Genomic DNA, 57,671 nt, shown 5'->3' on the forward strand with positions numbered 1-57,671 from the left:
CACCATTCTGATCTTTGCGGCCAGCGCATCATCATTGGTGAATAAGGCGCCGCCATCTCCGTAACAACCCAGGTTTTTGGACGGAAAGAAGGAGGTACAGCCGATCTGGCCGATAGATCCTACCTTTTTCACTGTACCATCTTTAAAAGTATAATTGCCACCTATGGCCTGCGCATTATCTTCTATTACCGGGATATTATGTTTACGGGAAATCTCCATGAGAGGTTCCATATCTGCACTGTGACCGTACAGGTGTACCGGTACGATCGCCTTTGTTTTAGCCGTAATGGCTTTTTCTACCTGCACAGGGTCCAGGCAGAAAGTTTTAGGATCTACATCCACAAACACCGGCTTCAGCTTTAACAGCGCTATTACTTCTGCTGTAGCAATGAAGGTGAATGAAGGCGTAATGACTTCATCCCCTGGTTCCAGATCAAGCGCCATCATAGCGATCTGCAAAGCATCGGTGCCATTGGCGCAAGGAATTACATGTTTTACACCCAGGTATTCCTGCAGTGCCGTGGCGAATTGTTGTACAGGTGCGCCATTGATAAATGCGGCATTATCTAACACTTCGGCCATGGCAGCTTCTACCTGTGGCTTAATTTTTAAGTATTGGCGTTTAAGATCCACCATTTGAATCGGAACCATGTCTGGGATAGATATTTTGATTAAAGTGAGCAAATTTACAAATTTTGACATAGTAAGGACAGTATCTTTGCCCCTGGTTTAAAATTCAGTAAAAGTATTTACCCTATGGTGGACACCCTGGTATATAATATTGGAATCCGGTTATACAGGACAGGCGTGTCTCTGGCTGCTTTTACAGGCAATGCAAAGGCTCGTCTGTGGCTGGAAGGACGTAAGAACTGGCGGGAAAAAATGCAGGTGGATACAGGGTGTATATGGATCCATGCGGCTTCCCTGGGGGAGTTTGAGCAGGGAAGGCCTGTGCTGGAGGCCATTCATAATAAATACCCGGATAGCCGGATCGTACTTACTTTCTTTTCTCCTTCAGGCTATGAGGTGAGAAAAAATTATCCGGTAGCAGATCATATATTCTATTTGCCATTGGATACGAAGCAAAATGCGAAGGACTTTATAGCGATTCTTCAACCTAAACTGGCTATTTTCATTAAATACGAGTTCTGGTACCATTACCTAACGACTTTATATAAAAATAATATACCCGTATTGCTGATTTCAGGCATTTTCAGGCCGGAACAACCTTTTTTTAAATTTTATGGAGGAATGTTTCGCCGGTTGCTGAAGAAATTTAACTGGTTGTTTGTACAGAATAAGACTTCTTTGGACCTGCTAGCGGGAATCGGGGTTAAAAATGTGTCTCTGGCAGGGGATACCCGTTTTGACAGAGTCTGGGATTTACTGGAAGAGGCCCCGCCGGTAGCCGGGATAAAAGAGTTTATCGGGGAGAGGAAGGCTGTGATAGCAGGAAGTACCTGGCATTCGGATGAGCTTGTGCTGGCAGGTTGGTGGCGGGAACAAGCCGGCAGATGTTTGATTATTGCACCGCACGAGGTAGATGAAAGTCATATTCAGCAATTGCAGGGATTGTTTCCCGGGGCGGTGAGGTATTCTTCTTTGAAACCGGGATCTGTGTTGATTATAGATAATGTAGGGATGTTATCAGCATTGTACAGGTATGCACGTGTTACTTATGTAGGAGGTGGATTTGGGAAGGAGGGGATCCATAATATACTGGAGCCTGCTACTTACAGCAAGCCAGTGGTATTTGGGTCTGTATACCATAAATTCCCTGAGGCAGCAACATTGCTGGCTTTAGGAGGAGCGATCTCTGTTGGCCATCAGTTTGCGATGAACAGGGAAATGGAAGCTTTACTGGAAGATGATTCGCTTTGCGCACAGATCGGACAGATAGCCGGCCGTTATGTGGCAGATAATAAAGGGGCGACTGAAAAGATTCTCAATTATATTCAGGAAAAGCGGCTGATTTAGCTGGATCAGGTGAAACGTTTTCTTACGATAGAATAGAACTGCTTAACGATGTGGTTCTGATCTACCCAACCCTGACGGATTTTGAGTTCTCTTTCAATCCAGTATTCTGCTTCCTGTAAGGAATGGAATTCATTGATTGTTTTGATAGAGCGTTCGTAAGTGTCTATATCTCCGCGGAACAATTCCTGGATGAACTGGAATTTATCGTTGATACCTATGGCATGACGAAGGTCTTTTATAGGCATTTCACCCAGTCTGTCTGCCAGTTCTACCTGGCTCTGACGGAAGCGTTCGTTTAAGGAAGTTGTATTTTGAGCTACGCGCTGGTTAAGTTCTTTGAGTTCTTTATGCAGGCCGTTGTTATTTTCTGGCCTGTTGTTCTGCTCTGTTTGGGAGTATAAGGTGATCATGGCCGGCTTTTTCTCTTCAGGGACCTCTGGTATGGGGGCCGGAGGCGGAGGAGGAATTGCAGATGGCCTGTGAGGTATCTGTTCGGCGACTGGCTTAGGTTCAACCGGCGCTGCTTTTTGCTCCGCAATTGGATGATAAGCCACTGGCTCAGAGGCTTTTGCCGGTTGGTAATCAGGCACCTGAACAGCCTTGGCTACCGGTTCAGGAGCTTGCTGAGGCTGATAAGCCTGATATTCGGGTTTCTGTTCTGCAACTGGCTGAGGTACAACCGGTTTAGGCTGATAAGCCTGATGTTCGGGAGGGACCTGCGTAGCTGTTGATGGTATAACCGGCTGATATACCGGTTTCGGCTCAGGCTTTTGTTCAACAACCAGCTGTTGAGGTTCGGCAACCCTTACAGGAGGTTCAAACTCAGGTATTTTTGCAACAGCAACCGCCTTAGCAGGTACTTTCTCAGTATAATTATAGTTATTTGGATATCCGTTTGCAGATTCAGTCAGTGTTGCCGAAGGCATGATCACAGCGATATGGCTGGATTCACGATGACCTTCCTGCTTTTGTCTGTTGCGGGTCTGTGTTATTTCAGCCTGCAGCAGTTGTACATAATAAGATATGGACTGCAATCCGGCATTTGAATTCTTTAATTCCTGTAACTTGTCAATTAATGCACTTATTTTTTCCATAGTCTAAAAAAAAATAAATTGAATGCAAAATGCGTTCCATGCTTAATTGTTAACGCCTGTATCGGAGAATTTATTTTACTTGCATAAAGTTATATCTTTTAATTAACTGTAAATCACAATAGTATAATATGTTTATTGAACCTTCTCTTGCAGGAGGGCGAAGGGGGTGGATCGAAGTTATCTGTGGCTCAATGTTTTCGGGAAAAACGGAGGAGTTGATCAGGCGATTGAAACGTGCCCGCATTGCCAATTTAAAAATAGAGATTTTTAAACCAGGTATTGATACCCGTTATGATTTACAGCATCTTGTATCTCATGATGAGAGTAAGATAATGAGTACTCCTATCGAGAATTCACAACAGATCTTATTGCTGGCTCAGGATGTAGATGTAGTGGGAATAGATGAAGCACAATTCTTTGATGGAGAACTCCCTTATGTATGTGACCAACTGGCGCTGAGGGGAATCCGTGTGATTATAGCCGGTCTGGATATGGATTATCTGGGCAAGCCTTTCGGACAGATGCCTTTTCTGCTGGCTAAAGCCGATTATATTACCAAGCTGCACGCCATCTGTATGAAATGCGGGAATATTGCGAATTACTCTTATCGTAAAACAGCAGATACCAATACAGTGCTGTTAGGGGAAACAGACCTGTACGAACCAAGGTGCAGACATTGTTATTACGAAGTGAAATAACTTATTCTACGGGAGCTTTTACTTTGAATGTGAATTTCTTCTGCGTCAGGTAACTGAAGCCAACTACAAAAATGGTCGTTAATACTTTTGCGATGGTCGGGAAAATATGAAATTGTTCTACGAACAGTTTCATAAACCCGTAGTTGAGGCATATGCAAATACCTACCAGCATAAAATAACGCATCAGTTGTACCCTTCCCCTGAGATTGGATTCGGAGAATACAATGTATTTACTGAGCAGGAAACCTGTAGGGAAAGTAACGGCCAGAGACATGAAGAGGGCGGCAATATGTGCTCCTATCGTAATAAATGGGAGATAGACGGTCTGTTGGTGTAATACAAAGTTATAACACACAAAGTATAAAAATATGTCCAATGCAGTATTCCCGCCCCCGCAAGCCAGGTAGCGGAACGTTTGCAGTGGCATTAGTTTGGCGAAAGGACGGTAAAAGAAGTCAATCACCATTAAAATAAACGTTCTCATATCAAAAATGTACGGGACAAAACTAGCAAGATTTACCGTTACTAGACTGCGCTTTAGAATTATCTTAACAACTTCCGGGTTTTCCACTTGCCAGATTGTTGATTTACCGGTGATTGCCGGGCTTTGCGCTGTTCCTGCTGCCATATTTGCACAGCGAGTATGGCGGCGGCCCGGGCCTCATCCGGCACCGGATGCTGCAGTGATTCCGGGGTAAAATACTTCCCTATAAAGTTGGTGTCAAACTGTCCGTTGATAAATGCCGGTTGCTGTAAAGCCCATCTTCCGAAAGATAACGTTGTACGTATACCTTTTATTTGATATTCATCGATGGCCCGTAATAATCTTTCCCTTGCTTCCTCGCGGGTGGTTCCCCAGGCAATCAGTTTAGCAATCATGGGATCATAATAGATAGGGATGTCCATACCGGATTCGTACCCGTCATCTACACGTATCCCATATCCCTGCGGACGGATATACGTACTTAGTTTACCGGTATCAGGGAGGAAGTTATTGGCAGGGTCTTCTGCACAAATGCGCAGTTCAATAGCCGCACCATTAATGGACAGGCTTTCCTGGTTAAAGGAGAGTTGTTCTCCGCGGGCTACGCGGATCTGCTCTTTTACCAGGTCTAGTCCGGTGATCATTTCCGTAACAGGGTGTTCGACCTGTAAACGGGTGTTCATCTCCAGAAAATAAAATTTCAACTGTTCATCTACCAGAAATTCTACTGTACCTGCGCCATAATAATTACAGGCGCGGGCTACATCCAGGGCACATTTACCCATAGCGGAACGGATGTCAGGCGTCAGGCAGGAAGAAGGGGCTTCTTCTATCAGTTTCTGATGTCTGCGTTGTATAGAGCATTCACGTTCAAACAGATACACGTAATTGCCATGCTGGTCGCCCAGGATCTGGATCTCTATATGGCGCGGTGCGCTGACATATTTTTCTATAAATACGGCATCATCTCCAAAAGCGCTCATTGCCTCACTTTTCGCCAGGCGGATCTGTTCTTCCAGTTCTTCCGGGGCATTCACCACCCGCATACCTTTACCGCCACCACCGGCAGAAGCCTTGATCAGAATAGGGAAGCCGGTGGTCTTCACCACTTCCTTCGCCTCTTCCAGGCTGCGTAAAGGAGTTTCTGTACCGGGAACCATGGGCACACCAAATTTCTGTGCCGCCTGTTTGGCCGCCAGTTTGCTACCCATCATTTCTATGGCAGCAGCGCTGGGACCGATAAATATGATGCCGGCATCTGCCACAGCCTGTGCAAAACGGGCATTTTCGCTCAGAAAGCCATAGCCGGGATGAATGGCGTCAGCACCTGTCTGCTTTGCGGCAGCTATAATTTTATCTCCCAGGAGATATGACTGATTAGAAGGAGGGGGGCCTATACATACTGCTTCGTCTGCATATTGCACAAAGGGCATGGTGCGGTCTGCCTCAGAATACACTGCCACAGTTCCTATGCCCATTTCTCTGGCCGATCTCATGATCCTTAAAGCTATTTCACCACGGTTAGCTACCAGTATTTTTTTCATGGAAGCGAATATAGCGGAAAAAACAACTTGCACGCTATTCACTATCTTTGCGGCAACATGAAATCCACTGCATTACATCAAACCATTACACTTGTAAAAAAGGATATATTACTGGAATTGCGTCAGAAGTACGCTTTTTATGGTATCCTCTTATACATTGTATCTACTGTGTTTGTAATCAACCTGATGATAGGTAAGCCGGAAGAAAAAATATGGAATGCGCTCTTTTGGGTGGTGCAGTTATTCGTTTCTGTGAATGCGATCGCCAAAAGTTTTATGCAGGAGAACAGGGGGCGGCTGTTATATTTCTATTCCCTGGTACATCCGCGCAGTTTCATTGCAGCCAAGCTGATATATAATATCCTGCTGATGGCCATTATGAGCATCATCACCCTGGTATGTTGTGTGATGTTCCTTGGCAACCCCATTATTAATATATGGTACTTCCTGGGAGTAATCATGCTGGGGGGCATCAGTTTATCCCTGTTGTTCACCATGCTGGCGGCCATTGCGGCACAGGCCAATCAGAATGCAGCCCTGATGGCTATTATGGGTTTTCCTATCATGTTACCCCTGCTGATGATGTTATCCAGCATCGCCCGTTCTTCCTTTATCATTGTTTATCAGCCTGGTTTACCTAAACTATTCCTGATGATGGGCAGTATGGATGTGCTGATCATTGCGCTATCTATGGTATTATTTCCTTTCCTGTGGAAGGATTAGGATCAATCTGCTATCCCATTATAATCAGTTTACAGGATTTTGAGATTAGTAATAAAACCTGTAGGTTTGCCCCGAATATAGTTCGTTTAAAATGGCAAAGCACTGGTGGAAAGCTTTAGCGGTATTAATTCTTACATACACGATAATAGCCGGATTTACGCATAAAATACCGATCATCGGTACCAACGGACAATCATCCCGCGGACTCTACTTTCATGTACCCATGTGGGTCTGTATGTATACAATGTTCACCATTTCTGTAATCAACTCTTTACGTTATCTGTCTGGTTATGATCTCCGTAAGGATGCACTGGCCAGTGCAGCAGGTGGTGTGGGTGTATTTTATGGTGTGCTGGGTTTTGCTACAGGTACTTTATGGGCTACTTACACCTGGGGGAGTACTTTCACCAGTGACCCGAAGCAGATGTTAACTGCTGTGGCGTTGCTCATTTATATGGCCTACCTGGTATTGCGTATGTCTATCTCAGACATCGACAAAAGGGCCAGGATCTCTGCTGTATTCAATATTTTTGCATTTGCTTTGTTGATCCCCTTGACATACATTATTCCGCGTATGGTAGATTCCTTGCATCCCGGTAGTGCCTCCACGCCTGGTTTTGCATCTAAAGACACGGATAATAATATGAAAATGGTATTATATCCTGCGTTTATCGGATGGACGTTGCTCAGTGTCTGGATATTTACCCTCGTTGTTCGCTACAAAAAGTTAGAGCTAAAAAATATTTTTAAATGATCAACAAAGCGTTTTCCTTTTGCTGCACTTGCGTACTGTTACTGCTTTCTTTATTAGCGAATGCGCAGCAGCAGAATACGGAGAAAGGGCCCGTAAATGAATTCTTCCGCAGCAATGATAAGATTTATGTGATAGTAGGGGTACTACTGATCATCTTTGCCGGCATTATCATATTCCTGATTTCGCTGGAACGTAAGATCAGTAGGCTGGAGCGGCGCGATCATCAGGAGAGGCAATAAGTCCAACTACATATATTTATACCAAAACAAATTCTACTTATGGCGCAGGAACAAAACATGGACTTCTTTCAAAGTGTTGAAAGAAGCTTCGACAAAGCCGCACAATTCACGAAATGGGAAAATGGCATTCTGGAACAGATCAAAGCCTGTAATGCTGTGTACCGTATGAAATTCCCGGTACGCGTAGGTGATACCATTGAGGTTATCGAAGCCTACCGTGTACAACACTCTCATCACAAACTGCCATGTAAAGGTGGTATCCGTTTCAGTGAAGCGGTAAACCAGGACGAGGTAATGGCCCTGGCAGCCCTCATGACATACAAATGTGCGATCGTTAACGTACCGTTCGGTGGCGCTAAAGGTGGTATCAAAATCAATCCCCGCAATTACACTCCTTTCCAGCTGGAAAACATTACCCGCCGCTATACTGCTGAACTGGTAAAGAAAAACTTTATAGGACCCGGCGTAGACGTACCCGCTCCTGATTATGGTACCGGTGAAAGAGAAATGAGCTGGATACTGGATACTTACATGAGCTTACGCCCGGGAGAAGTAGACGGTTACGGTTGTGTGACTGGTAAACCGCTTTCACAGGGTGGTGTCCGTGGTCGTAAAGAAGCTACTGGTTTAGGCGTATTCTATGGCCTGCAGGAGCTTTGCAATATCAAGGAAGACATGAAGAAAGTAGGCCTGGAACCCGGTATACTGGGTAAAAAAGTGATCGTACAGGGTATGGGTAACGTAGGTTATCATGCTGCCAAGTACTTCCACGAAGCAGGTGCTATCATAGTAGGGCTCATCGAGTGGGATGGCGCTATCTACAACGAGCAGGGAATGGACCCTGATAAGGTATTAAAGCACAGGAATGACACCGGTTCTATCATCAACTATCCTGGTGCTACCAACCTGAAAAAGAATACAGACGGTCTGGAAATGGAATGTGATATCCTGATCCCGGCAGCGCTGGAACAGGTGATCCACAAAGGCAATGCGGCTAATATTAAAGCCCGCATTATCGGAGAGGCTGCGAATGGTCCTATTACACCGGAAGCAGATGAGATCCTGAGTAAAAAAGGGGTGATCGTAGTACCGGACATGTTCCTGAATGCAGGTGGTGTAACCGTATCATACTTCGAGTGGCTGAAGAACCTGAGCCATGTACGTTATGGCCGTTTGGGCAAACGCTTCGATGAAAATATGAATATTCATATCCTGGGGGTAATTGAAGATCTGACCGGTAAAAAGGTATCGGAAAGAGAACGGAAATTTATAGCGCATGGTGCGGATGAATTAGATCTGGTATATTCCGGTCTGGAAGAAACCATGCATGCTGCGCTGCATGAAGTGCGTGAAATAATGGTCGGTAATAATAATATACATGATATGCGTACCGCTGCTTATGTATGTGCTATTGATAAAGTAGGTGCTGCTTACGAACAATTAGGTATTTTCCCTTGATGGGTCGTTTGTTTATACAAAGAAAAAGGACTGTTCTTTAGGACAGTCCTTTTTTTATAAATGAGCTGGTAACTGCGGAATAAACGTCCATTGCTGCCCAATATGCTGGCAGCAAAAGGTATTTACTCCGTTTGTAATAACGAGATAGGCCGTGGGCAATACCATATGATAACGGATGACCTGTTCCAGGACGGTTTGAGTTAAAGCAACATTCATCTCCTTACATTCAATGATCATCCAGGGTTTCGTTTCTCTGTTATATACCACGATATCACAGCGTTTTTTCATCTCTCCCAGGTAAATCTCTTTCTCTATTCCTATCAGAGAAGCAGGGTAGTTGAGCGTTTTTACCAGGTAATTGAGAAAATTCTGTCTTACCCACTCTTCCGGAGTTAGCACCACATTCTTTTTACGGTACCGGTCAAAGATGAAATCTCTGCCGGTTTCCCTTATTATTTTGAAATCAGGGGCAGGGAATTCTATAGCAATCATAGGGCGAAGGTAAGAAGATGGACTCTTTTTCGTATATTCGCTTGTCAAAAGGCTATGAAGACAAAAGAAGAAATTGTAGCTAACTGGCTTCCCCGCTACACGGGAGAAAAACTCGAAAACTTTGGGTCTTATATTCTCCTGACCAACTTTAGTAATTACCTCACTTATTTTGCTGAATGGAACAACGTTGAGATCATTGGTGCCGGTAAGCCCATGCAATGTGCTACCGCCGGTAATATCACCCTCATTAATTTTGGGATGGGCAGTCCCAGTGCTGCGACTGTAATGGACCTGCTGAGCGCTATTTCTCCCAAAGCCGCATTATTCCTTGGTAAATGCGGTGGTTTAAAGAAAAAGAATAACATAGGCGATTTGATCCTGCCCATTGCTGCTATCAGGGGAGAGGGTACATCCAACGACTATTTCCCTCCAGAAGTACCGGCGCTTCCTGCTTTCGCCCTGCAAAAAGTAATTTCTACCACCATCCGTGAATATGGCTGTGATTACTGGACAGGCACCTGTTACAGTACTAACCGCAGGGTATGGGAACATGATGTTGAGTTTAAGCGTTATCTGGAAAAGATCCGTGCAATGGCCGTAGACATGGAAACCGCCACTATCTTCTCTGTAGGCTTTTACAATAAGATCCCTACCGGGGCCCTGCTGCTGGTATCCGATCAGCCTATGGTACCGGAAGGCGTGAAAACAGAAGCAAGTGATAAGAAAGTAACCACTGAATTTGTGGAAAGACACCTGAGAATAGGTATCGATTCCCTGAAGAATCTTGGTAACAGCCACCAGACGGTAAGACATCTCCGATTTTAGATTGTGATTCTGCGGATTGTTTCGTAATATGCCAACACTAAATACTGGAATCTCTGCTATCAATCCGTAATCTGACCGTTTCATTTCCTGGTACAATAGCCGTGAACGATATTTCACTGGATATTGGCACCAGCGAAATTGTGGGCATAGTCGGAGAGTCCGGCTCCGGTAAATCTGTCACCGCCCTGTCTATCATGCGGCTGATACAGCCAACTGCCGGGAGTATGTTATATACAGCAGGCGATCAGCCGCCCGTTAACCTTTCAAACCTTTCTGAACAACAAATGCGTGCATGGCGGGGTAATGAAATCGCCATGATCTTCCAGGAACCAATGACTTCGCTGAATCCTTTGCATACCTGCGGCGCGCAGGTAATGGAGGCGATACGGCTGCATAAGAAGGTTGCTGCACGTGAAGCACGGGAACAAACCCTGGCTTTATTCCGGCAGGTAAAACTGCCAGATCCCGAATTGTTATTGCATCGATATCCTCATCAACTTTCAGGCGGACAAAAACAACGTGTGATGATCGCGATGGCGATTAGTTGTCAGCCCCGGTTACTGATCGCAGACGAACCAACTACAGCGCTGGACGTAACCGTTCAGAAAGCCATCCTCGAATTATTGAAAGAACTGCAGCAGCAGACAGGTATGAGCGTGGTCTTCATTACGCACGATCTGGGTGTGATTGCGGAAATCGCAGACAAAGTAGCGGTAATGTATAAAGGCCGTATCGTGGAACAGGGCACCGTACAGCAACTATTCACTCATCCGCAGCATCCCTATACAAAAGGGCTGCTGGCTTGCCGTCCTCCGCTGGATAAGCGTTTATACCGCCTGCCGGTGATCCGGGATTTTATGGACGTGGATGCTGATGGTCAGATCCATGAAAAAGAGAAAGCTGTAAAAGGGCTGGTGAACAGTCTGGAGATACCTGCTGCTGAAATCGCCGGCCGGGAGCAGCAATTAGTCGCAAACCCACTGCTGCTGGAAGTAAATGACCTGCATACCTGGTTTCCCGCTACCCGTAACTTCTTAGGGAAAACCCTTACCTGGACCAAAGCCGTGAATGGCGTGAGTTTTAATGTAAGAGAAGGGGAGACCATGGGACTGGTAGGAGAGTCGGGATGCGGGAAGACAACCTTGGGCAGAACACTATTACGACTGGTAGAACCAACCAGTGGCAGCATCATCTATAAAGGAAAGGATATCAGCAGTTTGTCCGCAGCAGCTATGCGGGACCTTCGCAAGGATATCCAGATCATTTTCCAGGACCCTTATTCTTCTTTAAATCCACGGTTAACAATAGGGCAGGCCATCCTGGAACCCATGCACGTACATGGTTTACACGGTAATGATAAGGTGCGTAAAGAGAAGGTACAGGAGTTGCTGGAGAAGGTGAACCTGCAGCCTGAGCATTACCACCGCTATCCACATGAGTTCTCCGGCGGGCAGCGGCAACGTATTGTAATAGCCCGGGCATTGGCCTTACAGCCATCCTTTATCATTTGTGATGAATCTGTGGCCGCTCTGGATGTAAGCATACAGGCGCAGGTGCTGAACCTGCTGATGCAGTTAAGGGAGGAGTTTGGATTCACCTACATCTTTATCTCGCATGATCTTTCTGTCGTAAGGTTTATCAGTGACCGTATGATGGTGATGAATAAGGGCAAAATTGAAGAATCAGGAGATGCCAACCAGGTATATGAGCATCCTCAAAGTATATATACCCGCCAGCTCATCAGTTCTATTCCTAAAAACATTCATGTATAATTAACTGTTTATAATGGTATGTTAATCATTTTTTGATTGATACCATAATTATCCTTACTTTTGCAACCTTAAATTCATTCATACCGTAATATGAAACTATCACAGTTCAGGTTCGATCTTCCTTTAAATCTAATTGCACAGCACCCTTCCAAAACAAGAGACGAAGCACGTTTAATGGTGGTAAACCGCGCTACCGGAAAAATAGAGCATAAAGTTTTCCGCGACATTATCGGCTACTTCAATGATAAGGATGTAATGGTGGTAAATAACACCAAGGTATTTCCGGCACGTCTGTATGGCCGTAAGGAAAAGACCGGTGCTAAGATTGAAGTATTCCTGCTGCGTGAGCTGAACAAGCAAAACCGTTTGTGGGATGTGATCGTAGACCCTGCCCGTAAAATCAGGGTTGGTAATAAATTATACTTTGGTGATGATGAATCACTGGTAGCAGAAGTAATTGATAACACTACTTCCCGTGGCCGTACTATCCGCTTTTTGTTCGAAGGAAATGACGAAGAGTTCAAGCAGGTATTAGACACACTGGGAGAAACTCCTCTTCCTAAATACATCAAGCGTAAACCTGAAGACGAAGATAAAGAGCGTTATCAGACCGTTTATGCTAAATATGAAGGTGCTGTTGCTGCTCCTACTGCGGGTTTGCACTTCAGCCGCGAGTTGATCAAACGTCTTGAAATCAAAGGTGTAAAGTTTGCGGAAGTAACACTGCACACTGGTTTAGGTACTTTCCGCCCGATTGAGGTAGAAGACCTGAGCAAACATAAAATGGATGCAGAGTATTTCAACATAGATGAATACGCTGTAAAGATCGTAAACAAGGCTAAGGAAGATAATCGCAAGGTTTGTGCTATCGGAACTACTACCGTAAGAGCGGTAGAATCTTCTGTAACGGCACAGAATCTGCTGAAAGCTGCAGAAGGCTGGACGAATACCTTTATCCATCCTCCTTATGATTTTTCTATTCCTAATGCACTGGTGACTAACTTCCATCTGCCAAAAACAAGCCTGCTGATCATGGTATGTGCTTTTGCCGGTTACGACCTGGTAATGGAAGCTTACCAACAGGCGATTAAAGAAAAATACCGTTTCTTCAGTTATGGCGATGCTATGCTGATCATCTGATGATAAAAATTTTGAAGGAAGTCCTGCAGTTATGCGGGACTTTTTTTTGATATGGAACCAAGAAAAAAGATAGCCATCATCGTTGCAGGCGGATCAGGTACCCGCATGGGGAGCGCTGTGCCCAAACAGTTCCTGGAACTGGCGGGAAAGCCTGTGTTATGGCATACTGTTTCCGCATTTGCAAAGGCATATGCTGATATGCAGATCGTGCTTGTATTACCGGAGGCGCATTTCAGTTATGTAGAAGAGTGGCTGGGAGAATTTCCTGGTATCATGCTGATAAAGGGAGGAGAGACGAGGTTTCATTCTGTGAAGAATGGGCTGGACCAGGTGCAGGAGCATTCGGTAGTATTTGTACATGATGGTGTACGGCCACTGGTGAGTGTGGAGTTGATACGTAGTTGTTATGAAGCTGCTTTGGAGTCTGGCAGTGCTATCCCTGCTATCAATATGAAAGACAGTATACGTGAATTACATGAAGAAGGAAACCGGGCGGTAGATCGCGAGCGTTTCAGTATTATACAAACCCCACAAACGTTTTTATCAGAATTAATCCTTCCGGCATTTGCATCACCTTACGATCCGTTATTTACGGATGAAGCTACGGTAGTAGAAAGGCAGGGGCATATTATTAGATTGGTTCCCGGAGAGGAAGCAAATATAAAGATCACCCGTCCGCTGGATCTTATTATAGCCAGTGCTTTACTGGGCTGATTCAGAACTGGATAAGCCTTTATTGATCTTCTGCAAAATCTGGTGAGCTACATCCAGTGCCTGTAATCCATCAATCGCATTCACCGGTACAGGTTTATTCTGCAAAATAGCATCACGGAACATTTCCAGCTCCATACGGATTGCGTTCACCTGTTTAATTTCCGGGTTGTCGATAGCGATGGTTTTTCTGCCCGCATTGGTTTCTATATCCAGTGTAAACAGCCCTTCATCTTCTGGTGTTTTCAGCTTGATGATTTCTGTTTTCTTATCCAGGAAGTCGATACCTATGTAAGCATCTTTCTGGAACAGGCGCATTTTACGCATTTTCTTCAGGGAGATACGGCTGGACGTTAAGTTAGCCACACAACCATTATGGAATTCTATGCGAACGTTGGCGATATCGGGGGTATCGCTCATTACGGCTACTCCGCTGGCAGAGATCCTGTTTACGGTAGATTTTACAATGCTCAGTACGATGTCTATATCATGGATCATCAGATCCAGGATCACACTTACATCTGTACCGCGTGGATTGAATTCGGCCAGGCGGTGTACTTCTATGAACATTGGTTTAAGGTCGTATCCTTTCAGTGCGAGGAAGGCGGGATTGAAGCGTTCAACATGCCCTACCTGGAATTTTATATTCGCTTCTTCCACCAGTTTGACCAGTGTTTTAGCTTCTTCCAGGGTGTTGGTCATAGGCTTCTCCACAAAAATGTGCTTTCCGTTACGGATTGCCATTTCACACAATTTAAAGTGTTGTGTGGTGGGAGCAACGATGTCAATCGCGTCTGAAGCCAGTATCAGCTCTTCAGCTACATCGAATCTCGGAATCTTGTACTGCTCGGCGATACTGTCTGCATTTGTATTCGCCGGATCGTAAAAACCTACCACTTCTACGTCTTTCATGGTGGCCAGCTGGGAGAGATGAATTTTACCCAGATGTCCTACCCCAAAGATTCCTATTTTGAGCATGTTAGTATTTGAAAATAAAATAATTGCGAATGTAAGGAAAAAGAGATTATATATTCAAATCTTATATAATGAACCCTTCTTCCACCATGCTGCAATAGCCTGCTTCTGATACGATTATGTGATCCAGTACTGTGATATCAAAGAGGAGCCCGGCTTCTTTTATTTTTTTTGTGATGCTGATATCTGCGTTGCTTGGGGTGAGACTTCCTGAAGGATGGTTATGGCAAAGGATAATACGTGTAGCGCCCAGCTCCAGGGCTTCCCTGAAAATGACCCTGGGATCTGCGAAGGTGTTGGTGATACCCCCTGAGCTGATGCAACTGCTCTTTAATACTTTGGACGCATTATTCAGATACAGTACATGAAAGGTTTCCCGGGTATGGTCCCCGAGTAAGGGCTTAAAATAAAGTGCGGCATCACTGCCATGCCTGATGGTTTCCTTTTTAAGAGAATAACTGTTCTGCCGGCGCCGGGAAAGTTCCATAGTGGCTACAATGGCAACTGCTTTGGCATCTCCTACACCTCTGTTCTTTTTAAGCTGCAGTACACTTTGTTTTCCCAGCTCACTGAGGTTGAATGCGGCGTTACGGAGTATATCCCTGGCCAGTTCTACCGCCGATTTCTGTTTGTGCCCGTTATTTAATATAATGGCCAGTAGTTCTGCATCGCTGAGAGAAGCGGCTCCATTATTCATTAATTTTTCTCTGGGCTTATCATCATCTGCCCAATCTTTTATGGCTATATGAGAGGGTAGGCTAACAGCAGCTTCCATAGATTTACTAAGTTTTTTAGCAAAAATACATATTTTCCTCAATCCCTTAAATTCTTTCTAAATTGAGGGCTCTTAGTATGGGTACATTATTATTTGCGCTATGGGATTTTTATGTAAATAACTAATAACAATATAGTTATACATTTTAAAAGCAGTAAGATTGTCTGCATTATGGCGATTGAAACAAAAAAATAGCATTACATACTCCAAAAGTTATAATTTCGCAACCTCTTTTCCATAGTCATAGACATGCAACCATCAGTAAAAATATTTACAGGAAACAGTAATCCGGAGCTGGCAGAAAAGATTGCCAAACGATATGGCAATGGTCTGGGTAAGCTTACCATCCAGAAGTTCAGCGATGGCGAGTTTCAGCCTATCTACATGGAGAGTATCCGTGGAGATTATGTTTTCCTCATCCAGAGTACCAATTCTCCTTCAGAAAATCTGATGGAATTATTGATGATGATAGATGCGGCCAAGAGGGCCTCCGCAGGGTATATTACCGCTGTCATTCCGTACTTTGGTTTTGCCAGGCAAGACAGAAAAGACAAGCCAAGGGTAGCAATTGCTTCCAAACTGGTAGCTAATCTGCTCACTTCCGCCGGTGCTAACAGGGTGATAACCATGGATTTACATGCGCCCCAGATACAGGGGTTCTTTGATATCCCTGTGGACCACCTGGACAGTTCCGCAATTTTCATCCCATACATAGAGAATTTAAAGCTGGAAAGTCTTACCTTCGCGTCCCCTGACGTAGGTAGTACTAACAGGGTAAGGGAAGTTGCGGCCTATTTCAATGCAGAAATGGTGATTTGCGACAAGCACCGTAAACGTGCGAATGAGATCGCCTCCATGGTAGTGATAGGAGAGGTGAAAGACAGGGAAGTGGTGTTGATAGATGATATTTGTGATACGGCAGGTACGCTTACCAAAGCAGCTAACCTGTTAATGGAAAAGGGAGCAAAGAGCGTTCGCGCATTTTGTACCCATCCTGTATTAAGTGGAAAGGCCTTTGAAAATATTGAGAACTCAGTGCTGGAAGAGATGGTGATCTGCGATACGATCCCTTTAAGGATGGAGAGCAGTAAGATTAAAGTACTTAGTGTTGCAGACCTTTTTGCAGTAGCTATCAGGAACATGTACGAGAACAAGTCGATTACCAACTTGTTTGTACACAGTCACCGCCGGTAGTATGAACGTGTTTAATTTTTAACAACATAAATGTTTAATCAATGAAAACGATAACAATCGAAGGACAACTCAGGAGCGAATACGGCAAAAAAGCCACCCGCCAAATCCGTTCTGAGGGACAAGTGCCTTGTGTTATTTACGGGGGTGCAGAAACCGTAAGTTTTTCAGCTCCAGCTATCGCATTCAAGAATCTGGTGTACACACCTGATTTCCAGCTGGCCGAAGTTAAGTTAGATGGCAAAGTTTACAGATGCGTATTGAAAGATATGCAGTTTGATGTAGTGACAGACGAACTGGCTCACATCGATTTCCTGGAACTGGTAGAAGGTAAGCATGTATCAGTTACATTGCCTATCAAAATCGTTGGTCAGTCTGAAGGTGTTAAGGCCGGTGGTAAACTGGTTGTTAAGATCAAGGCGCTGAAAGTTAAGGCTTTGCCTAAAGACCTGCGTGAAAATATCGAAGTAAGCATCGACAACCTTGAACTGAACGGTAACGTTCGTGTACAGGACGTAGTTGCTCCAAACATCGAGATCCTGAACTCTCCACGTATTCCTATCGCTTCTGTAGTAATGACTCGTCAGTTGCGTCAGGAAGAGGCTAGTGCAGATACTAAAAAGAAATAAGCTTCTTTTCAGATATTTTTGGAAAAAGTCCCGTCTCGGTTCAACCAAGACGGGACTTTTTCTATTTTTGCCCATATATAGAAGACATTAAAATATCAACAGATGAAATACCTGATAGTTGGATTAGGTAATATTGGTACTGAATATGAAAATACCCGTCATAATATAGGCTTTGATGTTGTAGACGTTTTTGTGAAGAAGCATGGAGGTACTTTTAAAAGTGAAAGGCTGGCAGACGTAGCTGAGTGCAAATGGAAAGGACGTGTATTTGTGGTCATCAAACCTACCACCTATATGAACCTCAGCGGTAAAGCCGTGAAGTATTGGATGGACAAAGAAAAAATCCCCCTGGAGAATATATTCGTAATATTAGATGACCTGGCCCTTCCGTTGGAAAAGGTACGTATCCGTCCGGGAGGGAGTGATGCCGGCCACAATGGGCTTACCAGTATCCAGGAACTGCTGGGTACCAATCAGTATCCCCGTTTACGCTTTGGCGTAGGGAATAATTTCCCTAAAGGGAAACAGGTAGAATTTGTACTGGGTAAATGGTCTGGTGAGGAATGGCCTATCGTATTGGAAAAGATGAATAAATCTGTAGAGATCATTGAGAGCTTCGGGACCATCGGTATTGAACGTACAATGAATAAATATAACTAACTTAAACGATATGAAAATTATTTGCGTTGGTAGAAATTATGCAGATCATGCAAAGGAGCTGAAAAATGAGGTGCCTGCGGAACCGGTGATTTTTATGAAGCCGAAGAATGCATTGTTACAGAATAACCACCCTTTCTATTATCCTGAGTTTACTGATAACCTGCATTATGAATGTGAGCTGGTGCTTCGTATCTGTAAGAATGGCAAGCATATACAGGAGAAATTTGCGGATAAATATTATGATCAGCTAGGTGTTGGAATTGATTTTACGGCCCGCGATCTGCAGGATAAACAGAAGCAGAAAGGTTTACCCTGGGAGATAGCCAAGGCGTTTGATAACTCTGCCGTAGTGGGGCAGTTTATTCCTATTACACCGGAGCTTGATAAGAAAGACATTAACTTCTGCCTGTACAAGAACAAACAGATAGCACAACAGGGGAATACGAAAGACCTGCTGTTTTCTTTCGATTTCCTGATTGCCTATATCTCCAAATACTTTACGCTGAATATTGGGGACCTTGTGTTTACGGGTACTCCTGCCGGAGTAGGGCCTGTAGAGATCGGAGATAAGCTGGAAGCTTTCATTGAGAATGACAGTCTGCTTGAATTCGAAATCAAATAAGATCCCGGGCTGACCGGGAAATTTCCCGGTCGGCCTACGGTATGTTATTATAAATCACATCCAGGATCCTTGTTAACTCCTGATAATCACCTTCATTCAGGCCCACCCAGCCTGTTTTACGCATTTCCAGCACTAAGGGCCTCACATCTTTATATTTTTCCGATCCTTTAGGGGTCAGTTGTAAATATACTTTCCGTCTGTCCAGGGGGGAGCCTTCACGTACCACTAACTCTTTCTTTACCAATAGTTCTATGATACGGGATACGGTCGTAATATCCTTGGAAGTGAGCTTTGCCAGCTCATTATGGGTGATCTTATTATGCTTGTACAGGTTCTCTATCAGTAACCACTGATCCACTGTAATGTCTTTTTTGTTTGCATCGAAGGTTTTTTGCCAATAGTTACGGATTCTTTTCAGGGTTGCATCCAACTTATAAAAAGTTGGATTATTTACAAAAGTATCAGGCATAATAGTTAATTTGCGATAGCAATAGTTGTTGTAGCAACTATATATTTGTTTTTAAGAATCACCAAAACAATCTTACGTGTTTAAAGATAGTATAAGCGCTCCAACTTTTAAAGCCACTATTACCACGGACGTAAGCAAACAGGCTATTTTACTAAAGGCTTACCGGCTGATGTGTCAGGCCAGGGACATGGCTGCCATCTACGAGGCGAACCGCCCGGTATGCAAGTATGTACACTCCACTTCCCGTGGCCATGAAGCGATACAGATCGCGACGGGGCTTCAGTTACACCCCTGGGATTATGCCAGTCCTTATTACCGGGATGACAGCATGTTATTAGCGATGGGCTTTTCGCCTTATGAGCTGATGCTGCAGTTACTGGCAAAGGGAGATGATCCTTTTTCCGGCGGGCGATCTTATTATTGTCATCCGAACAGCGTGGAGGCCAACCGTCCCCACATTCCTCATCAGAGCAGCGCTACAGGTATGCAGGTGATCCCGGCCACAGGGATGGCGCAGGGCATCAGCTACCTGGAACGTATTGGATTAGCCCCTGAAGGGCAGGCGCCGGTGGTATTATGTTCCCTGGGAGACGGCAGTGTAACGGAAGGAGAGGTGAGTGAGGCGCTGCAGAGCGCTGTTTTATGGCAATTGCCTGTCATCTACCTCATCCAGGACAATGAATGGGGGATCTCGGCCAGTGCTGCGGAAACCCGGGTAATGGATGCTTACGAGTATGCTGCCGGGTTTAAAGGACTGGAACGTATGCGGGTGGATGGGAGCAACTTTGAAGAAAGCTACCATGCTATGGGAGCGGCGATCAGTTATGTTCGCCAGGAAAGGAAGCCTATTTTGGTGCACGCCTGTGTTCCATTGCTGGGTCATCATACTTCTGGTGTACGGAAAGAATGGTACCGTACGGCGGAAGACCTCGCTTTGCATGAAGAAAAAGACCCCATTCCGCAGTTACGGAATATTTTATTAGCGTCCGGATTTCCTGAGGATGATCTCTTAGCCATCGAGGAAGATATCTGTGAATATATCAGTATTGAATTTGCCCGGGCTAAAGGAGCAGATGACCCAGATCCTTCCACTGTGCAGGACCATATATTTGCGCCTGCTGCGGTGACTGAAGAGCAGGGTGTACGTTCACCTGTTAACGGCAATAAAGTGGTAATGGTGGATGCTGCGTTGCATGCAGTGGAGGAGATTCTTCAGGAGTTCCCTGAGGCGATCTTCTTTGGCCAGGATGTAGGGCGTCGTCTTGGCGGCGTATTCCGTGAAGCGGCTACGCTGGCTGAGAAGTTCGGTGATCATCGTGTATATAATACTGCCATTCAGGAGGCTTATATTGTAGGTGCTACCGCCGGGCTGGCGGCTGTTGGTGTTAAACCCATTGTCGAAATCCAGTTCGCCGATTACATTTACCCGGCCCTCAACCAGCTGGTGACGGAGATTTCTAAATCCTGTTATCTGAGTAATGGCAAGTATCCTGTACAAACGCTTATCCGTGTTCCCATCGGGGCATACGGTGGCGGCGGACCGTATCATTCCGGGAGTATAGAATCTACCTTACTGACTATCAAGGGCATCAAAGTCGTGTACCCATCTAATGCCGCAGACATGAAAGGGCTGATGAAAGCGGCTTTCTTAGATCCCAACCCGGTAGTCATGCTGGAACATAAAGGTTTATACTGGAGTAAGGTTCCTGGCACGCAGGCGGCTATTATGGTAGAACCTGATAAAGACTATGTTTTACCATTAGGGAAAGGGCGGGTTGTATTACAATCTCATCCCCGCGATACCAAACGGGGCGAAACCCTTTGCATCATCACATACGGTATGGGGGTGTATTGGGCAATGGCAGCCGCAGCATCTTTCCCTGGTCAGGTGGAGATCATTGATTTGCGTACGCTTTTCCCACTGGACGAAGAACTCATTTTCAACACAGTTCGTAAACATGGTAAATGTCTGGTGCTTACAGAAGAGCAGTTAAACAATTCTTTTGCAGAAGCCTTATCCGGGCGTATACAAAGAGCTTGTTTCAAATCTCTGGATGCACCTGTATTCACCCTTGGAGCAATGGATTTACCCGCTGTTCCAATGAATATATTGCTGGAAAATATGGCATTACCGAATCCTGAAAAAGTAGCAGCGGCAGTCGAAGAGCTATTATCTTATTAAATAATAATAACTTTTTGCATTTAACGTTTGGCTTTTATCATTTTCCCCGTTATCTTTGCACTCCGTTTTGAAATAGAAGACGGGAAATGGCGAGGTAGCTCAGGTGGTTAGAGCGCAGGATTCATAACCCTGAGGTCGAGGGTTCAACTCCCTCTTTCGCTACAAGGAAAATTAAAAGGCTTTTAAGCATACGCTTGAAAGCCTTTTTTTGTTTGGTAAGACATAGATTATCTGTTTCTCTATACTTTTCTCCCTTCTGAAACTACCTTTTTTCATATCTCCCATCTTCTGATTTCTAGATGAAACCTTTTTAATGCATATTCAAAACCACATTAGGGATATATTGTTATAATACTTATACATTTATTAGTATTGGTAACCTAATCAAATAAACCATTGAACTTATGCCTATCCCTAATGTAGCAAACTTGTATCAGATAATTGGAAAAGGAGCTGAGGCGGTCATGAATTCGTTAGAGTGTTGAATCAACTAATAATAGCTGAAGCTAATGCGCGAGGACTGGAATCAATAATAAGCTCAGATGCTTCTGGTGATTATAAAGGAGTCGATAGCATTCTAAAAAAGAGATGGAGAAGAACTAATGATTTTGTATATACAGGTTTTCAATACAAGTTTTACTCTTCTAACCTTACTACAAACCATAAAGCCGACATTAAGTTATCCCTTGAGCATGCTATTGATAAATTTCTGGAAATGTCATCATGGATATTGGTTACGCCGGAAGATTTCTAAAAAAACGACATGCAATGGTTTGAACTATTAAAAAAGGAGTATGAACATGAAGAATCAATGATAGAAGCCGTTGAAAAATTCATGAACAAAGGACAACAGAATTTGCGTAATGGCCTCTCAATTTCGCATTGGGGACATACTGAGCTTATTTCATTAATGTTGAAGCACCCTGAAATAGGGTGGCACTACTATCCTAATCAATTCTTCATAAAAGAACAAGGAAATTTATCACTTAGCAAAATTTCTGTCGATACCCAAAATGCAATCTGGTATAGGTCGGAAAATGAGAAAAATTATTTTATTCAAGAAATAGTACTCGATGAATCATTGAAATCAAGCGAACTAATATTCGATTTTCAGTTTATAAATAATGCAGGTCTTATATACCATTTACAACAAATAGACATTATAATAGAAGAAGTTTGGACACAATTAAAAGGGTTTCCTGCTACGGAAGTTCTCCAATCCATTGGAACTATCGAATTCGAAATGGACTTTAATAAGCGGGTAAATTCAATTATTCTAGATGATGTAATTGGGGGACCTATTATTTTCGGAGAAGGATCTAAAAGATTTAAACTTCAACTAAATAATTTTGCAAGGAAATGCCCTGGAAATATGGCTAAAATTCGCTTCGAATTTATGTTTAACGATGAATTAATAAAGAGTGAAATTATAACTCTTGATTTTTGAAAAACAGGCATTTTATGTTTCAGAAAACAGCAAATCTTGTATCAATTGGTAGACAATTCTCCCGTTCCCGCTATAGGATAGATAAGACTTTCAGGCATTTCGTTTGAAAGCCTTATTTATCCTATAACTATCCTACAACATTTAAACCCTTGCTCCTTTAAAGGTTGCAAGAAGAAGGCCTTTCATTGCGCAAAGAAAGTCTATGTATTCAGAGAATTACTTACTTGTACAACTGCTTGCGGCGTTATACTTGTAAGCCATTGGCCACTACTTTATGATTGGGAAATAAAATATACGGGATTAATAATGTAGCCGTAGGGAGTAAACAGTAATGACGTTATCAACCACGTCATACACAAGGCGGTGTTCTTGGGAAATCCGCCGCGACCATTTGCCGGACAAGTTATGTTTCAATGGTTCCGGCTTGCCGATGCCGGTAAATGGTTCCTGTTGTATTGCGTCAAGCAATTGTCGGATGCGTTTCAAGACAAGCTGCGCACCGCTTTTTTTCCAGTGCAGGAGGTCGGCCTTTGCTTCGTCCGTAAGCTGGATAATCAGCATATATCGTCCAGGCTGATTCGTGTAACCTGGCCGTTTTTGCCTTGTTCCATTGATTTATTTAAATGTTCTGCATTGGCAGGGGAAGAAAGCAGGTAATCCGTTTCATCAATGTCGCCCGTCATTTTATACGGCACGTGCAGCGCGTCCAGAAACAGCATGATGGCCGTTTCCTGATCCGAATTTATCGCTGGGATTGTAATTGTTGTCATATAGCAAATATAACAATTTTTCCACCTCCCGGCAAGGTTTAGGGTCATAACTCTATCTATTGGGATAGAGAGGCAATCACGGGTCTGATGGTATTGCCATCCAGTACAATTTTTTCCCCCGCCGGAAATGCTTGATTTTCGTCAATGCTACTTGGCACCTTGCATGTCACAAATCATAGTTGCGCTGCATGTTCATCCACAGTTCCGGCGTAGCTCCTATTTATTATAAATATTATTTGTGCGTAACTGGTATTTTGCTTGCGCCTTTGATACAATTCAATCATTTGGCTCTGAGATCGCCAAACCATCCTGATCAGTAATAGCTCCTATCGATGTTTCCCTGTTCGGGGTCTGATAACTTCAGCTTAAATGAATATATATTGTTAAATCTTAAAATGTAGATATTCAAAGGATTAAATACTTTGTTTTTAAGAACTAAATACTTAACTTGTATTTACAGATTTTAAATCTCTACACTATGATATTCTGTCACTCTGCATAAAGTGATCGGGACAAGTTGTTTAATTATTCCCCACTGCTCAATGTGATTGTCTTATCTTAAATAAATAGCCTCAATGATACAGCCTCCCAGTGTATAGCCTCGAGTATAACAAATTTCTTCAAATCACCCAAACATGAACACGTATGAAACTACTCAACATTCTGGAAAATTATGATACGCCCTTACTGGATAAGCTCTCCGCTGATAAAGTTGATGAGGCTATCAGTCTTAGATTGCCTCAGTCAGTTATTGTTCAGGAAATTATTTCAGCTTTGAGTTCCCAATCATATATTTCCGAAAAGATTTTGTATGCAAGACCTCCCGTGTTTGCTATATTAAATTTGATCCTGCAATCTCCTTCTTTCATGTTTGATGTAGAGGGGTTTAGAGGCAAAGTTTTAGAGTATGTAAAAGAACTTTCAACCAGAGCTGCTAATACGAAACCTTCTCATGAGAAAAATCCAAAGCTTTATATAAAAATCTTGAAGAGGGCTTGGGAAAATGATGGGTTGATTGACAAAAGTGAAGCAAATATTCTTGAATTGGTTAAGTCGGAACTAGGTATTTGGGACCGGGAACATTTTACCTTAATACATGACTCATCTATTCTTGAATTGTGGGATATTGAACAGGAGTATTATCTGGCAAGAAACTTTTTACTTGCAACGGGCATTCTTCTTACATACGATAATAAGTATATTATTGCCGATGAAGTTGCAATACAAATACGCAAAACATTTGGGATTGAACTTATGGACGATTCCTATAAAAGATTATTAAGTAGTCTCAACCGGGATGACCTTGCACAAGCGCTCACGTATTATCAGCTTAATGTTAGTGGCTCGAAGGATGTCGTGATTGACCGGCTATTAAATAGTCTGATCCCTCCCGCTGATATTTTAGGATTGTTTCATCTGGAAAGTTTACGCGAATTGTGCAGGCAGGAGAATATTCAGATTAGCGGAGCTAAAAACGCGGTAATTGCTAATATTATTCAATTTTTCGATGAAGATATGGATCTGCGTTTACACCAAAAGGAGGAGCTATTACCTACGCAGCCCCCTGCGCCGGAGGTGAGAGAAATGTCTCCCGAGATTTATTCAAAAATATTATTAAACCTTACAGGGCAACAGTTATATGACATACTCCATCAGAATACGCTTATGACTAGTGGAACTAAAGATGAGAAGGTAAAACGTATTCTGGATAGTTATAAATCTGAGCGATCCATATTTAATTTTCTAAGGAAAGAAGATTTAGCCCAGATGTGTCGGAGATTGACACTTCCTGTTTCAGGGTCTAAACAAGAGTTGGTTGATCGAATTTTAGATTATGTGCCCGCTACCGCACAAAGTGATCTTCAAATAAGTCGGGATGCGTCTGATATGACAAATATACCAGCTGTTCTGCAATTACAGGAGGTTGAAACCGTAGTGAATACGGAATCAATAGCTTTGCCTTCTAACTGGGATGAGATTAATGCCAGATTTCCTAACCTAGGGCGTGATGAAAAAATAGTCCTGGCGATATTGAAGGAAGCCAAATCCATTACAGAACAGGATCTTGCCCGGATTGTTACTAAGCATAAACTTGGTTGGTTTTTGCATAAAGCTCATATGGCCGAACTGATGGCAAAATTGAACAGGGATGATAAACCCTATATTCAGATAAAAAGTGTTCAAAATAACAATATTTATCAGTGGACCTCAAATGATATTGCCGACGGCCAGATCCTAGAGAAAAAAACAGCGCGGGATATTATTGATGCATTACGCCACGGTGTTGTACCCAGAAATAATTTGAATTTGTTGATGGTAGGGCAGCAAACCGCAAGAAATCATCTCTCTGACATTTTGTTGGAGGTTAACGCCAATAAATCTCATTTTAAATTTATAAGGGGACAATATGGATCAGGGAAGACGTTTCTCTGCTCCTGGTTAAAGGAGTTTGCTTTAAATAATGAGTTTGCCGTTTCGTTTATAAATATTAGTCATGATCAGCCCTTATCTGATCTGCCAATTTTCTTTTCCGGATTGATCAATGGATTACGTACTCCGGAGAAAACGGATTCAAGTGCATTGATGGATATTCTTGAATCCTGGCTGCTCAATATTCACAACAAGACGGCCCGGATAGAAGGAATAGATCTGACCCTGGAGGGTAGTCATGAGCGCCTTATTAAAATAGTAGAAAAATCAATAGAAATCGAGTTTGCGAATTTTAATGATATCGAACCTGGATTTTCCCTGGCATTGCGTGCATTTTATGATGGGAAGGTAAAAGGAGATATTGAATTGGTGTCGAATGCCGTTGCCTGGATTATGGGCAGCAGGTCTCTTTCCTCACAGGCACTGAGGGATATTGGCGTTAAAGGTTACCTGGAGGCTAATAATGTATTTCCCAGAATGCGGGCAATTCTACAGATTATAAGTGGGGCCCGGTACAAAGGCTTACTTCTTTTAGTGGATGAATTGGAATTGGTCAGGAAATTTCCTCATGCACGCCAACGTGAATTGGCACTGGAAACACTTCGACTGCTTATTGACGAAGCTGGAAGAAATGCGCTTCCCGGCTGTCTTGTTATATTCACTGGTACAGATGAGTTTTTTGAAGATGAACGCTATGGGCTTAAAAGCTATGAGGCATTAGCAGAACGGGTAATGACTCCTTTTACACATGAGAATTTTGTAAGTATGCGCCAGCCAATTATCAGTTTGGAGGCTTTAGATTCGCAAAGACTGGCAAATGTTGTATTTAAAGTGCGCGATTTGTATGGTATTGCTTATGGCTGGGATGCAAAACAATTTGCAGACGATGATTCTATTTTGAAGCTAATAGGGGAATGGACAATGTTTGGTGAAGAAAGCATAGATCGTAAACCTAGGCCCATCCTGAGGGAATTTATTCAAATGTTGGATTTATGTGAGGAGAATAAAGGGATTAGTTTATCCCAGTTCTTAAAGAAATCGGTATTAGAAACGGTTCCAGAGGCCTCATTTAATTCAAATTAACCTGTTGATATGTCATTGAATAAATTGCATCCAAGATTGCAGGATTTTGTAAAAGATCAAAAGTGGAGGGACCTAACTGATATTCAAAAGAAGGCATTTGATCCCATTTATCAGGGTGTAAGCTGTATCATTGAAGCCCCTACCTCTGGTGGAAAAACAGAAGCTGTACTGTTCCCCCTGTTAACAAGGATATCTACGCGTAAAACACCTGGATTTAAGGTACTATATATCGCCCCTCTGAAAGCATTGCTCAATGACCTTGCGCTTAGAGTGCTGCCCTATGCAAAAATGTGCTATATGGAGGCATTCAAATGGCATGGCGACGTAAGCCAAAGCGATAAAATAAAACAAATGCTTTTCCCTTCCGATATTTTGCTTACTACTCCAGAGTCAATTGAAGCAATTCTACTTCGTAAGGCGAACTGGAGAGAGGTTTTTAGCAATCTTGAAACTATTGTGATTGATGAAGCCCATTATTTTGCGTTAACTGAAAGAGGTTCACATTTGATGTCTCTTTTAGAAAGAGTCGAAGCGGGTATACAGAACAAATCTCAAAGAATTGCTGTTTCTGCGACAGTGGGTAATCCCGATGAGTTATTGTGTTGGCTAACAGGAAACAGGTCAGGTGGGGAATGTATTCGTGTACCATCAACAAATACGAAGGAGAGAGATTTTAAGATCCGTTATTTTATGGATGGCGGGCTGGAACTTCAGGATAGTTTATATGCGTTACTGAGCCAGAAGAAATCAATTGTTTTTGAACGTTCCCGGACCTTTACGGAAGAAACTGCATCTCGAATAAATGAACGTAATCTTGAGAGTCGATCCCGGTTCCCTGTGAAAGTAAAGACGCATCACTCTTCAGTCAGCAAGCGATTGAGAGAAGATGCAGAAACATCCATTAAGAATACTTCGACTGAATCGCTTAACGCAATAATTAGCACTTCCACCCTGGAGTTGGGAATTGATATTGGTGAGCTAGATCAGGTAGTTCAGATTGGAGGATTAAATAGTTCAGGCTCTTTTCTTCAACGTGTAGGGCGGACAGGCCGTAGGGTTGGCAGGCCCCAATTCTTTCGGGGGATTGTGTGCTGATGAAGAGGAATTAATTTTATTGACGGGTTGTGTGAGTTTGGGTATGAAGCGTAGTTCAGAAGCAATCTTACTTCCTAATAGGGCTTTTCATATTCTGGCCCACCAAACTATTTGTTTCTGCCTTCAAAATGCAGGAGCTACAGCAGAACAGATTTGGAATGTGCTTTCAAAGGCGTACTGCTTTTCCAGGATAACTAGAAGCGAGTTCGACTTATTAATAAGTCATATGGTGCAAGAGGATTATTTAAGGATTATAAACGGAACTTTATTACTGACAGGAAAGAAAAGTGAGGATGAGTTTCTCCGCGCTAACTGGAAAAGGCTTTTTGCCATTTTTGATACAGGACCCATGTATAACGTTGTAGATGGTAAAAAAGTAGTTGGTACGCTTGATTCAGGTTTTGCAAGGGAACGACAACTGCCTTTTGTATTTGTATTAGGTGGTCAGGAATGGAATGCGCTTAAAATAGATCATGAATTACAGCAAATAGTAGTTCAAAAGAATGAAACAGGTATTCCTCCTAAGTGGAGTACTATCGGAAATTTCGATGTTCCCTTTGAATTAGCCCAGGAAATTGGCCATCTGCTTATGAGTGATGAAAAACTTGAGTTCCTGGATTTACCTGCCCTCAGAATACTAAATGCAGAGAGAAATGCCCATAGTAACTTAGGTTGGAACCATGGTAGTTGGATAATAGAAGCCTCCTCAGACGCCGAAAGAATTTATCTCTGGACTTTTTCCGGAGATAAGATCAATCGGAGTTTATATAAATTCTTATGCTCAAAAGTCAAAGGGGATATAAAATATGATTATAAAAAAGTGATAATAGATTTTGGAAAAGAACCAAAATCAGTCCAGGAGATATATGACTTAATTACGGAGCTCAGAACCAGGACAGAGCAAGAAATCAGGAGCCATATGGAAATAGAAATCGAGGTTAAATGGTTCTCCAAATTTTCGGAATGTTTGCCAGCCAAATTATCAAAGAAGGCTATTATTGAAAAAGATATGGATTTATCCGGACTTGTTCGTGAGTTAAATGAAATGACGATTGATTATTAGAGATATTCCGGCCCGTTCTGAAAGCTATCAAATCTAGCAGTAATTGGTTAGATATACCGCCCGTTCCCGCTACACTAAAGGTTTTCAGGTTTGCTGAAAACCTTTTTATTTATGACTTACTGTCATTGGTTTTCAAGTACCATTTACATCCCCTATATCGTACTTTAGACAATATTGCGTACTCCAGAAGCCAACAAATAAGTATACCTACAAAAATTCATTGGATACATCAGTTAAACGAGCAACGGACAGCTATACAGCTATCCGTTGCTAAAGGGGAAAATTATTTATAAAGATTCGGGTTATTCTGCTCTTCGCCCTGTGGTATAACGAAAATATAGTAAGGGCTATTGGCTCCAAAGTTTGTACCATCAGAGAACTTAAGTGCAGTATGGTATTTGGCGGCTACTTGTTTGGTAGTACCATCAGGAGTTACGACTGTTACTTTTATATCATTACCGTTGGCATCCACATAAGGCTTGCGTACAACAGGCAGCTGATTACGGATAATGTCAGATAAGCCGAATCCTTCTCCCCACAGTTCCTTTCTTCTTTCAATCAGGATTTCTTTTATCAGGTCATCCTGCGTAGCGCCTGTTGGTTCAAATGTTTTGGCTCCCCTTGCTGTTCGGAGCTGGTTCAGGGCATTGATGCCTTCAGTAAGATTGCCGGCACGGGCATAACCTTCTGCCTTGATTAATATGGCTTCGGAACTTCTCATCAGCACCAGGTCTGCGGTCTGGTCTGCCTTGAACTTAAACTTTTTATATTGCAGATAACCTTCCCTGGCGGCTGCAGAGCCATCCCAGGAAAAAAGCGTTTTACGTATGTCTTCTCCCTCAAACAATTCTCCAAATAAAGGATCGGCCATAAAACTGTAGTAGTAGGAAGAAGAGGAAGATACATCCAGAAAATTAAAACTATAGCTGCCATCACTCTGACTGGGAATTTCAGGATGTCCCCATATCCATTCAGAGTTATTGACGTCATTGAATCCCTTACTGTATTCTGAGGGTATCATTAAAGGATAATCCCGCTGTGCTTCATCTGCTGCAGCCGCTGCCTGAGCCCACCTGCCGGTATTCAGATAAGCCCGTGCCAGAAGACCGTTTACTACGTCCGCATTGATCTTGTATTTAGCCGGTCGATCATAATTTGTCAGCAGCACTTTTGCCTGTAACAGATCAGAAAAGATCAGTTCATAAATTTCTTTCAGTGAAGCTTTGGGATTCCCTACTGTAGCGGCTGTGGTTGGCACTGTATAAATAGGTGCTGTTTTAGCCAGGGAATCTTTCAGGTATGAGAATTGGTAAAAGGATGCGATGGTAAGGTAGGTATGCGCCCTTAATGCCAGCACCTGACCTTTAAGCACTTTTTTAGCTGTAGAATCGCCTTCAACCTTGTCTACGTTGGCGATGACGATATTGCTATTATTGATGATCTTGTAAAGCTGACCCCAGATAGCAGTAACACGTGACTGCGTTTTATCGTTCATCTGCGTGAAACGGTAAGCAGTAGGAAAGCCGTATTTGGTTGTGATAAGTGCTACGTCATCCGCCATAGCATCGCTGGTTAGCGCAATGGTTTTGAATCCGGGGTTACTGTAGGTGCCTCCGTAAAAATCATCCATCATGGACGCCCAGGTGCCTTCTGATATAGTACTAAGGTTGGCGACATTCTTAAAAAGAATATCCTCTGATACTGCATCGGAAGGAGCAGTGTTCAGTTGCTTGTTGCAGGCCGACAGACCAATGATCAGCGCTGCAGTATATGTATAAAATCTGTTAGTTTTCATTTTCGTTTAATGTTATACGTTACACATTAGAGTCCTACCTGTATGCCCAGTGAGAATGTTTTCATAGCAGGATATTGATAATAGGTAGTGCCATCGATAGACTGTTCAGGGTCCATGCCCTGATGACCATAAAAGGTGAGCAGATTCTCGCCCAGAGCATATACTTTCGCGCTTCTGATGCCGATTTTGGACAATAACGTTGCAGGCAGTGAATATCCAAGGGATACTGTTTTAAGACGCGCATATGTGGCGCTGTACAGAAAACGGGTAGATGTGGAGGTCCAGTTCAGGTTATCAGTTGTAAATCTGGGTACATCTGAGTTAGTATGCTCAGGTGTCCAGCGTTCCAGCAGTTCTGTTGACCAGCTACGGCCAGGGCTTGTAGCTCCGCTTAGCATGGATACATAATCGAGGTCCAGCACTTTACCTCCTATACTATAGGCTAATAAAAATGACAGTTCAACATTTCTGTAATTTAAAGTATTGGAGAGGCCACCTGTTACATCCGGCAAGGCAGAACCTGCATAATACTGTGTAGCAGAAGCATAGCTGGTGGTGGTCACTTTTTTACCGTTTGCATCGTTTTGGTACCAGAGTGGATTGCCGGTCTGTGGGTCCACACCGGCCCATTCACGCAGGTAGAAGTCGTAGATGGATCGGCCCACCATTAGCTTTTTGGTGCCGCTGATAATTTCCTTTTGCGGCAGTTCCGTGATTTTGTTTTTATTATGCGCAACGTTCAGCCCAATATTCCATTTGAAATTCCGGGTACTCACTGGAATTGCATTCAGTTCCAGTTCCACACCTGTATTGCGTAATGCTCCGATATTGGCACTGATAGAGCCGAAACCAGTAGATGCAGCCATAGGTTTTGCATACAGGAGGTCCTTGCTGATCCTGTTATAATAATTGATAGTGCCGTACAGACGGTTATCAAATAATCCAAAATCCAGGCCTATGTTCAGATTAAGATTGCTTTCCCATTTCAAGCCTGGTGTGGCCAATCTGGAAGTGATTACACCTCCGTTGCCAAGGTTGTTCTGTATGTTAAAAAGTGCCAGGTAAGCATAGTAAGTGCTTAAATTGTCATTACCGGAGGCGCCGTAGCTTCCTTTGAGTGTGAGGGCATTCAGCCAGCTTACAGAACGCAGAAATGCCTCTTCAGAGATCCTCCAGGATGCTCCGGTAGACCAGAATGTACCCCAACGGGAGTCTGGAGAGAAGCGAGATGAGCCATCCCTTCTTACGGAAGCAGTGAAATAATACCTGTTCAGGTAATTATACTGCCCCTGACCAAAGAAACTCAGCTTCGCATAATTATCTGAGGTACCAGTAAAATCATTTAACTGAGAAGCCGCCGCTGGCTCATATAAGTCTGGTAATGCAAACTTCTGCCGGCTTCCGTTCAGTGTGCTGGCATTAAAGTAATAATATTCATGGCCAGCGAGCAGGTTGAGATGATGGCCTCCCAGCAGGTCTGCATCGTAGGTCAGAATATTGTTCCATGTATAGCTAAGTTTTCTGCCATTGGCTTTACTGATATAGCCGCCTATTTCGGCATCTCCACCTACTGTAGGGTTGGTGTAAACAAGTGAATTGTTGTTTACATAATCGATATTATAGCTGGTTTTGAAATGTAATGCCCTCGTGAGCGATGCTTCAAGAAATGTTCTGGCAGAGATATTCTCGTTGGTATACCTGTTCTTGTCCAGTGGTAAAGAACCTATCAGGTTCTCCCGGGCCAGGGCTGCGGAGGGACGGTAGTCTCCGTAATCAAACTGTTTCTGACCATTGAGGTCTAGCTTATAGGAGCCGTCTGCATTGCGCTGGTAAATGGGGTAAAAACCTGGAATAGTCCTGCCGAACAACACTACGTTGTCTGTACGGGAGTCAGAAGATGCTGGATAATCTTGTGCAGAGCTGGAACCATTCAGGTTAAGACCTGTTTTCAGCCAGGGTTTTGCCTGTAAAGTAATATTGCTTCTTAAATTATAACGCTTAAAACCAGAGCCTATGTAAGCCCCTTCATTATTGACATAACCACCACTAACATAGTAGGAGGATTTGTCGCTACCGCCGCTGAAGTTAAGCTGTGCCTGTGTATATTTTCCGGATTGCTGTATGCCCTTTCCCCAGTCGTCATTCCATAATGCGTGTGCACCTGCCATGATTTTCCCGTCCGTTCCTACGGGTTGAGGAAAAGCGGGCCCATAGGGATTGATGCCCAGATCCGCTACTACACGCGCACTGGCCGCGGTTGCTGCTTGCGCAGGTGACTGCCCGTTTGTTAGTTGCTTATTGCGCAGTGCTTCCCAGTAAAGCTCAAAATACTGATCTGTATTAATCTTGTCATAATCGCTGACAGCGCGACTGCTCCAGCCCTGATTAAAGGTGACATTCACTGCGGATTCGCCTTTTTTTCCCTGTTTGGTTGTAATGATGATGACTCCGTTAGCAGCGCGTGAGCCATAGAGATTGGCGGCAGTAGCATCTTTCAGTACACTGATAGATGCTATGTCTGCAGCATCGAGCGCATTAATGTCTCCTTCATATGGAGCGCCGTCCACAACAAACAGGGGCGCGCTGGAAGCATTGATGGAGCCTATGCCACGTATGCGTATGGTAGAGCTGTTACCGGGCTGCCCGTTAGAAGATGTGGTTTGCAGACCAGTTACAAGACCCTGTAAAGCATTGGTAACATTGGGTGTAAGCCGGTTATTGATCTTGTCTGAGCTGACAGTGGACAGTGCTCCCGGATATCCCGAGCGTTTTACATTAGTATAGGCTACTGCTACCACTTCATCCAAAGTAGTATTGGCCGGCTTCAGGAGGATGATCACATTTGCATCTCCTTCGCGCACTTCTGTTTCTACAGTTTCCCTGCCAATGAAGGAAACGGAAAGTACTGTCTTGCTGCTGGGAAGATTCAGCTGAAAATGTCCTTCCTGATCGGTAGTTGTGCCAAGTGAAGTCCGGTTAATTTTTACCGTCACTCCCGGCAATGGTTGCTTGTTTTCTGCAGCGAGCACCTGCCCCTGCACTTGTCTTTGCTGTGCCAAAAGTCGTGTGCTGAAAAGGAGTGCAAGCACGAGGGTTACATTTGTCTTGAACATAAGTATTTAGATTATAAGAATATAGAAAAGCATTGCATTTAGGGCAATAACATATATTCCAGCTGATGGGTAAAAGCAACTGGTAATCGCTAAATTGATTATGTGCATTGATTAAGACGGGCTACAATAAAGACTTATGCTTATAGATAAAGACGTTAAATAAGATAAGGTCGATAAATGTATAGTTGGTCTTCTCATAAATATTTGGGTTCTTGTAATTTATCCTGGCTTAACAAATCAATATGCTACAATAATATATCGGTGCAGCAAAAATAGTATAAATAAATAGTCTATGAAAATTGTAGGATGTGCAAATTTCAATTATCTTATCTTGATTTATGCAGTGGGCGTAACTTAATAAACAATAATAGATCATTTGGTATGCGGTTAGATAATTTTCCCGTTCCAGCTATCATGGATAAAAAAGGCTTCATGAAATGAGGTCTTTTTATTTATAGTCAGAACGATTTATTGTAGAAAGAAAACTTGGAAACTGATTTTGTTACGTTAAAAAAGTGTTCCGTCCTCCAATATCTGCCAGTTACCTTCTGCTATTTCTTCATCCAGTTCAAGGTGGTCCCAGCCACAATAGCCAATAAATATCTTTATGTCTTTTTCAGTAAGAATATTATTGTCAATATTTTTCACAGCTGACTTAAAGTCTCCGCCCAAAAAAATATTATCAGTCACCGGCACACCTCCTTCTATTAAATCAGGCCGTTGATGTACGAAGTAAAGATGTTCCTGATCTACAGGTCCTCCGAGATGTATAGGGAAAGGGATTATATTCTTAAATTCTTCCAGTTCATTTAATTTTCGGGGAAACTCTTTATTTATGATAAAACCCATTGCACCTTTTTCATTATACTCTGTGATGAATATTACCGACTTTTCAAAAACGGTATCATCCAAAAGAGAGGTGCTTTTTATAAAAATGCCTGGTTTCATATGAGGTAAAGATAATTCAAGTTATCACTTCAAGAATGGTATTCATATTACTGCCTGCATGAGAACGCTCTGGTAGAATCAGTCGTAAAATGCTTAGTGAATTTATCGATTATTATGGTACAATTTCAAAAATTCTTCCAGGGATTCTGCAACAGCTGGTTTTCCCAATGTTTCGATCATATCCACCGGAAGATGAGCTTCAACAGAAGGAGCGGCTGTTATCATATATTTACCATCAGCCTCAAAAAAAGCAAAGTTGCCCAATAACATTCAGCGATTACTTTCATCAAAGTGCAGATCAACATATGTTTTGTCTTTTGCTACAATGTAACGCCTGAAAATTGTTATTATATTCGCAGAAAAAGAATCAATTATGGAATATGTAAAAGAATATACCGTAAAGCCGGAACATATAGACGTTCAGGGGATAATGGATGGTTTGTTTTACCCTTTTTACATGGAATATTGCAGACATGAATTTATAAAAGACGTGCTTGGATTCAGTCTTGAGGAAGAAGCGGAAAAAGGAATAAATATGGTATTGTCTCAGTACACCATTAATTTCCTTCGTTCCTTAAAGAAGGATGATACATTCACCGTAACATGTGAATTGTTTGCTGATAAAAGCGATAAACCTCAGATACATTTTGAACAAAAAATAATTCTAAACAATAAGGTCGTTACTAAAGCAGTTTTTACCGGTACATGTGTACCTGCTACCGGTGGACGCCCATATCTTCCGGATTCAATTAAAGAAAAGTTGAAAGGGGCGCCAGTACTGGATAAATAATCAAAACATAAAAAACGCCCATAGTAAAACACTATGGGCATTTTTTTAACTGTGATGCAGAAAGGTCTGCTATTTTATGTCATGGAAGAAAGTAACATCTCCACTAGTATATACCTGTACTACCAGACGTCTATTATCCTTCTTCAGCTCAACAAAATAACTGTCGGCAGCATCTGTCTGAAGCCCGAATAATTGAATGTCTGTAGCGTTTAATTCATTATCGTCATATTTGACAACTGATTCCACATTGTAATTTTTATAGTCCTTTCTAATGCGTGTCTGCGCATTGGCGGGTAGGTCGGAAAACCTGGCAATGGACGTTGTTCCTACCAGTTGAGAATGGGTATCATAGAATGCGGTATAGCTTTTCCCATCTTCGATAAATGACACTTCATCAAAAAGAGAGGTTCTTCTCCATACGGCATTTGAAGTATGGTCAAAATCAGCAGCAAACTGTTCTTTGGAGAAACTGCTTACTCCTTTGTCTGTTGGTTTGTGACCTTTTGCTTCGGTAGTAACTATTGCCAGAAAAACGGCGGCTGTTGTTAATATGAAAGTTCTCATTTGTTTTTAGTTTATGTAAGTATGACCGGTAGTTACCAGGTCATGTTTAATGGTTGTATAATATTTAACAGTTCTTAAATAAACACTGAAATCCTATATCCCTTCATCACTGAAAGTCCATTCCTTCGGCATTCTACCAGCATTCCTATATCATTTGGATATAGGAATGCCGGTAGAATGCTATAGGTATGCTATAGGTGTGCTAAAGGAATAATGAAGGAATGAGCCACCAGAGAACTTTTAGCGAATCTCATAAAGATTGTTTTCACGGATTTCTCAGAAAAATGTATCTTAAACGATATGTTGTTAAATGTGTCCTGCTCACTTGAATTTTCTTCAGAAACCACCGTACCAAGTATTTTCATGTTGCATCCTCAAAGCGGGAATGCACAATTTGTTGTAAGGAATGAATTGTTAACAACACCCTACACACCAGTAATTGAATTTCCAGATATATATCGCAATTTATGCCAGCGTATTATCATCCCTTCCGGTTCGTTCAAACTGGAAAGTCGTGCCCTGGTAGACTGCTCCGACACCGTTGATGTAAATATGTACGCCTCCTGGATTCCCATGCCGGAGCTACCGGACCATGTACTGCAATTCCTTTTACCCAGCCGTTATTGTGAGTCAGATAAATTTGCTGACCTCGCTATAAAACTCACGGAAGGATGTGCGCCGGGTTATCAGCAGGTAGATGCCATCTGCAAATGGATTAATGGAAGTATCCGTTATGAATATGGGACTACAAACAGCTCCACCTCTGCCGCGGATGTATTGGCCACTAAAGTCGGCGTATGCCGGGATTTTACTCATTTAGGTATCACCTTATGCCGTAGCCTGGATATCCCTGCCCGTATGGTTGCCGGATACCTCTATGACCTTAAACCAATGGACTTGCACGCCTGGTTTGAAGCCTATGTAGGTGGAAGATGGTATTGTTTTGATGCTACCCAGCGGGAGCCTAAAGGCGGAAGGATCGTATTAGCCTATGGAAGGGATGCCGCAGATGTGGCTTTTGTCAGCCATTTCGGTAATGCCGTACTTAAAGAAATGATTGTAAATGTTCAATTGTCTTAAAATCAATTATTTACATAATTAAAGATAAGATATCCCTGATTTCAGCTATACCCCAGCCTGCTTTAATCCTCTACTTTTGTCCTCGAATTAAGGAATACAGTAGATGAAACAAAAACCGTCATTCGCATTTATCGCAACATCCTGGGTCGCATTGTTTATTGGGATAGCCGGTTATATTATCGGACTCTGGAATGCTCAGATGCAGCTGAATGAGAAGGGTTACTACTTCACAATACTGATGTATGGATTATTTGCAGGCGTCTCTGTACAGAAATGTGTGAGAGACAGGCTGGAAGGAATACCTGTTACTGATATCTATTACGGGATCAGTTGGGTGTCTACCATATTAACATTGGTACTGCTGGCAGTAGGATTGTGGAACGCTACATTATTACCAAGTGAAAAAGGTTTCTATGCATTTGCTTTCCTGTTAAGCATTTTTGGAGCCATCAGCGTACAGAAAAATACCCGCGACAGCCAGGCGGCGAAAGTTACGGACAATATAAATAATTGATCTCTAGTAGGTTGTTATGTTAGTAGTTGTTTTGTAGTCATCCGTTTTTTAGCCAGTAGTTCATCTGTAGTAGCGGGAAAATAGCAAGGGATATTCAGGGACGATACTTTTGCTGACATATTCTTAACACAAAAAAATATTCATGAAGAACAAAACGTTGGCAATTGTAGCCTATATCACATTAATCGGCTGGGTAATAGCATACCTGCAGTACAAGAATCAGGAAGAGAAGAGCCCATTGGTTCGTTATCATCTTACTCAGGCTCTGGGTATTTTCATTTTCGCTATTGCCTTGAATATTGTAATTACTATCATAGCCTCTATCATCCCCTCGCTAGGTAGTATTTTACTCATAGCCGGCCTTCTTCCATTGATACTGCTGATTTTTGGTATTATCTCTGCTTCAAACGAAGCTTTGAGCCCCGTTCCTGGAATAGGAAAATTGTTTGAAAATAAGTTCAGCTTTTTGAACTAGATCCCAACCGGTGCTGACCACACCGTTTTAATATAATTAAACCTGTCTTTATTGAATGAGGCTATCTTCGAACCAGAGATAGCCTCTCTTGTTTTTATCAGTCTTCCTTGTAAATATGGATCTCAATTTTTCCATCAGCAGTCACTGTACCCCGGTACATACCGTCCGTATTAAACGGTAAGGCGGCATTGCCGTCTTTATCCAGGGCTATCAGTCCTCCGTCTCCTCCCATAGCATCTACTTTGGCAATCACTGTTTTACCTGCTTCTTCTACAGATAAACCCTTGTAGGCAATCAATGCTGAAAGGTCGTAAGCAACTACATTACGGATGTAGAATTCTCCCCAACCGGTGCAGGAAACAGCGACCGTTTTATTGTTGGCATAAGTACCGGCCCCAATAATAGGAGAATCGCCGATACGGCCGTATTTTTTATTAGTCATACCGCCGGTAGAAGTAGCGGCAGCCAGGTTCCCGGCTTTGTCAAGCGCAACAGCTCCTACTGTTCCGAATTTATTGTCGTGGTTTTCTATGCCTAATTTACCGGCGGGCTGGTAACTGTGGTCCAGTTTACTCTTCATGGAGTCTTCTTTTAATGCCTGTTGTAAACCGTCCCAACGTTCTTTAGTCCAGAAGTATTTAGGATCAACGATTTCGATACCTGCGTCTTTGGCAAACTGTTCCGCACCCGGCCCTGTCATCATCACGTGTTCTGATTTCTCCATCACCGCCCTGGCAGCGCTGATAGGGTTCTTAATATTGGTAACACCGGCAACAGCTCCCGCCTCCAGCGTTTTCCCATTCATAATGGCGGCATCCATTTCATTCCGGCCATCGTGGGTAAATACAGCGCCTTTGCCCGCATTAAACAGGGGACAGTCTTCCAGTACACGAATGGTGGCTTCTACGGCATCTATGCTGCTCTTGCCTGCCTGAATAGCCTGGTAGCCAGTGGTTAATGCTTCTTTGAGGGCAGCCCTGTACGCGGCTTCTTTCTCCGGCGTCATATTCTTTTTAAGGATAGTACCCGCGCCTCCGTGGATGACCATCACGTATTTCTCCTTAGGTAACATATTGTCGCTTTTTACAAGTCGTCCGTTACCGACGTACCACCTATCATTATTGGCCATATTGCGGCTATCTATTTTCAACGTTTCTATCGAGTTGGATTTTCCCAGTTCATCAATATAACTGTTATATGCATCTGTACCGGTAGCCCGTAAAATCACCACGTCACCACCGCCACTTCTTTCCAGCATCCATTTAAAAGCATCATCCACGCTGGTGCTTCCTCCCATCAGAACAAAACCTCCTTTTACAGGCGTCTGTATATCGGCAGTATCTCCTATAATGCCTGCAGAAGCCGGTCTCCTTTGTGCATGCAAACAGGAGCAAAGTAAAAGTAAGCAGGTAACAAATCTTATGATCATATAATTAGTAATTACTGTTTTGACTCATATTCTTATTTGCCAGGATTTCCGCATCCGCATTGTCTTGTTCTCAAATTGAAGGACGGGTTCGTAAGCCATTTAGCGGCAAATTAATAGAGAAACCGGTTACATTGGGTGATAAAATTCGTAATAAACGGCTTGAAGAAGGACTTTAGCAAAAAAGGGGAGCCCAATTTATTGGTATAACAGAAGAAACCGTTTTCTTATGGAAAAAAATGAATTGAGCCTCGCATGAAGTATTTTCCGAAAATTAGCGCTTTTTTGGAGTACTTTCCTTTTGAATTGGATACTAATAAACTTTTAGGAAAATTAAAGCAGTATCGTTTTATTAACGGTCTTACTCAAAACGCTTGTACTCAAATTTTGGGTGTAGATGCAGGGGGGCTTAGTTGTTATAAGACAGGTTATATAACACCTCATGTCAAAAGCTTAAAAAGTTTTTTGGCGAAGAGGGAATACTTTAGCTAATTGAATCTTTCAAATAAGGATATTATAGTATGTCTACAGACATGCTATAATATCCGAGTATTTCCCGCTTGAATACCTTCCCTATTGTTTGAAACCCAGCTGGGATGGGGAGGGAGGAACGGCGCGGCATCATTTCCCCCCAGTTTTCAAACTCATTTGAATTATTTGATTCCGATAAGCCAGTAAGCTTTATAGTCTTGAATAATTTTAGCTCTTCTGACATACTTCTATAAAAGCAGTGGCTGGAAACTGTAAGATCAAATAATAGCAATCACATATAAAAACATTGAAACCAGAATCTATTGGGAATGAGTACAGAAATCCATCTAAATAAACCTAATAAAGAAAGAGGACGACTTTATGTCCGCCCTCTTTCTTTATTAGGTTTAATATGTACAACCTGAATTGTCATTGTATCAAAATTACAAAGGGTAGTCGCATTTCCATGGGTAGGTAAACTTGCTAAGATCCATTCCTCTTTCGCTCAATGCGTTCCTAAGCTCTTCTTCATCCTTAAAATAGTAAATTCTTTCGTTAATGATATTCTTATCAGTATATTCATCACGAGTTTCTATTACTATTTTGTCAAATTCAAAGTCATACATTTTGTACAACCATTCAAAAGGCATGTGTTTAGAATTCTCGCTGCGTTTAGAAATGGCAATCCATCTTCTATGTGTATTTATGGTCGACTGCAATTCCTGGGCAATAAGATCCCCATTTCTTATCAAACGCGTTCGAATGGGCAGTAAAAAATCTTTATCCATGGCTATTTTGTATTGTAAAATATTCTAATAATTTTCTCACCATATTCTTCTATTTGCATATGCATATCGTATGCATGTTCATTAAGTTCTCCATGGGCCACCAATCTACCTGTTATGATATCATATTCATCATGATAACCATAATAAGCTTCTTTCCCAAAAAACAATCTTGCGGCCTCTTTATCTGGCATTTCACCTGCAAATCTAAATCCGTTACCTCGGCTTTGAAACAGGCGTAAAAATAATTCCTGCGCCTGTGCTTTCGTCGCTACATGTACTTCCGTCACTCCTAACTCTAAAGATTTTGCAGCATTACGAACCGTGCTAGAACTCCATTTTATCTCTTCTAAAACCCTGGCAAACTTAACACCAGCTTTTAAAGCATTTACTCCTTCAAAACTTATGTCAGCAGCCATACCGCTGATTATAAATTGTCTGGGGGCTATCGTATGTAAAAGTATGCCATCCTGATTAACATCACCACGTCCATAACGCCGGTTGCCAAATAGATAACCTAAAAAACGATTCATGCCTTTTGTCGAGGGCAGTACTTTCCAACCTACCTTACTAAAAGCATATTCGTATGGTGACGTATATGTTACTTCGGGCGAGACATGGACGCCATTTAACTGTACAATATCATTTTGAGTATCGAAGTCGGGCCAGACTGTATTTAGATCATTTGAATGTACGGTGTCGTCTCCAAAAGGATCTGACATACTAACAGGATTGTTTAGTACCTGGGCATATGGCGTGGCATATTCAAAACTTTCTGCTTTGGGATCGATTTGGTTCCAGCGGCCTATTTGCGGGTCCTGTACTCTAAATAAGGCATCATAGAGGTTAATACTCAAATCGTTGGTCAGTTCTATTCCATTGAATTTTTTGCGGTTCTGTGGATAGGTGGTTCCTCTTAATAAATTAGCACTGATCCCTTCCATGGTAAGTCCAAATGGATAATAATGGGTTTCTTCCAGCAAAGGTCCGCTGTTCAAGGTGATCACGACGTTATCAAAGAACACATCCTGGAGGGTTTCATTGCTGGTGTACACATAGAGGAAGCCTGTTTTGTTAGCGACCATCTTTTCTGTGCCCAGTTCCTGCAGTTCGTCAGGAGCGGATTTTACCTGCTTTACACCACTATTTTCTGCTACTAATTTAAACTGATCGTCAACCAGTGCAAAATTTAAATAGGCTTTAGGCCGGTCTTCCCCAAGTCCATCGGGGTTTTTCTCTTTTAAACGTTGATAGTCACGATTATAAAAATTGCTATTAAGAGGTATATTGCTGTTTACTGTATTGCTATGTGCGGCATTGGTGGCATTGCCTCCAATGGTATGGACCATGCTAGACGCAATATCTTCAAGGGGCAGCTTATTCGTTTGCTTTTGGGGGCCGACAGACTTATAGAAAGCTTTGGCATGAATCATTACGGTGTCACCTGCCATCACCCTCAGCACTAATGAAGGGCCTATTTTTTTACCACCAGCTTTTGCATTTAATTTAGCAACAAAGGTATTCTTTTCGGTAGTTTTATCTTCGGGATAGCCGGTAGGTGTCTTTTCTCTTGTTTCATCGATATTACTAAAGGTGGCAGCTTCTGTTGCCGCCGCTGCGGTTTCCATCGTGGCACTGTACATTGTAAAATCCGTCTGCTCAGTCAGGATCATGCGGATATTGCCCAGGTGATCTTTCTCAAAGTAATCATACACATAACTTACCTGTGTCCCTGTTTTATATATGGGACGGATGCGGCCATCGTCGTGACTAACAAATTCCAGACTATCCTGCCTGTAGGTAAAGTTACCTGCATAATCTGTAACGGTGGTTTTGGGTGCAGGACCAGTACTGTCTATTACCGTCTTTTTTATTCTAGTCCCCGTTGCGTCATACTGATAGGTGATGCTTCCCTTGCCAGTTACAGTAATTGTTACCGGCAGGTTAAGATAATTGTAGATAATGGAAGTGATGCCTTTATTTAAATCTCGGATCAAATTGCCATTGCTATCATAATCATAGTCATCAATAGTGTTGGTTCCATCTATAAAATCACCCAGTTTGGCTGAGGCAGTTTTACTGGTATCGGATACTGAGGCCAATTTATTGCTATTGGGCTTATAGGTATATTTTAGATTGTCAATAGTCTTGGGAATATTACCTGCCAGTCCTTTTTGTTTCATCGTGAGGATGTTCCCACTGGCATCATAAGTAAGACTGTCTACTGTAAAATCAACCTGATCTTTTGTCCAGTTGGCCCCGCTCGTATTTCTTTGAAGGAAGTTTGCGGATGTTAAACGATCTCTATTATCGTAAGTATAACCATAGGTACGGGCAATGTTGTTGGACTTACTTTTCCAGGTACTACCGGCCAGATTACCATCAAACTGATTATTGCTAAATCCATAGTCATAATTCAATTGTTGTCCAAACCAATTGGCTGTACTGGAAGTGCTGTTGACAAAATCCTTATTAATCCCGTCCAGCCAATTATTGATTGTATAGGTATAACGTAAGGAATCCAATTGGGTTGATGGCCCTGTTACCCCCAGGCGTTTCAGTGTCAGTTTGCCCAATTCGTCATACGTATTTGCCTCTATGATTTTATCCTGGCTGCTATCGTCATTCAACCTTGTTTTGATAGATAACAACCTGCCTGCAAAATCATAAGACGGCATGGTAAGGAAGGTCGTTTGCGGCGTTAGGTCACTATGCGGGTTGGTATGACGTATGTAGCTGCTTAATATTTTGCCGTTGAAGTTACGAAGGTGGGTGACCACATTTTTCCCGCCAAGGCTATTATCGGCTACAGATTGAATTAATCTGGCCCTGTCGTCGTAATAGAAAGTAGTGGTCATCCATTGATTGGTATCCAGTATCCTGATTTTCATGCCAGTAAGTAACCCTTTTACGTTGCTTTTGGGGATAGCAGGCATCGCCACTGCAAAGGGATTGTTTCCTGCCTGGGGTTTACCCGTATCACTTACCTCGTAATTGTATTTTCCGGCATATTCATAATCATCGTAAAAATAATAAATGAGCGGAGTAAGCTGGTCAGATGTAATACCAGATAATGCATTGCTAGCCAGAAGACTTGTGGTTCCGCCAGTAGCAGCAGGATTGATATCGGCTGCAACATTGGCTCCTGCTCCCGTATCAAATCCATCCTCCATCGTAATGGTTTGAGTAGCTGTATAGCTGCTGCTGCCGTCATAATTTCTCAATATTAAGTCGGCAACTCCTGGAAATGTATAGGAAATAGTTTGGGTTCCGGAAACAGGGATATTCATACTTGCCTGAAGTGCTGCCTGTGTAGTATTGGATTGATAAATGGCAGACATCAAAGGCATATTCTGATCGTTATAAAAGGTCGCCCCCCATTCCTGTGGGTTTTTAGCCCGTTGTACAGCATCTTGTGTAAATACCAGCCTATCTCTGTTATCATATACTTGGTATATAGCTCCAGCACCGGGAATTTTGCGGCTGACAAGCCGGTTGCGGCTATCGTACTGGTACTGAAAACACAGTTCATCGGCGATATTGCTTATTGTCCAATTGCTTCTTAAACTGATGTCTACGGCTAGGGGCGGAATCACAACCCGCATGTTGCTCAGATCATCGTAGACATAATAGGTACATAGCCAGCCGATATGGGCGTTGTCAGGTGTATCAGAAAGTTGATTCTTCTTCAATACTACCTGTCCGTTCTTGTCTTGATATTCAATGCTCTGGTGTTTGCTTTCATCGATCAATACATTTTTATACAATGTGCCTGCCGGATAGGTAGCACCAGCAACAGGTGTATCACCGTTCATGTTCCATATCCGTACAGAATCGGCGGCCGTGTTTAGCAAAAACTGAGCTTCACGGGGATGGTCACCACCTTCTTTTGCCCAACTGTTGCCAGGTGAATAGGCTTTAAGTACCCGATTTAAAGGAGATGCTTCATAAATATTCTGTTTATAATAAATGTTCTCACCCACAATACCTGGATTAAGCAGCGCATTTTGATAAAAAGCTTTCTGGCTATTGAAGGGATCTGTTTTAAAAGATCCATCATTAATACCATTACCAGTCTGCGGTACAAAGGGAAGGTATTGGTATTGTTCACGTCCATAAGCATCGTATACGGATGCAGATACAACATCTTTACCGGTGATGCTTATACCCTTGGATACCAATTGTAACGGACGGCCAAGGCCATCGATATACGATGTTGTTTGCTTAACCGCTGCAACAGGTTGTGATGTTGAAATAACAGCGGCGCTGTCTGTAAGCGGCATAGAGGGCTCCCATGTACGGATATAATTTATAAAAGTACCGGGATAAGCAGAAGGTGTCGTAACAGCCGTTGCTGTGGGACGGGTACCATTTGTAGGCGTTTGCGCAAAGGCATTACTTGCGTTTATAATAAAAAACAGGGATAGTATTATATATTTCATACAATGTTTACTAATGGGTTATATTAACTATTGCGTGATGGGTTGGCGATATTTATAATCAAACACTTTTAGAATATTTCCATAGGTGTCTCTGATAAGCTTTAATCTTAAGAAACTATCATATTCGTAATAAGTAATAGTTCCATTTTCATCATCTTCACTTGTAACTCCAATAAGTGGCTTATATGTATAAGTGGCCATCGTAGTTCCAACAAGAGATAATCTTAACTCATCAATGTTTCCGCTTCCAGAGAGAGAAGCACTTGTAACGCCGGTAATAAGATGCTCAAAATATGTCCAGCCATTAACATTCCGTCCTTTTACAGGCGTACCCTGCGTACCTGTTATAGTATATGGAGATGTGCCGCTGCTCCAGTAGGAAACCTTATATTTATTCGCTGTATTTAATCCGGATTTGCTGATTACATTCGTTCCTGTTAATAAATAATATTTGCTGCCGGTTAATGCACTACCTGTTTTTACATTATCTATGTAGTTCCAATTGCCTTTTCCATCAGACTCAAAGGAAGTAAAGGCCGCATCTGTACTAATACCATTGGTGATTTTAGCAATCGGAAGTGAAGATGAATAATCCCAGATATAAGATGTTACAATGTCATTCTTTTTTGAAACATTCAATATGTTTCCATACGCATCGTAATTGTAAATAATTGCAATTTCATCAGGGTTGTTCAGGAATTTTTTTGAAATGGTGGCCGGAGAAATAATGCCACCTGGAAAAGTCGCAAAATCTTTTGAAATACTGAGTAGCACCTTTGTTCCGTTGCTGACACTTTTTCTCACATCTTCAATGATCCTATTCCTGTTTACAAGTTCGGTATTTACCTGTGTTACGATCTCATTGGGATATTGTATAAAGTTATTGATAGTTTCGCCTTTGCTGTTGATGGATTGAATTAGTGTTGGCTGTAAACTTACGATATTATTATATTCATATTTTTCTGACATTTTCAAAGAATCGGTACCCGCATAAGAGTAACTTACAGTACTATCAAGGTGCGACCAATACCTGTTCACCATATATCTGTTCATGTCATAATAGTAAAAATAATGCCAGTCCAATGTTCTTGGAGTAGAAGCAGGGTAAGCAAGATTAACTGCATAGAAAGTATCAATATTAAACAACCTGTTATCTTTGCTGTAATAATTATACTTTTTTGTCAGATATACTTTCTTACTATTTTCCCATTTAAATACACCTGTATAAATTTCCTGACCATTCAAATAGTCTGTGTTTGAAGAAGGCGCATTAGATATAAAAGTTGGCGCATAAAAACCTATACTATCGGGCCAGGTACCACTTTCATCATCTACTACCTCCGCAGGCATTTTCGTAGAAACAATATATTTATGTTCGATTCCTCCGCCTTGGATATCATTACCGTTCACTTCAATTACATTGGGATAGATAATAGTGTTATTGTCATTATTATACAGATCAATTACACTATTTGAATGAACAACTAAATTAAAGGTATATCCATCATTGGTCCCCGGGTGACCAACAACCGAACATAGAAAACGGTGCAATGAAACAAAGCCATATTGTTTCCGGAAACCACCCCAAAGCACACCACTACTCTTTCCTGGCATATCCCAGTTATCATATAAAAAACTCCGCTTATTAACAACCGTCGTAAAACTATCTACGTCTGTCATTGATTTTACCCTAACGCCTGAAATGGAAGTATTCTGTGCAGAAGTGGTTTCTATATTAAGTCTGCTCATCTGTGAAAAAGCATCAATTCCATTAAAATTGATAACTACTTTTAAATAATACTTGCCATCCAGATTGTCTAATGTCCACGTTTTAACTGTCCCTGCTGGAACATTTACAGCACAAACTCGGCATAAGTTTGTAATGGAATCTATTACTGATACAACAATACCTTCATCACCTCTTATTTCACCTGGTCTTGGAGGGGTACCGGTCCATTCCGCCTCTGCTCTTATTGTAACCGGAATATAAGCAGGATTGCCGAAGACCGGAGAAGTAATGACCTGGTTTTTTACACCATTGAGTTGATTGTAATTCCTTGTAATTGTTGATCTTGTTTCCTGAGGATAACCCCATACTGTATTTCCTTCATACTCTATTATAGTGGAGCCTCCTGTAGGATAGGTTATCTTGGTTAGTGTTCCCAATTTTACCTTCTCAGCATCACTATTGCGGTTTCCCCCAAACCGGGAGAAACTTTTGTCAACATAGGTGTCATTAGGAAAAAAATATTTATTGACGATTCCATTAAAGTATCCGAATAAATCCTGAGAATAACTTAATCGGGATGGTAAGCTATTCATACTGTTATATTCAAAACTATACTTTCCTCCTTTCTCATTATTTCTTCCCACTTCCTGTATTGAGGATAAAAATAAACGTTTCTTCAATTCCGGAAAATCAGTTTGCAGAATAGGTTGTGCGTCTGAATACTTCGTGTCAAATCCGGTACTGTTACTTTGTGAATAAGTATAATTGAAATCAAATCGTTTCAATGTATCTGATCGTGAAAAAACACGGATACTATCGAGTTTCATTTCGTTAATAATATCCAGCCGGTCTGAGTAATAAAACCGCACTGCCCCATTTTTGAATGTTATATCGGTCAGTAATACACCCAATAAATTACTCCTGTTGAGATTTGTAACCACTAATGGAGGAATAGTTGTACAGACCCCTGCGTCGGCGGGAAGCGGATGTGATCCCCTCGGTGTCAGATAAGTAATCCCTGCCACCCTTTGGGGTTCGTATGATTGGGAAATACCGGTGAAATAGTCTATCTGACGGCTGATATTCGCAAACTTCTGATAATTAAAAGAGATCGTATCATTGTTGGCACTGATAATTTTTGTAAGATACCAGGCTGTTTTAACATTTCTGGTGATACTATGTGGATCTAAATGATTGTAAGCCTGCGTATAATCCTGAGCATTATCTTCTCCGAAAATATACTTATTGCCATTGGTAAGTGTAATCGTAAAAATATTGAAGCTTGTATCTACCTGAAATTTGGTGCCATCTTTAACATAAGGTCTGATCTCATTATTTTCTATTATAAACTTACCTGCATTACCATCAAATGAAAATGAGAACTCATCAGGCTGAGTGTCAGCAGAAGGTGTATCCTGATTCTGCGAATAGGTAGTTAAAAAAAAATAAAATGGGGTACTATATATATCATGATTAGGTGGGCGAAGTACGCCAACACCAGGAGTATGATCTGGCCGTCCCCGGATGATCCGTGAAATAACGCCCCCTGCGTGCAGATGCCAATCAATACCGACGCGTGAAGCTACCTGATCTACCTTTACACCATTTGTTGCATAATTCAGGGAGATATCATGGCTAAGTATTCCACTTGTAATATTATATACTGGCACGCTGAATTGTACAGTACCGGTAAACAACCCTATTGGCAGATTACCATATTTTGTCATAGAAAACGCTTCCGGAGAAGGCGGAATTACTGTTGGAAGCTGATCGTCATCATCTAGCTTTTGGCCCAAGGCTCCACTTGTCGTTAAAAATAGAAATAATGAAACTAAAAAAAGTACAGACTTATAGGTTTTCATTTTATTTTTTTGAAGTTTTTGGTCTATAATTGCTATGGCTACGGAATTTCAATTCTCCTGCGTCATCCCACGTGGGTCTCAAAATATAGAAGATTCCTAAGTATAAGTAACGGTCAAAATTGAATATGAATTCATCTGGCATACCGTCAAATAATTCCATTCCAGAAGAATAGTAGCTCCGTGAGACTGCCTTGGTATAACCTCTTGGCGCTCTTCCATTCTGACCATAATAAGGCTGGTCAGGTGAATGCCCTAAAAACAGAGGCGTTTTATCATACCATCCATTTGTCTTACGATAAATTTCACAACCAGCCGAAAGATTCCATCCCTGGCCCTTTCATCCCGGTTGATCTTCTACCTTATTACCTTCGGTAGCATATTCAATCGAGAGTGCTATACTCAGATTTTTATACTTCACATCGTACAACGAAATAGAAATATTAGCCTGACCTGCAAAAGGAGTCGTTGGTATATGGTGGAGTGACCGCGTTAACATATACGTTTTTTTTATCGAAATATCTTGTTTGGATAGAATAGATCTCTGATGATACATTGGAAACTGTATATCCACCATTAAATGTCCCATACTGAAACATTACCAAGCCCGCCTTTCCAGGACTGATAATTTTAGTAGGATACCGTGCCGTTGGATAATACCAGAGAATATTCCAGTTAGATGATTTCATCCCAATGCCTACAGGAGTAGGCTCTCCAAATTATTTAGCTTCCAGTTTTTCCAATCTCTCTGTCAATGCCGTTGTTCGTTTCTCCATCTCTATATTCCGCTTGCTCTGCTCAATTAAATACAGCGTCAGCTCTTCTACTTTCTGTAAAAGAATTTTATTCATCTCGCCAAGATCAATACCATCCTTTTCTACGTCTTCGGTAGTGGGAATGCCTGATAAGTGTTTATTGGTATTGATGTAATTTTCTACTTCCTGTAATGGTGGTAAATGATAATCTGGATGGAATACGAAATCGGCCCAGCCAGTTTGACGCACTTTTATTCTACGAGCGCCAATAGAACCCTCCACAGCCAGCATATGAGAACCGAAGCTGGTTGTACCAATGCCTACGTTACCCTGTATAATAATAGGGTCCAGGCTGGTAAAGGGCAGTATATTACTGACATTATTATCAGTTACAAGGAGTAGTACTTCAGCCTGGGCGTATCCTGTAAAGGAAAAATTATATAAGGATGCACCATTCTGAATGGAGACTGCAAGGTAATTTTCACTATTATAGGTAAGTGTCACTAATGAAGCCGGTTCATTATAACTTATAATACTGCCACGATTACCATTATATGCACTAGATGTATTTACTTCCACGGTCCATTTACGATTATATGCACCTACTCCTCCTCTTATTGCAGTTATTTTCCCCTGCACATGATTGTCCGGCAATAAAGTACTTGTGTATAGCTTATGCAACAGCAAATAATTAGCGCCTTGGGAATCTTCTGTTTGTCCCGATATTAAAAGGTTTTGACGATATACGCGGGTACCCTGAGCCCTTATTCCAATGGGAGTTACGAACAGAGATAAGAAAGTGATGGTAAGAAAGCAATGTATTGTTTTCATTTGTAAAGGATTCGTTTAATAGTATTTTGTTATTTAAAAGGTTTAGTTTGATCGCGCTGGTTGGCGGCGCATTTCTGCTTGCTAAAAAATCATAAAGCAGTATGATGATTTCTTTCAGCTTTGCTCTGATCTTGTGTTTTTTCTGATGCCCAGCAACACGTTTCCTGCAGGATAAAACATTTAAGTGTCTTATCTGCACGGTTATTCACCTGCGCCTCTACATGGCGGGGTTTATGCGAGACTTGGGATAAGTATTTCTTCGGCAACGCAATGGTCTGTTGAATGGTACTGTCAGCAAGGTTATTACCGGCGTACACATATCCAACCTGTCCCATTATCAGCATGAGAAAAGTAATGGTATAGTACATTTAAAAATGGCTTTGAGAAACTAAAATTGTCCCATAAATAAATTAAAAAACGGTCTCGGGCTGCCAGGGCTACAGTCAGTTATTTGGTATAAGGATAACAAAAGACTATAGGTTATTTAAAAATTCTATAAGACAGCGAAAGTATCAATACTTTATTATATCATGGATCACATCTTTGTGCTATTCATTATTTAATAATATTGTAAAGTTCTTTGTATAGCGAAGAAGAGTGTGATATGCGTAGCCTATTTACGCAATGAAAATTTGGGAAGAGACGGGCATAATGTATAAGGCAAAAACTACACGACAATAGTTAATGAGGTAAAATAACTATTGGGATCAGATTAGATTACAACCAAACGTTCTCACCGTTAAGTTTTCTTCAGTAAATTTCAATTCAAATGCTGGTAAAGAACATCCGGATATGATATCTGGTAAAGTTCCCCCCGACAGATCTGTGGTTTCTGCCTAAGTGTGATTGGATGAGCTACATACTTGAATCAATTCACTTAGGTATTCTATTATTCAAGTAGGAACGAGGCAACGGATACACGATTGCCAGTGACATCATTAATCATCTAATTTACTATGAGTTTCAGATTGTATTTCCCAGTAGATTTCATGTTTACAAATGTTACACGTTTTCAGGCTTTCATTGTGATACACGAACCGGTAGCTGGTTTGTTTTTCCACTGCTTTCAGTAATTGCAGAATACTTGTCTCTTTTAGCTGCAGACTAATTTTTTCCTGGGCATAGCTTTTGGCATATACCTGCATACAAGTCAGAAAAAAGAGCAGGGTGGCTAGTTTCATCGTTAATAGTAATTGACTGGGCATAAGGGCATGAAGCTTCCTGCCTCAAAACACAATTTTTCGCATAATTTTGGTTGGGTTTGTTAGTGATTTGGCGAACCTGAAAATCGGGGGGAGGTGTTCGTAGCACTTCCCCTCTCTTTATTTACTGATAACGATCACGTTATTGTTGACTTTGAAATTAAAAGGGTAGGAGAGCTGCAGGGCTTCCAGTGCTTTAATAATGGATTCACTTTCAAAGGTGCCAGAATACCGGTAGCTTTTTATGGCTTCGTCTGAGAATATTACAGGGATACCATACCACTTTTCCAGCTTCTTCGCTATTTCTTCCAGTGGCTCATTATCTATTTCAAGCCTGTTATGGATCCATACAGGAGCTACTTTCTAGTTTCCTTTTCAGTTCCTCATCATGCTGTACATTAATGATAATTTCCTCATAGGATAATTCGTTGGGCGCTGCTTCTCCGGACATACGGATAATAGCATTGTCCATTTTATCCAGGTAAGACAGTTCATCGAGGATCAGGTGGCGAAGGGTCGTGAACAGATAAGCACGCACCTGGGTTACAGGCTGCATTTTGGCCCTCTTATCCCATAGCTGCAAAAATAGCTGATTCACGCAATCCTTTACCAGTTCATCATCTCCACATATTTTAAGGCCAAAACGTATCAAATGGAAATAGGTATTACCGTGTAATGCCAGCAAAGCCTGCATATCGCCCCGACTGATATTTTCCCAGTGTACCCGGTTTTCTTCTTCATTTGACATAAGCCCTCAATTTATAAAATCTCTATGGGATAGTATAGGATACTTTATGTTGCATTTTAAAGTTAAGTTTGTTAACTTTTATGCAAACGTTTCCATAAAGCAGGTTCCACGAATGAAAACTATAACCACGCTTATCATACTGACCATGCTATGCATGCGGGTAACAGGGCAATCCATTAACCGGAAAGCCCTGGTAGAACGTCACAACGTTATCAACCTTAAATACGACTCACTTTCTTCCTTAACGGTGGGGAATGGGGGATTTGCTTTTACTGCTGATATAACGGGCTTACAGAGCTTCCCGGAAGCTTATAGCAACGGTGTGTCGCTGGGGACGCAATCTCAGTGGGGATGGGACAGCTTTACTGATACTGCTGGTTACCGTTTTGAGGAAAGCCTGAAGACTTACCATTTGCACAACAGGGACATTACTTATGCAGTACAATGGCATAGCCCGGAAAGGAATAAACGGGCTTCAGACTGGTTCCGGCAAAATGTTCATCGCTTGCAATTAGGGAATATAGGGTTTGAGATTATTAAGAAAGATGGACAACCTTGTACTTTACAGGATATACAAGGGATAAAACAAACGCTGGATCTCTGGAACGGACAGATAAAAAGCCATTTTACAGTAGAAGGGATCCCTGTAGATGTCATAACTGCCGTACATCCTCAACAGGATATTGTATCCGTAAAAGTAAATTCTTCTTTAGTCAGAGATGGGAGATTGAAGATAAAAATCCGGTTCCCATATCCAACAGGAGAGTTTGCGGATGCCGGTGTAAACCGTATCGGGAAACATCATTCAGAGATTATCAATAATACTATTGTTCATCAACTGGATAATTACAAATATTATGTACAGGTAACAGGTGGTAAGGTAACAAAAGGCGAACCTAATGAGTTCGTTGTAACACCCGGCACCGAATGCAATTTCCGTTTTTCAGAAAAACAGCTAAGCTCTCCAAGCCCGAGCACACAAACAGTTGCGGCTACTTATTGGAATGCCTACTGGTCACACGGAGGGATGGTTGATTTTTCCGGCAGTACAGATCCCCGTGCTTTTGAACTGGAACGCCGTATCATCCTCTCCCAATACCTGATGGCGGTGCAATGTGCCGGTGACATGCCTCCACAGGAAACCGGTCTCACCTATAATAGCTGGTACGGCAAACCTCATCTTGAAATGTACTGGTGGCATACTGTACATTTTGCGTTGTGGAACCGGATAGAACTGATGGAGAAAAGCCTGCAATGGTATTTGAAGGTCGCAGACAAAGCAAAGGCTATCGCTGTAAGACAGGGATACGAAGGTATCCGCTGGCAAAAGATGACAGACCCGCAGGGGAATGAAAGCCCTTCTTCTGTAGGTGCTTTCCTTATCTGGCAGCAACCTCATTTTATATACATGACGGAATTAGTATACCGTCATTATCATAACCGCGCTACATTAGATAAGTATAAAGATCTTGTCTTTGCTACCGCAGATTTTATGGCTTCTTATGCGGCCCCTGATAGTAACAGATACATTCTGGGTAAAGGTCTGATTCCCGCACAGGAACGCTTTAAACCAGAAGAGACCTTTAATCCCACTTTTGAACTGGCCTACTGGCGCTGGGGATTAACAACAGCTCAACAGTGGCGGGAACGCCTGGGATTACCCCGCAACAAAAAATGGGACGAAGTATTAAGCAAATTATCTGCCCTGCCTCAACAGAACGGTGTATACCTGGCCACGGAAAGTGCAAAAGATTCTTACATCAATCCGGTATTCATGACAGACCATCCTGCTGTATTAGGCGCATTGGGCATGCTACCCGCCAGCACAGCCCTGGACACCGCTATCATGCACAACACCTTTAACAAAATATGGAACAACTGGAACTGGAAAGAAACCTGGGGCTGGGACTTCCCGCTCACCAGCATGACTGCCACCCGCCTGGGTCTAAGAAACAAAGCAATTGACGCGCTGTTCATACCCGTACAAACAAACACCTGGCTGTCCAACGGACATAATTACCAGGATGAACGCCTGCGATTATATTTACCCGGCAATGGAGGACTACTCACTGCTGTAGCTCTCATGTGCGCGGGATATGATGGTTGCAAAACTACAAATCCCGGTATTCCGGATGATGGTACATGGAAAGTAAAATGGGAAGATATTCAACCCATGCCCTGATAAAATTCATTAAATTTCATACGATGAAAAAGAACATCTTATTACTGTCTATGCTGCTGGGAATGCTCCCGGCCATTGCTCAAAACAAAAAAGAAGTACTAAAAGTACTTACCCTCACCAATGGCTATTTCATGGAGAAATGGCCGGATACCGGTAAAGACATCGTTCTCAATAAAACCTGGCCCAGCAATATCTGGACAAGGGCCGTGTATTACGAAGGACTCATGGCATTCTACAGTATTAGTCCCAAAAAAGAATACTACGATTATGCCGTATCATGGGGAGAGAAACACCAATGGAACCTGCGCAGCGGCATCACTACCCGTAACGCAGATAATCAGGCCTGCGGACAAACATACGTCGACCTTTATCTCATTGATAAGAAACCGGAACGTATCGCCAATATCAAAGCATCTATAGACAGTATGTTGAAAACTGATAAAATAGATGACTGGAACTGGATAGATGCGATCCAGATGGGCATGCCCCTGATGGCGCAATTAGGCAAGATATATAAAGACACCACTTACTTCGGACGTATGCACCAGATGTATAACTTTACCAAATACCAGCATGGTGGTAACGGATTATACAACACAACAGAACACCTCTGGTGGAGAGATAAAGATTTTGTACCTCCCTACAAAGAACCTAATGGTGAAAGCTGCTACTGGAGCCGTGGTAATGGCTGGGTACTGGCTGCACTGGTAAGAACAATGGACCAGTTACCACAAACATCCCCTTATTATAAAGACTACCTGAAAGATTTCAAAGACATGTCTGCGGCATTACTTACACTGCAAAGAAAAGATGGTTTCTGGAATGCAAGTCTGCGCGACTCTACACATTTCGGTGGTAAGGAATTAACCGGTACTTCATTATTCATATATGGCATGGCCTGGGGTATCCGCAAAGGATACTTAAACAAATCAACTTATCTACCTGCAGTGTTAAAAGGATGGAATGCACTGGTGAAAGATTGCGTACATGAGAACGGTATGCTGGGATTTGTGCAGAGTACAGGTAAACAACCGTCAGATGGTCAGCCCGTAACTTATGAGAAGATCCCCGATTTTGAAGATTATGGGTTAGGATGTTTCCTTTTAGCCGGTTCAGAGATCTATAAGTTAAAATAATTCTTCCTGATAAAGTCAAAGCTCACCCCGGCTTTGACTTTATTGTTTAACCCCGTTCATAAAAAATAAGCGTAGAAGCTACCTTTAACAAGAAATAATTTCTATTTTTCCGGTAGTGAGCTTGATAGTTGTGTGTTTTTATCCACGTTCGTCAACAATATTCTGGCGTATGAGTCTCAACAGGTCCGCAGCTGCATACAGTTTTGCGCAGTTATCCGCGTTTTATTATCTAAATATAAAGCTCCACAAATCATGAACAAAGTTTTTGGTATTGCTGCCCTATTGCTATCACAGCAATTGTATGCACAGCAGCAACAGGCACCGGCCTACCCGCTTATTACTCACGATCCGTATTTCAGTATCTGGTCGGCTACTGATGATCTGACCGCTTCTACTACCCGTCACTGGACAGGCACAGACCAATCCATTACAGGCATGATAAAGGTAGATGGTGTTATCTACCGCATATTAGGCGCTAAAGGGGAGAATTATGAAACTGTGATTCCTGCTGCTGATGAAAAATCATACAGTTGTCAGTATACAGAAACTGCTCCTGCAGATGGATGGCAGAATGAAAAGTTTAATGATGCGCAATGGCAAACAGGTAAAGCGCCTTTCACGAATACACAGAACCTGGACGGGACCCAATGGAATACCAGAGAAATATGGGTACGCAGAACATTCGAATTAAACGATAAAAATCTGGATAAACTCCTGCTGAAAATAAATCATGATGATAATGCAGAAGTATACCTGAACGGAGAACCTATCTACAGTTATGTAGGCTGGTTAACCCGCATGCAATATTTCCCCGTAAGTGAAGCAGCCCGCAAAAAACTGAAGAAAGGTAAAAATGTACTGGCCATACATTGCACCAATACGCAGGGCGGAGCATGGTTAGACGCCGGACTGGTAAAAGAAGCGAAAGATCCGGCAGCATCTAAAATCCAGGTAGCTACACAGAAAAGTGTAAAATTGACTGCAACACAAACTACTTATACTTTCACCGCAGGTAAAGTAGATGTAACATTGAATTTCACCTCGCCTTTACTGCTCAGTGATCTTGATCTGCTTTCGCGTCCGGTATCTTATATCACTTATAAGGTACAGGCCAATGATGGAGGGACACATGGAGTAGTGTTATACTTCGGCGCCTCTTCCAGCCTTGCTGTGAATACACCTTCCCAGCAGGTAACCGCACAGCAGTATACCAGTGGAGATTTATCAATCTTAAAAACAGGTACAGTAGATCAACCGGTACTGGCAAAAAAAGGAGATGATCTGAGAATCGACTGGGGTTATCTGTATGTGGCAGTACCAAAGGCTGCCAATGCCGTTCAGTACATTACAAAAGAAGGGGAAGGCATGAGTTCATTTGCTGATAAAATGCCTGCTACAACTACTACCAGCGGTACACAACTGATGCTGAATACCATTGTACCATTAGGTAAAGTGGATGCTACAGGAAAAGAACAGGTAATCCTGCTGGGATATGATGACCTGTTTTCTATCCAGTATTTCAAT

51 protein-coding genes and 1 tRNA gene (2 of these 52 running past the window's edge) are annotated in these 57,671 nt (G+C 42.2%); 28 read left to right on the top strand and 24 right to left on the bottom strand.

Features of this window, described 5'->3' with window-relative positions; all coding sequences use genetic code 11:
* Positions 1–651: the 5' portion of a DegT/DnrJ/EryC1/StrS family aminotransferase gene (locus GO495_RS08015; RefSeq protein WP_157299202.1), read on the bottom strand. 489 nt of this gene lie to the left of the window's left edge; the window shows 651 of its 1,140 coding nt (coding positions 1–651); its start codon is at positions 649–651; the stop codon falls past the left edge of the window.
* Positions 652–756: 105 nt separating this feature from the next.
* Here GO495_RS08015 and GO495_RS08020 point away from each other — a divergent pair, with 105 nt between their 5' ends.
* Positions 757–1,977, top strand: a complete 1,221-nt coding sequence (locus tag GO495_RS08020) for a 3-deoxy-D-manno-octulosonic acid transferase (RefSeq protein WP_157299203.1) — start codon at positions 757–759, stop codon at positions 1,975–1,977.
* A 5-nt stretch (positions 1,978–1,982) separates the two neighbouring features.
* Here GO495_RS08020 and GO495_RS08025 read toward each other — a convergent pair whose 3' ends face one another.
* Entirely contained in the window at positions 1,983–3,071 is a 1,089-nt protein-coding gene (locus GO495_RS08025; protein ID WP_157299204.1) for a hypothetical protein, read from the bottom strand.
* Between the two features lie 128 nt (positions 3,072–3,199).
* On the opposite strand from GO495_RS08025, the gene GO495_RS08030 reads away from it, so the two are divergent.
* Positions 3,200–3,769, top strand: a complete 570-nt coding sequence (locus GO495_RS08030; protein WP_157299205.1) for a thymidine kinase — start codon at positions 3,200–3,202, stop codon at positions 3,767–3,769.
* Between the two features lies 1 nt (position 3,770).
* Here the strand turns inward: GO495_RS08030 and GO495_RS08035 are convergent, their stop codons facing one another.
* Together GO495_RS08035 and accC are read right to left on the bottom strand one after the other, a co-directional pair.
* Positions 3,771–4,253, bottom strand: coding sequence for a GtrA family protein (locus GO495_RS08035; protein WP_157299206.1), 483 nt, complete (start codon positions 4,251–4,253; stop codon positions 3,771–3,773).
* A gap of 59 nt (positions 4,254–4,312) precedes the next feature.
* A complete protein-coding gene (accC, locus tag GO495_RS08040) occupies positions 4,313–5,797 on the bottom strand; it encodes an acetyl-CoA carboxylase biotin carboxylase subunit (protein ID WP_157299207.1) in 1,485 nt (494 codons plus the stop codon).
* A 57-nt stretch (positions 5,798–5,854) separates the two neighbouring features.
* On the opposite strand from accC, the gene GO495_RS08045 reads away from it, so the two are divergent.
* The 4 genes from GO495_RS08045 to GO495_RS08060 all read left to right on the top strand — a co-directional run bounded on the left by GO495_RS08045 (position 5,855) and on the right by GO495_RS08060 (position 8,971).
* Positions 5,855–6,520 (top strand): heme exporter protein CcmB, encoded by a 666-nt coding sequence (locus GO495_RS08045; protein ID WP_157299208.1) that lies wholly within the window; start codon positions 5,855–5,857, stop codon positions 6,518–6,520.
* A 91-nt stretch (positions 6,521–6,611) separates the two neighbouring features.
* Complete coding sequence (ccsA, locus tag GO495_RS08050) at positions 6,612–7,274, top strand: cytochrome c biogenesis protein CcsA (RefSeq protein WP_157299209.1); 663 nt, start codon at positions 6,612–6,614, stop codon at positions 7,272–7,274.
* Positions 7,271–7,513, top strand: a complete 243-nt coding sequence (locus tag GO495_RS08055; RefSeq protein WP_157299210.1) for a CcmD family protein — start codon at positions 7,271–7,273, stop codon at positions 7,511–7,513. Before ccsA ends, GO495_RS08055 begins: the two co-directional genes overlap by 4 nt.
* Before the next feature lie 39 nt (positions 7,514–7,552).
* The gene (locus tag GO495_RS08060; RefSeq protein WP_157299211.1) at positions 7,553–8,971 is read left to right on the top strand and encodes a Glu/Leu/Phe/Val family dehydrogenase; all 1,419 of its coding nucleotides are present in this window, start codon (positions 7,553–7,555) and stop codon (positions 8,969–8,971) included.
* A 54-nt stretch (positions 8,972–9,025) separates the two neighbouring features.
* On the opposite strand, the gene GO495_RS08065 is transcribed toward GO495_RS08060, so the two are convergent.
* A complete protein-coding gene (locus tag GO495_RS08065) occupies positions 9,026–9,463 on the bottom strand; it encodes a type I restriction enzyme HsdR N-terminal domain-containing protein (protein ID WP_157299212.1) in 438 nt (145 codons plus the stop codon).
* 54 nt (positions 9,464–9,517) lie between these two features.
* Here GO495_RS08065 and GO495_RS08070 point away from each other — a divergent pair, with 54 nt between their 5' ends.
* From GO495_RS08070 to GO495_RS08085, 4 genes are all read left to right on the top strand, one after another.
* The gene (locus GO495_RS08070; RefSeq protein WP_157299213.1) at positions 9,518–10,288 is read left to right on the top strand and encodes an AMP nucleosidase; all 771 of its coding nucleotides are present in this window, start codon (positions 9,518–9,520) and stop codon (positions 10,286–10,288) included.
* Between the two features lie 101 nt (positions 10,289–10,389).
* Entirely contained in the window at positions 10,390–12,060 is a 1,671-nt protein-coding gene (locus GO495_RS08075) for an ABC transporter ATP-binding protein (RefSeq protein WP_338075377.1), read from the top strand.
* A gap of 90 nt (positions 12,061–12,150) precedes the next feature.
* Entirely contained in the window at positions 12,151–13,200 is a 1,050-nt protein-coding gene (queA, locus tag GO495_RS08080) for a tRNA preQ1(34) S-adenosylmethionine ribosyltransferase-isomerase QueA (protein ID WP_089782414.1), read from the top strand.
* A 51-nt stretch (positions 13,201–13,251) separates the two neighbouring features.
* Positions 13,252–13,914 (top strand): 2-C-methyl-D-erythritol 4-phosphate cytidylyltransferase, encoded by a 663-nt coding sequence (locus GO495_RS08085; protein WP_157299214.1) that lies wholly within the window; start codon positions 13,252–13,254, stop codon positions 13,912–13,914.
* Here GO495_RS08085 and GO495_RS08090 read toward each other — a convergent pair.
* On the bottom strand, positions 13,903–14,889 hold the full coding sequence (locus tag GO495_RS08090; protein ID WP_157299215.1) for a Gfo/Idh/MocA family protein: 987 nt from the start codon (positions 14,887–14,889) through the stop codon (positions 13,903–13,905). The genes GO495_RS08085 and GO495_RS08090 overlap by 12 nt on opposite strands.
* 61 nt (positions 14,890–14,950) lie before the next feature.
* The gene (gene radC / locus GO495_RS08095; RefSeq protein WP_157299216.1) at positions 14,951–15,661 is read right to left on the bottom strand and encodes a RadC family protein; all 711 of its coding nucleotides are present in this window, start codon (positions 15,659–15,661) and stop codon (positions 14,951–14,953) included.
* A gap of 249 nt (positions 15,662–15,910) precedes the next feature.
* On the opposite strand from radC, the gene GO495_RS08100 reads away from it, so the two are divergent.
* From GO495_RS08100 to GO495_RS08115, 4 genes are all read left to right on the top strand, one after another.
* Positions 15,911–16,855, top strand: coding sequence for a ribose-phosphate pyrophosphokinase (locus GO495_RS08100; RefSeq protein ID WP_157299217.1), 945 nt, complete (start codon positions 15,911–15,913; stop codon positions 16,853–16,855).
* A gap of 41 nt (positions 16,856–16,896) precedes the next feature.
* Positions 16,897–17,481, top strand: a complete 585-nt coding sequence (locus GO495_RS08105) for a 50S ribosomal protein L25 (protein ID WP_157299218.1) — start codon at positions 16,897–16,899, stop codon at positions 17,479–17,481.
* Positions 17,482–17,583: 102 nt separating this feature from the next.
* Positions 17,584–18,141 (top strand): aminoacyl-tRNA hydrolase, encoded by a 558-nt coding sequence (gene pth / locus GO495_RS08110; RefSeq protein WP_157299219.1) that lies wholly within the window; start codon positions 17,584–17,586, stop codon positions 18,139–18,141.
* Positions 18,142–18,151: 10 nt separating this feature from the next.
* A complete protein-coding gene (locus GO495_RS08115; protein ID WP_157299220.1) occupies positions 18,152–18,763 on the top strand; it encodes a fumarylacetoacetate hydrolase family protein in 612 nt (203 codons plus the stop codon).
* Between the two features lie 34 nt (positions 18,764–18,797).
* On the opposite strand, the gene GO495_RS08120 is transcribed toward GO495_RS08115, so the two are convergent.
* Complete coding sequence (locus GO495_RS08120; protein ID WP_157299221.1) at positions 18,798–19,232, bottom strand: MarR family winged helix-turn-helix transcriptional regulator; 435 nt, start codon at positions 19,230–19,232, stop codon at positions 18,798–18,800.
* Positions 19,233–19,308: 76 nt separating this feature from the next.
* Between GO495_RS08120 and GO495_RS08125 the strand changes: the two genes are divergently transcribed.
* The 3 genes from GO495_RS08125 (at position 19,309) to GO495_RS08135 (ending at position 22,861) form a co-directional block, all read left to right on the top strand.
* Positions 19,309–21,414, top strand: a complete 2,106-nt coding sequence (locus tag GO495_RS08125; protein ID WP_338075379.1) for an alpha-ketoacid dehydrogenase subunit alpha/beta — start codon at positions 19,309–19,311, stop codon at positions 21,412–21,414.
* An 88-nt stretch (positions 21,415–21,502) separates the two neighbouring features.
* Positions 21,503–21,576, top strand: a tRNA-Met gene (locus tag GO495_RS08130).
* A gap of 601 nt (positions 21,577–22,177) precedes the next feature.
* Positions 22,178–22,861, top strand: a complete 684-nt coding sequence (locus tag GO495_RS08135; protein ID WP_157299222.1) for a hypothetical protein — start codon at positions 22,178–22,180, stop codon at positions 22,859–22,861.
* 300 nt (positions 22,862–23,161) lie between these two features.
* On the opposite strand, the gene GO495_RS08140 is transcribed toward GO495_RS08135, so the two are convergent.
* Positions 23,162–23,422 (bottom strand): Txe/YoeB family addiction module toxin, encoded by a 261-nt coding sequence (locus GO495_RS08140; protein WP_205691229.1) that lies wholly within the window; start codon positions 23,420–23,422, stop codon positions 23,162–23,164.
* Positions 23,416–23,631: a type II toxin-antitoxin system Phd/YefM family antitoxin gene (locus tag GO495_RS08145; RefSeq protein WP_157299223.1), complete on the bottom strand. Its 216-nt coding sequence runs from the start codon at positions 23,629–23,631 to the stop codon at positions 23,416–23,418. Before GO495_RS08145 ends, GO495_RS08140 begins: the two co-directional genes overlap by 7 nt.
* Positions 23,632–24,276: 645 nt before the next feature.
* Between GO495_RS08145 and GO495_RS08150 the strand changes: the two genes are divergently transcribed.
* The 3 genes from GO495_RS08150 to GO495_RS08160 are packed head-to-tail and all read left to right on the top strand — an operon-like array spanning position 24,277 to position 29,302.
* A complete protein-coding gene (locus GO495_RS08150; protein WP_157299224.1) occupies positions 24,277–27,144 on the top strand; it encodes a BREX system ATP-binding domain-containing protein in 2,868 nt (955 codons plus the stop codon).
* A gap of 9 nt (positions 27,145–27,153) precedes the next feature.
* On the top strand, positions 27,154–28,239 hold the full coding sequence (locus GO495_RS08155; protein WP_157299225.1) for a DEAD/DEAH box helicase: 1,086 nt from the start codon (positions 27,154–27,156) through the stop codon (positions 28,237–28,239).
* On the top strand, positions 28,229–29,302 hold the full coding sequence (locus tag GO495_RS08160; RefSeq protein WP_170302651.1) for a hypothetical protein: 1,074 nt from the start codon (positions 28,229–28,231) through the stop codon (positions 29,300–29,302). The genes GO495_RS08155 and GO495_RS08160 overlap by 11 nt, the downstream gene beginning before the upstream one ends.
* Positions 29,303–29,585: 283 nt before the next feature.
* Here GO495_RS08160 and GO495_RS08165 read toward each other — a convergent pair whose 3' ends face one another.
* From GO495_RS08165 to GO495_RS08175, 3 genes are all read right to left on the bottom strand, one after another.
* Positions 29,586–31,097 carry a RagB/SusD family nutrient uptake outer membrane protein gene (locus tag GO495_RS08165; RefSeq protein WP_157299227.1) on the bottom strand — a complete coding sequence of 504 codons (1,512 nt, stop codon included), beginning with the start codon at positions 31,095–31,097 and terminating at the stop codon, positions 29,586–29,588.
* A 26-nt stretch (positions 31,098–31,123) separates the two neighbouring features.
* Entirely contained in the window at positions 31,124–34,210 is a 3,087-nt protein-coding gene (locus GO495_RS08170) for a SusC/RagA family TonB-linked outer membrane protein (protein WP_157299228.1), read from the bottom strand.
* A gap of 507 nt (positions 34,211–34,717) precedes the next feature.
* Positions 34,718–35,158 (bottom strand): YqgE/AlgH family protein, encoded by a 441-nt coding sequence (locus GO495_RS08175; protein WP_157299229.1) that lies wholly within the window; start codon positions 35,156–35,158, stop codon positions 34,718–34,720.
* 373 nt (positions 35,159–35,531) lie between these two features.
* Between GO495_RS08175 and GO495_RS08180 the strand changes: the two genes are divergently transcribed.
* Positions 35,532–35,948 carry an acyl-CoA thioesterase gene (locus tag GO495_RS08180; protein WP_157299230.1) on the top strand — a complete coding sequence of 139 codons (417 nt, stop codon included), beginning with the start codon at positions 35,532–35,534 and terminating at the stop codon, positions 35,946–35,948.
* Positions 35,949–36,017: 69 nt separating this feature from the next.
* Here the strand turns inward: GO495_RS08180 and GO495_RS08185 are convergent, their stop codons facing one another.
* Positions 36,018–36,512, bottom strand: coding sequence for a hypothetical protein (locus GO495_RS08185; protein WP_157299231.1), 495 nt, complete (start codon positions 36,510–36,512; stop codon positions 36,018–36,020).
* A 300-nt stretch (positions 36,513–36,812) separates the two neighbouring features.
* Between GO495_RS08185 and GO495_RS08190 the strand changes: the two genes are divergently transcribed.
* The 3 genes from GO495_RS08190 to GO495_RS08200 all read left to right on the top strand — a co-directional run bounded on the left by GO495_RS08190 (position 36,813) and on the right by GO495_RS08200 (position 38,581).
* On the top strand, positions 36,813–37,592 hold the full coding sequence (locus GO495_RS08190; protein WP_157299232.1) for a transglutaminase-like domain-containing protein: 780 nt from the start codon (positions 36,813–36,815) through the stop codon (positions 37,590–37,592).
* A 103-nt stretch (positions 37,593–37,695) separates the two neighbouring features.
* A complete protein-coding gene (gene yiaA, locus GO495_RS08195; RefSeq protein ID WP_089782428.1) occupies positions 37,696–38,106 on the top strand; it encodes an inner membrane protein YiaA in 411 nt (136 codons plus the stop codon).
* 142 nt (positions 38,107–38,248) lie between these two features.
* Entirely contained in the window at positions 38,249–38,581 is a 333-nt protein-coding gene (locus GO495_RS08200; protein WP_157299233.1) for a magnetosome magnetite crystal formation protein family, read from the top strand.
* Positions 38,582–38,678: 97 nt separating this feature from the next.
* On the opposite strand, the gene GO495_RS08205 is transcribed toward GO495_RS08200, so the two are convergent.
* Positions 38,679–40,010 (bottom strand): isoaspartyl peptidase/L-asparaginase, encoded by a 1,332-nt coding sequence (locus GO495_RS08205; RefSeq protein WP_240915191.1) that lies wholly within the window; start codon positions 40,008–40,010, stop codon positions 38,679–38,681.
* 252 nt (positions 40,011–40,262) lie between these two features.
* On the opposite strand from GO495_RS08205, the gene GO495_RS08210 reads away from it, so the two are divergent.
* Positions 40,263–40,499, top strand: coding sequence for a hypothetical protein (locus GO495_RS08210; protein ID WP_157299234.1), 237 nt, complete (start codon positions 40,263–40,265; stop codon positions 40,497–40,499).
* 422 nt (positions 40,500–40,921) lie between these two features.
* On the opposite strand, the gene GO495_RS08215 is transcribed toward GO495_RS08210, so the two are convergent.
* From GO495_RS08215 to GO495_RS08255, 9 genes are all read right to left on the bottom strand, one after another.
* Positions 40,922–41,266: a hypothetical protein gene (locus GO495_RS08215; protein WP_157299235.1), complete on the bottom strand. Its 345-nt coding sequence runs from the start codon at positions 41,264–41,266 to the stop codon at positions 40,922–40,924.
* 2 nt (positions 41,267–41,268) lie between these two features.
* A complete protein-coding gene (locus GO495_RS08220) occupies positions 41,269–45,705 on the bottom strand; it encodes a DUF6443 domain-containing protein (RefSeq protein ID WP_157299236.1) in 4,437 nt (1,478 codons plus the stop codon).
* Positions 45,706–45,732: 27 nt separating this feature from the next.
* Complete coding sequence (locus GO495_RS08225; protein WP_157299237.1) at positions 45,733–49,230, bottom strand: hypothetical protein; 3,498 nt, start codon at positions 49,228–49,230, stop codon at positions 45,733–45,735.
* A 403-nt stretch (positions 49,231–49,633) separates the two neighbouring features.
* Entirely contained in the window at positions 49,634–49,792 is a 159-nt protein-coding gene (locus tag GO495_RS08230; protein ID WP_157299238.1) for a hypothetical protein, read from the bottom strand.
* Positions 49,793–50,012: 220 nt separating this feature from the next.
* A complete protein-coding gene (locus GO495_RS08235; protein WP_157299239.1) occupies positions 50,013–50,879 on the bottom strand; it encodes a hypothetical protein in 867 nt (288 codons plus the stop codon).
* Positions 50,880–50,968: 89 nt separating this feature from the next.
* Positions 50,969–51,247: a hypothetical protein gene (locus GO495_RS08240; protein WP_157299240.1), complete on the bottom strand. Its 279-nt coding sequence runs from the start codon at positions 51,245–51,247 to the stop codon at positions 50,969–50,971.
* A gap of 570 nt (positions 51,248–51,817) precedes the next feature.
* Positions 51,818–52,060, bottom strand: a complete 243-nt coding sequence (locus tag GO495_RS08245; RefSeq protein WP_157299241.1) for a hypothetical protein — start codon at positions 52,058–52,060, stop codon at positions 51,818–51,820.
* A gap of 141 nt (positions 52,061–52,201) precedes the next feature.
* Positions 52,202–52,426, bottom strand: a complete 225-nt coding sequence (locus GO495_RS32645) for a FecR domain-containing protein (protein ID WP_420808912.1) — start codon at positions 52,424–52,426, stop codon at positions 52,202–52,204.
* Complete coding sequence (locus GO495_RS08255) at positions 52,419–52,829, bottom strand: RNA polymerase sigma factor (RefSeq protein WP_157299242.1); 411 nt, start codon at positions 52,827–52,829, stop codon at positions 52,419–52,421. The genes GO495_RS32645 and GO495_RS08255 overlap by 8 nt, the downstream gene beginning before the upstream one ends.
* Positions 52,830–52,941: 112 nt before the next feature.
* Between GO495_RS08255 and GO495_RS08260 the strand changes: the two genes are divergently transcribed.
* From GO495_RS08260 to GO495_RS08270, 3 genes are all read left to right on the top strand, one after another.
* Positions 52,942–55,011, top strand: a complete 2,070-nt coding sequence (locus GO495_RS08260) for a hypothetical protein (protein WP_157299243.1) — start codon at positions 52,942–52,944, stop codon at positions 55,009–55,011.
* Between the two features lie 23 nt (positions 55,012–55,034).
* Complete coding sequence (locus GO495_RS08265; protein WP_157299244.1) at positions 55,035–56,147, top strand: glycoside hydrolase family 88/105 protein; 1,113 nt, start codon at positions 55,035–55,037, stop codon at positions 56,145–56,147.
* Between the two features lie 252 nt (positions 56,148–56,399).
* Positions 56,400–57,671, top strand: partial view of a glutaminase family protein gene (locus tag GO495_RS08270; RefSeq protein ID WP_157299245.1) — the 5' portion only. Its footprint extends 1,182 nt past the window's final position; the window shows 1,272 of its 2,454 coding nt (coding positions 1–1,272); it begins with the start codon at positions 56,400–56,402; the stop codon falls past the right edge of the window.

The organism is Chitinophaga oryziterrae (assembly GCF_009758125.1).
GTDB lineage: Bacteria > Bacteroidota > Bacteroidia > Chitinophagales > Chitinophagaceae > Chitinophaga > Chitinophaga oryziterrae.

What these genes read in the sequence shown, in the direction of transcription:
- GO495_RS08025 (WP_157299204.1), bottom strand. Translation starts at nt 3,071, where the DNA reads ATGGAAAAAATAAGTGCATTAATTGACAAGTTACAGGAATTAAAGAAT.
- GO495_RS08175 (WP_157299229.1), bottom strand. Translation starts at nt 35,158, where the DNA reads ATGAAACCAGGCATTTTTATAAAAAGCACCTCTCTTTTGGATGATACC.
- GO495_RS08135 (WP_157299222.1), top strand. Translation starts at nt 22,178, where the DNA reads ATGCAATGGTTTGAACTATTAAAAAAGGAGTATGAACATGAAGAATCA.
- GO495_RS08030 (WP_157299205.1), top strand. Translation starts at nt 3,200, where the DNA reads ATGTTTATTGAACCTTCTCTTGCAGGAGGGCGAAGGGGGTGGATCGAA.
- GO495_RS08115 (WP_157299220.1), top strand. Translation starts at nt 18,152, where the DNA reads ATGAAAATTATTTGCGTTGGTAGAAATTATGCAGATCATGCAAAGGAG.
- GO495_RS08180 (WP_157299230.1), top strand. Translation starts at nt 35,532, where the DNA reads ATGGAATATGTAAAAGAATATACCGTAAAGCCGGAACATATAGACGTT.
- yiaA (WP_089782428.1), top strand. Translation starts at nt 37,696, where the DNA reads ATGAAACAAAAACCGTCATTCGCATTTATCGCAACATCCTGGGTCGCA.
- GO495_RS08165 (WP_157299227.1), bottom strand. Translation starts at nt 31,097, where the DNA reads ATGAAAACTAACAGATTTTATACATATACTGCAGCGCTGATCATTGGT.
- GO495_RS08205 (WP_240915191.1), bottom strand. Translation starts at nt 40,010, where the DNA reads ATGATCATAAGATTTGTTACCTGCTTACTTTTACTTTGCTCCTGTTTG.
- GO495_RS08260 (WP_157299243.1), top strand. Translation starts at nt 52,942, where the DNA reads ATGAAAACTATAACCACGCTTATCATACTGACCATGCTATGCATGCGG.
- GO495_RS08190 (WP_157299232.1), top strand. Translation starts at nt 36,813, where the DNA reads ATGTTGTTAAATGTGTCCTGCTCACTTGAATTTTCTTCAGAAACCACC.
- GO495_RS08055 (WP_157299210.1), top strand. Translation starts at nt 7,271, where the DNA reads ATGATCAACAAAGCGTTTTCCTTTTGCTGCACTTGCGTACTGTTACTG.
- GO495_RS08085 (WP_157299214.1), top strand. Translation starts at nt 13,252, where the DNA reads ATGGAACCAAGAAAAAAGATAGCCATCATCGTTGCAGGCGGATCAGGT.
- GO495_RS08265 (WP_157299244.1), top strand. Translation starts at nt 55,035, where the DNA reads ATGAAAAAGAACATCTTATTACTGTCTATGCTGCTGGGAATGCTCCCG.
- GO495_RS08035 (WP_157299206.1), bottom strand. Translation starts at nt 4,253, where the DNA reads ATGAGAACGTTTATTTTAATGGTGATTGACTTCTTTTACCGTCCTTTC.
- GO495_RS08200 (WP_157299233.1), top strand. Translation starts at nt 38,249, where the DNA reads ATGAAGAACAAAACGTTGGCAATTGTAGCCTATATCACATTAATCGGC.
- GO495_RS08105 (WP_157299218.1), top strand. Translation starts at nt 16,897, where the DNA reads ATGAAAACGATAACAATCGAAGGACAACTCAGGAGCGAATACGGCAAA.
- GO495_RS08210 (WP_157299234.1), top strand. Translation starts at nt 40,263, where the DNA reads ATGAAGTATTTTCCGAAAATTAGCGCTTTTTTGGAGTACTTTCCTTTT.
- GO495_RS08245 (WP_157299241.1), bottom strand. Translation starts at nt 52,060, where the DNA reads ATGAAACTAGCCACCCTGCTCTTTTTTCTGACTTGTATGCAGGTATAT.
- GO495_RS08150 (WP_157299224.1), top strand. Translation starts at nt 24,277, where the DNA reads ATGAAACTACTCAACATTCTGGAAAATTATGATACGCCCTTACTGGAT.
- GO495_RS08060 (WP_157299211.1), top strand. Translation starts at nt 7,553, where the DNA reads ATGGCGCAGGAACAAAACATGGACTTCTTTCAAAGTGTTGAAAGAAGC.
- GO495_RS08220 (WP_157299236.1), bottom strand. Translation starts at nt 45,705, where the DNA reads ATGAAATATATAATACTATCCCTGTTTTTTATTATAAACGCAAGTAAT.
- GO495_RS08255 (WP_157299242.1), bottom strand. Translation starts at nt 52,829, where the DNA reads ATGTCAAATGAAGAAGAAAACCGGGTACACTGGGAAAATATCAGTCGG.
- GO495_RS08215 (WP_157299235.1), bottom strand. Translation starts at nt 41,266, where the DNA reads ATGGATAAAGATTTTTTACTGCCCATTCGAACGCGTTTGATAAGAAAT.
- accC (WP_157299207.1), bottom strand. Translation starts at nt 5,797, where the DNA reads ATGAAAAAAATACTGGTAGCTAACCGTGGTGAAATAGCTTTAAGGATC.
- GO495_RS08090 (WP_157299215.1), bottom strand. Translation starts at nt 14,889, where the DNA reads ATGCTCAAAATAGGAATCTTTGGGGTAGGACATCTGGGTAAAATTCAT.
- radC (WP_157299216.1), bottom strand. Translation starts at nt 15,661, where the DNA reads ATGGAAGCTGCTGTTAGCCTACCCTCTCATATAGCCATAAAAGATTGG.
- GO495_RS08185 (WP_157299231.1), bottom strand. Translation starts at nt 36,512, where the DNA reads ATGAGAACTTTCATATTAACAACAGCCGCCGTTTTTCTGGCAATAGTT.
- GO495_RS08065 (WP_157299212.1), bottom strand. Translation starts at nt 9,463, where the DNA reads ATGATTGCTATAGAATTCCCTGCCCCTGATTTCAAAATAATAAGGGAA.
- GO495_RS08145 (WP_157299223.1), bottom strand. Translation starts at nt 23,631, where the DNA reads ATGACAACAATTACAATCCCAGCGATAAATTCGGATCAGGAAACGGCC.
- ccsA (WP_157299209.1), top strand. Translation starts at nt 6,612, where the DNA reads ATGGCAAAGCACTGGTGGAAAGCTTTAGCGGTATTAATTCTTACATAC.
- queA (WP_089782414.1), top strand. Translation starts at nt 12,151, where the DNA reads ATGAAACTATCACAGTTCAGGTTCGATCTTCCTTTAAATCTAATTGCA.
- GO495_RS08170 (WP_157299228.1), bottom strand. Translation starts at nt 34,210, where the DNA reads ATGTTCAAGACAAATGTAACCCTCGTGCTTGCACTCCTTTTCAGCACA.
- GO495_RS08235 (WP_157299239.1), bottom strand. Translation starts at nt 50,879, where the DNA reads ATGAAAACAATACATTGCTTTCTTACCATCACTTTCTTATCTCTGTTC.
- GO495_RS08155 (WP_157299225.1), top strand. Translation starts at nt 27,154, where the DNA reads ATGTCATTGAATAAATTGCATCCAAGATTGCAGGATTTTGTAAAAGAT.
- GO495_RS08240 (WP_157299240.1), bottom strand. Translation starts at nt 51,247, where the DNA reads ATGTACTATACCATTACTTTTCTCATGCTGATAATGGGACAGGTTGGA.
- GO495_RS08020 (WP_157299203.1), top strand. Translation starts at nt 757, where the DNA reads ATGGTGGACACCCTGGTATATAATATTGGAATCCGGTTATACAGGACA.
- GO495_RS08230 (WP_157299238.1), bottom strand. Translation starts at nt 49,792, where the DNA reads ATGTTAACGCGGTCACTCCACCATATACCAACGACTCCTTTTGCAGGT.
- GO495_RS08120 (WP_157299221.1), bottom strand. Translation starts at nt 19,232, where the DNA reads ATGCCTGATACTTTTGTAAATAATCCAACTTTTTATAAGTTGGATGCA.
- GO495_RS08045 (WP_157299208.1), top strand. Translation starts at nt 5,855, where the DNA reads ATGAAATCCACTGCATTACATCAAACCATTACACTTGTAAAAAAGGAT.
- GO495_RS08140 (WP_205691229.1), bottom strand. Translation starts at nt 23,422, where the DNA reads ATGCTGATTATCCAGCTTACGGACGAAGCAAAGGCCGACCTCCTGCAC.
- pth (WP_157299219.1), top strand. Translation starts at nt 17,584, where the DNA reads ATGAAATACCTGATAGTTGGATTAGGTAATATTGGTACTGAATATGAA.
- GO495_RS08070 (WP_157299213.1), top strand. Translation starts at nt 9,518, where the DNA reads ATGAAGACAAAAGAAGAAATTGTAGCTAACTGGCTTCCCCGCTACACG.
- GO495_RS08100 (WP_157299217.1), top strand. Translation starts at nt 15,911, where the DNA reads ATGCAACCATCAGTAAAAATATTTACAGGAAACAGTAATCCGGAGCTG.